The sequence below is a fragment of the Aeromicrobium sp. UBA7512 genome, assembly GCF_002476985.1.
Lineage (GTDB): Bacteria > Actinomycetota > Actinomycetes > Propionibacteriales > Nocardioidaceae > Aeromicrobium > Aeromicrobium phoceense.
In genome coordinates, this window is the sequence record NZ_DLNK01000007.1 from 56,072 (window position 1) to 113,514 (window position 57,443).

At 71.5% G+C, this 57,443-nt stretch carries 53 protein-coding genes and 2 riboswitches (2 of these 55 running past the window's edge); of the genes, 14 read left to right on the plus strand and 39 right to left on the minus strand.

Annotated features, from left to right (window positions below):
• From B2363_RS11240 to dacB, 13 genes are all read right to left on the minus strand, one after another.
• Positions 1-628, minus strand: the 5' portion of a protein-coding gene (locus tag B2363_RS11240) for a hypothetical protein (protein ID WP_286930238.1). Its footprint begins 92 nt before the window's first position; 628 of the gene's 720 nt are visible here — the first part of the coding sequence; its start codon is at positions 626-628; its stop codon lies off the left edge, out of view.
• A gap of 338 nt (positions 629-966) precedes the next feature.
• Positions 967-1,455 (minus strand): DUF3180 family protein, encoded by a 489-nt coding sequence (locus tag B2363_RS11245; RefSeq protein WP_286930240.1) that lies wholly within the window; start codon positions 1,453-1,455, stop codon positions 967-969.
• A 7-nt stretch (positions 1,456-1,462) separates the two neighbouring features.
• Positions 1,463-2,026: a 2-amino-4-hydroxy-6-hydroxymethyldihydropteridine diphosphokinase gene (folK, locus tag B2363_RS11250; RefSeq protein WP_181754200.1), complete on the minus strand. Its 564-nt coding sequence runs from the start codon at positions 2,024-2,026 to the stop codon at positions 1,463-1,465.
• On the minus strand, positions 2,023-2,397 hold the full coding sequence (gene folB, locus B2363_RS11255; protein ID WP_286930244.1) for a dihydroneopterin aldolase: 375 nt from the start codon (positions 2,395-2,397) through the stop codon (positions 2,023-2,025). Before folB ends, folK begins: the two co-directional genes overlap by 4 nt.
• Positions 2,394-2,801 carry a nuclear transport factor 2 family protein gene (locus B2363_RS11260; protein WP_286930247.1) on the minus strand — a complete coding sequence of 136 codons (408 nt, stop codon included), beginning with the start codon at positions 2,799-2,801 and terminating at the stop codon, positions 2,394-2,396. The genes folB and B2363_RS11260 overlap by 4 nt, the downstream gene beginning before the upstream one ends.
• Positions 2,794-3,645, minus strand: coding sequence for a dihydropteroate synthase (folP, locus tag B2363_RS11265; RefSeq protein ID WP_241732820.1), 852 nt, complete (start codon positions 3,643-3,645; stop codon positions 2,794-2,796). The genes B2363_RS11260 and folP overlap by 8 nt, the downstream gene beginning before the upstream one ends.
• A gap of 13 nt (positions 3,646-3,658) precedes the next feature.
• Entirely contained in the window at positions 3,659-4,222 is a 564-nt protein-coding gene (folE, locus tag B2363_RS11270; protein ID WP_286930251.1) for a GTP cyclohydrolase I FolE, read from the minus strand.
• 8 nt (positions 4,223-4,230) lie between these two features.
• On the minus strand, positions 4,231-6,249 hold the full coding sequence (gene ftsH, locus B2363_RS11275) for an ATP-dependent zinc metalloprotease FtsH (RefSeq protein WP_286930253.1): 2,019 nt from the start codon (positions 6,247-6,249) through the stop codon (positions 4,231-4,233).
• A gap of 54 nt (positions 6,250-6,303) precedes the next feature.
• Positions 6,304-6,858, minus strand: coding sequence for a hypoxanthine phosphoribosyltransferase (gene hpt / locus B2363_RS11280; RefSeq protein ID WP_286930255.1), 555 nt, complete (start codon positions 6,856-6,858; stop codon positions 6,304-6,306).
• A 93-nt stretch (positions 6,859-6,951) separates the two neighbouring features.
• Positions 6,952-7,893, minus strand: coding sequence for a tRNA lysidine(34) synthetase TilS (gene tilS, locus B2363_RS11285; protein ID WP_286930257.1), 942 nt, complete (start codon positions 7,891-7,893; stop codon positions 6,952-6,954).
• A gap of 188 nt (positions 7,894-8,081) precedes the next feature.
• Entirely contained in the window at positions 8,082-9,122 is a 1,041-nt protein-coding gene (locus tag B2363_RS11290; RefSeq protein ID WP_181754182.1) for a zinc-dependent metalloprotease, read from the minus strand.
• A 25-nt stretch (positions 9,123-9,147) separates the two neighbouring features.
• A complete protein-coding gene (locus B2363_RS11295; RefSeq protein WP_286930260.1) occupies positions 9,148-11,679 on the minus strand; it encodes a DEAD/DEAH box helicase in 2,532 nt (843 codons plus the stop codon).
• A gap of 143 nt (positions 11,680-11,822) precedes the next feature.
• Positions 11,823-13,160 carry a D-alanyl-D-alanine carboxypeptidase/D-alanyl-D-alanine endopeptidase gene (gene dacB, locus B2363_RS11300; protein WP_286930262.1) on the minus strand — a complete coding sequence of 446 codons (1,338 nt, stop codon included), beginning with the start codon at positions 13,158-13,160 and terminating at the stop codon, positions 11,823-11,825.
• A gap of 94 nt (positions 13,161-13,254) precedes the next feature.
• Between dacB and B2363_RS11305 the strand changes: the two genes are divergently transcribed.
• Positions 13,255-13,749, plus strand: coding sequence for an inorganic diphosphatase (locus B2363_RS11305; RefSeq protein ID WP_181754176.1), 495 nt, complete (start codon positions 13,255-13,257; stop codon positions 13,747-13,749).
• Here B2363_RS11305 and B2363_RS11310 read toward each other — a convergent pair.
• On the minus strand, positions 13,743-14,357 hold the full coding sequence (locus tag B2363_RS11310) for a TetR/AcrR family transcriptional regulator (protein WP_231948696.1): 615 nt from the start codon (positions 14,355-14,357) through the stop codon (positions 13,743-13,745). The genes B2363_RS11305 and B2363_RS11310 overlap by 7 nt on opposite strands.
• Before the next feature lie 94 nt (positions 14,358-14,451).
• Here B2363_RS11310 and B2363_RS11315 point away from each other — a divergent pair, with 94 nt between their 5' ends.
• Genes B2363_RS11315 through B2363_RS11330 form a run of 4 tightly spaced genes read left to right on the plus strand, consistent with a single transcriptional unit; the run spans position 14,452 to position 17,627 of the window.
• Entirely contained in the window at positions 14,452-15,276 is an 825-nt protein-coding gene (locus tag B2363_RS11315) for an SCO6745 family protein (protein ID WP_286930265.1), read from the plus strand.
• The gene (gene cobT / locus B2363_RS11320; RefSeq protein ID WP_286930267.1) at positions 15,233-16,252 is read left to right on the plus strand and encodes a nicotinate-nucleotide--dimethylbenzimidazole phosphoribosyltransferase; all 1,020 of its coding nucleotides are present in this window, start codon (positions 15,233-15,235) and stop codon (positions 16,250-16,252) included. Before B2363_RS11315 ends, cobT begins: the two co-directional genes overlap by 44 nt.
• Positions 16,249-17,028 (plus strand): adenosylcobinamide-GDP ribazoletransferase, encoded by a 780-nt coding sequence (locus tag B2363_RS11325; RefSeq protein ID WP_286930268.1) that lies wholly within the window; start codon positions 16,249-16,251, stop codon positions 17,026-17,028. Before cobT ends, B2363_RS11325 begins: the two co-directional genes overlap by 4 nt.
• Positions 17,025-17,627, plus strand: a complete 603-nt coding sequence (locus B2363_RS11330; RefSeq protein ID WP_286930269.1) for a DNA-3-methyladenine glycosylase I — start codon at positions 17,025-17,027, stop codon at positions 17,625-17,627. Before B2363_RS11325 ends, B2363_RS11330 begins: the two co-directional genes overlap by 4 nt.
• 14 nt (positions 17,628-17,641) lie before the next feature.
• On the opposite strand, the gene cobU is transcribed toward B2363_RS11330, so the two are convergent.
• The 8 genes from cobU to B2363_RS11370 form a co-directional block, all read right to left on the minus strand.
• Positions 17,642-18,172 (minus strand): bifunctional adenosylcobinamide kinase/adenosylcobinamide-phosphate guanylyltransferase, encoded by a 531-nt coding sequence (gene cobU, locus B2363_RS11335; protein WP_181754166.1) that lies wholly within the window; start codon positions 18,170-18,172, stop codon positions 17,642-17,644.
• Between the two features lie 34 nt (positions 18,173-18,206).
• The gene (locus B2363_RS11340) at positions 18,207-19,208 is read right to left on the minus strand and encodes a sugar phosphate isomerase/epimerase family protein (RefSeq protein WP_286930270.1); all 1,002 of its coding nucleotides are present in this window, start codon (positions 19,206-19,208) and stop codon (positions 18,207-18,209) included.
• 19 nt (positions 19,209-19,227) lie between these two features.
• The gene (locus tag B2363_RS11345; RefSeq protein WP_286930271.1) at positions 19,228-20,349 is read right to left on the minus strand and encodes a Gfo/Idh/MocA family protein; all 1,122 of its coding nucleotides are present in this window, start codon (positions 20,347-20,349) and stop codon (positions 19,228-19,230) included.
• Complete coding sequence (locus B2363_RS11350) at positions 20,346-21,212, minus strand: sugar phosphate isomerase/epimerase family protein (protein ID WP_286930273.1); 867 nt, start codon at positions 21,210-21,212, stop codon at positions 20,346-20,348. Before B2363_RS11350 ends, B2363_RS11345 begins: the two co-directional genes overlap by 4 nt.
• A 70-nt stretch (positions 21,213-21,282) precedes the next feature.
• The gene (locus B2363_RS11355) at positions 21,283-22,455 is read right to left on the minus strand and encodes a substrate-binding domain-containing protein (RefSeq protein ID WP_286930274.1); all 1,173 of its coding nucleotides are present in this window, start codon (positions 22,453-22,455) and stop codon (positions 21,283-21,285) included.
• An 11-nt stretch (positions 22,456-22,466) separates the two neighbouring features.
• Positions 22,467-23,543 (minus strand): ABC transporter permease, encoded by a 1,077-nt coding sequence (locus B2363_RS11360; RefSeq protein WP_286930275.1) that lies wholly within the window; start codon positions 23,541-23,543, stop codon positions 22,467-22,469.
• Positions 23,540-24,535, minus strand: coding sequence for an ABC transporter permease (locus B2363_RS11365; RefSeq protein WP_286930276.1), 996 nt, complete (start codon positions 24,533-24,535; stop codon positions 23,540-23,542). Before B2363_RS11365 ends, B2363_RS11360 begins: the two co-directional genes overlap by 4 nt.
• Complete coding sequence (locus B2363_RS11370) at positions 24,532-26,055, minus strand: sugar ABC transporter ATP-binding protein (RefSeq protein WP_286930278.1); 1,524 nt, start codon at positions 26,053-26,055, stop codon at positions 24,532-24,534. Before B2363_RS11370 ends, B2363_RS11365 begins: the two co-directional genes overlap by 4 nt.
• Before the next feature lie 93 nt (positions 26,056-26,148).
• Between B2363_RS11370 and B2363_RS11375 the strand changes: the two genes are divergently transcribed.
• On the plus strand, positions 26,149-27,315 hold the full coding sequence (locus B2363_RS11375) for an ROK family transcriptional regulator (RefSeq protein WP_286930279.1): 1,167 nt from the start codon (positions 26,149-26,151) through the stop codon (positions 27,313-27,315).
• A gap of 102 nt (positions 27,316-27,417) precedes the next feature.
• Here B2363_RS11375 and B2363_RS11380 read toward each other — a convergent pair whose 3' ends face one another.
• From B2363_RS11380 to B2363_RS11410, 7 genes are all read right to left on the minus strand, one after another.
• Entirely contained in the window at positions 27,418-28,059 is a 642-nt protein-coding gene (locus B2363_RS11380) for a hypothetical protein (protein ID WP_286930280.1), read from the minus strand.
• Positions 28,056-28,871 carry an ECF transporter S component gene (locus B2363_RS11385; RefSeq protein WP_286930281.1) on the minus strand — a complete coding sequence of 272 codons (816 nt, stop codon included), beginning with the start codon at positions 28,869-28,871 and terminating at the stop codon, positions 28,056-28,058. Before B2363_RS11385 ends, B2363_RS11380 begins: the two co-directional genes overlap by 4 nt.
• Positions 28,868-30,469, minus strand: coding sequence for an ABC transporter ATP-binding protein (locus B2363_RS11390; protein WP_286930282.1), 1,602 nt, complete (start codon positions 30,467-30,469; stop codon positions 28,868-28,870). The genes B2363_RS11385 and B2363_RS11390 overlap by 4 nt, the downstream gene beginning before the upstream one ends.
• Entirely contained in the window at positions 30,466-31,608 is a 1,143-nt protein-coding gene (locus B2363_RS11395; protein WP_286930283.1) for an energy-coupling factor transporter transmembrane component T, read from the minus strand. Before B2363_RS11395 ends, B2363_RS11390 begins: the two co-directional genes overlap by 4 nt.
• A 74-nt stretch (positions 31,609-31,682) precedes the next feature.
• Positions 31,683-31,818: riboswitch (cobalamin riboswitch) on the minus strand.
• A gap of 8 nt (positions 31,819-31,826) precedes the next feature.
• Positions 31,827-32,672, minus strand: a complete 846-nt coding sequence (locus B2363_RS11400; protein WP_286930285.1) for a hypothetical protein — start codon at positions 32,670-32,672, stop codon at positions 31,827-31,829.
• Complete coding sequence (locus B2363_RS11405) at positions 32,669-34,225, minus strand: hypothetical protein (protein ID WP_286930286.1); 1,557 nt, start codon at positions 34,223-34,225, stop codon at positions 32,669-32,671. The genes B2363_RS11400 and B2363_RS11405 overlap by 4 nt, the downstream gene beginning before the upstream one ends.
• A 76-nt stretch (positions 34,226-34,301) precedes the next feature.
• Positions 34,302-34,456: riboswitch (cobalamin riboswitch) on the minus strand.
• A 17-nt stretch (positions 34,457-34,473) separates the two neighbouring features.
• Entirely contained in the window at positions 34,474-35,247 is a 774-nt protein-coding gene (locus B2363_RS11410) for an endo alpha-1,4 polygalactosaminidase (protein WP_286930287.1), read from the minus strand.
• 59 nt (positions 35,248-35,306) lie between these two features.
• Between B2363_RS11410 and B2363_RS11415 the strand changes: the two genes are divergently transcribed.
• The gene (locus tag B2363_RS11415; protein ID WP_286930289.1) at positions 35,307-37,199 is read left to right on the plus strand and encodes an acyl-CoA dehydrogenase; all 1,893 of its coding nucleotides are present in this window, start codon (positions 35,307-35,309) and stop codon (positions 37,197-37,199) included.
• A 96-nt stretch (positions 37,200-37,295) separates the two neighbouring features.
• Positions 37,296-38,045: a hypothetical protein gene (locus B2363_RS11420; protein ID WP_286930292.1), complete on the plus strand. Its 750-nt coding sequence runs from the start codon at positions 37,296-37,298 to the stop codon at positions 38,043-38,045.
• Between the two features lie 63 nt (positions 38,046-38,108).
• On the opposite strand, the gene B2363_RS11425 is transcribed toward B2363_RS11420, so the two are convergent.
• Complete coding sequence (locus tag B2363_RS11425) at positions 38,109-38,597, minus strand: MarR family winged helix-turn-helix transcriptional regulator (RefSeq protein ID WP_286930293.1); 489 nt, start codon at positions 38,595-38,597, stop codon at positions 38,109-38,111.
• Positions 38,598-38,711: 114 nt separating this feature from the next.
• On the opposite strand from B2363_RS11425, the gene B2363_RS11430 reads away from it, so the two are divergent.
• The 4 genes from B2363_RS11430 to B2363_RS11445 are packed head-to-tail and all read left to right on the plus strand — an operon-like array spanning position 38,712 to position 42,590.
• Positions 38,712-39,728: an iron-siderophore ABC transporter substrate-binding protein gene (locus B2363_RS11430; protein WP_286930294.1), complete on the plus strand. Its 1,017-nt coding sequence runs from the start codon at positions 38,712-38,714 to the stop codon at positions 39,726-39,728.
• Positions 39,725-40,756: a FecCD family ABC transporter permease gene (locus tag B2363_RS11435; protein WP_286930296.1), complete on the plus strand. Its 1,032-nt coding sequence runs from the start codon at positions 39,725-39,727 to the stop codon at positions 40,754-40,756. The genes B2363_RS11430 and B2363_RS11435 overlap by 4 nt, the downstream gene beginning before the upstream one ends.
• Positions 40,753-41,796: a FecCD family ABC transporter permease gene (locus B2363_RS11440; RefSeq protein ID WP_286930298.1), complete on the plus strand. Its 1,044-nt coding sequence runs from the start codon at positions 40,753-40,755 to the stop codon at positions 41,794-41,796. The genes B2363_RS11435 and B2363_RS11440 overlap by 4 nt, the downstream gene beginning before the upstream one ends.
• Positions 41,793-42,590: an ABC transporter ATP-binding protein gene (locus B2363_RS11445; RefSeq protein ID WP_286930300.1), complete on the plus strand. Its 798-nt coding sequence runs from the start codon at positions 41,793-41,795 to the stop codon at positions 42,588-42,590. Before B2363_RS11440 ends, B2363_RS11445 begins: the two co-directional genes overlap by 4 nt.
• A gap of 104 nt (positions 42,591-42,694) precedes the next feature.
• Here the strand turns inward: B2363_RS11445 and B2363_RS11450 are convergent, their stop codons facing one another.
• Positions 42,695-45,928 (minus strand): M14 family metallopeptidase, encoded by a 3,234-nt coding sequence (locus tag B2363_RS11450; RefSeq protein ID WP_286930302.1) that lies wholly within the window; start codon positions 45,926-45,928, stop codon positions 42,695-42,697.
• A gap of 178 nt (positions 45,929-46,106) precedes the next feature.
• Positions 46,107-46,928, minus strand: a complete 822-nt coding sequence (menB, locus tag B2363_RS11455; protein WP_286930304.1) for a 1,4-dihydroxy-2-naphthoyl-CoA synthase — start codon at positions 46,926-46,928, stop codon at positions 46,107-46,109.
• Between the two features lie 25 nt (positions 46,929-46,953).
• Here menB and B2363_RS11460 point away from each other — a divergent pair, with 25 nt between their 5' ends.
• Positions 46,954-47,703, plus strand: a complete 750-nt coding sequence (locus B2363_RS11460; RefSeq protein WP_286930306.1) for a helical backbone metal receptor — start codon at positions 46,954-46,956, stop codon at positions 47,701-47,703.
• On the opposite strand, the gene B2363_RS11465 is transcribed toward B2363_RS11460, so the two are convergent.
• The 7 genes from B2363_RS11465 to B2363_RS11495 all read right to left on the minus strand — a co-directional run bounded on the left by B2363_RS11465 (position 47,704) and on the right by B2363_RS11495 (position 56,063).
• A complete protein-coding gene (locus B2363_RS11465) occupies positions 47,704-49,125 on the minus strand; it encodes an NAD(P)/FAD-dependent oxidoreductase (protein ID WP_286930308.1) in 1,422 nt (473 codons plus the stop codon). It abuts the gene before it with no gap.
• Positions 49,126-49,186: 61 nt separating this feature from the next.
• Positions 49,187-50,203: a hypothetical protein gene (locus B2363_RS11470; protein ID WP_286930310.1), complete on the minus strand. Its 1,017-nt coding sequence runs from the start codon at positions 50,201-50,203 to the stop codon at positions 49,187-49,189.
• 124 nt (positions 50,204-50,327) lie between these two features.
• On the minus strand, positions 50,328-52,916 hold the full coding sequence (clpB, locus tag B2363_RS11475; protein ID WP_286930313.1) for an ATP-dependent chaperone ClpB: 2,589 nt from the start codon (positions 52,914-52,916) through the stop codon (positions 50,328-50,330).
• Positions 52,917-53,057: 141 nt separating this feature from the next.
• The gene (locus B2363_RS11480) at positions 53,058-54,548 is read right to left on the minus strand and encodes a PTS ascorbate transporter subunit IIC (protein ID WP_181754108.1); all 1,491 of its coding nucleotides are present in this window, start codon (positions 54,546-54,548) and stop codon (positions 53,058-53,060) included.
• 29 nt (positions 54,549-54,577) lie between these two features.
• The gene (locus tag B2363_RS11485; protein ID WP_181754106.1) at positions 54,578-54,847 is read right to left on the minus strand and encodes a PTS sugar transporter subunit IIB; all 270 of its coding nucleotides are present in this window, start codon (positions 54,845-54,847) and stop codon (positions 54,578-54,580) included.
• Positions 54,844-55,314 (minus strand): PTS sugar transporter subunit IIA, encoded by a 471-nt coding sequence (locus B2363_RS11490; protein WP_286930318.1) that lies wholly within the window; start codon positions 55,312-55,314, stop codon positions 54,844-54,846. Before B2363_RS11490 ends, B2363_RS11485 begins: the two co-directional genes overlap by 4 nt.
• A gap of 119 nt (positions 55,315-55,433) precedes the next feature.
• Complete coding sequence (locus B2363_RS11495; protein WP_286930320.1) at positions 55,434-56,063, minus strand: class I SAM-dependent methyltransferase; 630 nt, start codon at positions 56,061-56,063, stop codon at positions 55,434-55,436.
• A gap of 78 nt (positions 56,064-56,141) precedes the next feature.
• On the opposite strand from B2363_RS11495, the gene B2363_RS11500 reads away from it, so the two are divergent.
• Positions 56,142-57,443 carry the 5' portion of a GDSL-type esterase/lipase family protein gene (locus tag B2363_RS11500; RefSeq protein ID WP_286930322.1) on the plus strand. It continues 330 nt past the right edge of the window, so only the first 1,302 of its 1,632 coding nucleotides appear in the window; it begins with the start codon at positions 56,142-56,144; its stop codon lies beyond the right edge, outside the window.

Sequence of the window (57,443 nt, forward strand, 5' to 3'; positions counted from 1 at the left end):
GTCTGCATTCGGCCCATTCGACCCACGTCTTTCGCTCGTCCGCGGTGAGATGACCGAAGTGCTCGAACGTCACCGGCTGATCGGATTGGTCGAAGCCTGGCAGGCTTCTCAAGGCCGCAGGCATTGGAAACAGCGAAGACGGCGGGAAGCCCGGCCCATCGAGCGGGAACTCGAACACCCCCGGTTTTACTTCGACCCCCAGCTTGAAGGCGAGCGATTTTCTCGCGACTTCATCGAGGCGTTGAAACAGGTTCTGCAGCCCGCTCGGCGATACATCGACCTCGGAACCGTCTTTCGTCCAATAGTGCGCCCGGATGGGTTGCGCGCCCGGCTTCAGCAACCAATTCGTGCGATACGAGTGAAACACCGCGTTCCGCTCCTCCAGCGCCTCCCTGCAACTGTTGGCCCAGCGGTCAAAGTCGGGGATCTCTAGGCGGCACCAAGGTGCCTGCTGTTCCTTAACGAGAAGGTCGCGCGCCTCTGCGAGCGCGTTGCGAACCTTCAGATTGGGAGCGTGGAGTACACCCAAGCAGTAGGCCGTGTAGTACGCCTCGTACTCAAGCCGACCCGCTGCCACGACGATGGATCCCAGCCCACGAACGTAGTCGTCTTCCCCATCCGGCTCCATGAGCGCCACTCTGGCCGGTCAAACCTGCACTACGCAAGCAACGGCGCACGGCTGGGTGTGACCGGAATGCGCGCGTCCACCACGCGAAGATCACGTCCCCACATTTCGCGCGCGCCGGGCGGCAGCGGCACACGCCTTCTTCACGCGGGCAAAGAATGCCCGCGCGGAGCCTCCGGCGTCGGGAAGGGCCGCTCCCAACCTCCCGGCTCCCCCAGAGGGTGCCTATGGCTTGTTGACCTCGTTCAACTCGATCACTCCCCCATCATGACGACTGGAGAGTGACGATGCCAGACCTCAGCGACGCCCACCAGAGTGGGCGGCGGGTCTGTGGACAGACTTCAGGCGGGGGCCGGGCCGGCCTCTGAGGTGGTCTCCTCGTCGTCGTCCGACGGGAGCCGGCAGGTCCACTCCAGGACGAGCGCGGCGATCAGCAGCAGCAGGGCCGCGGCGGCCGCGGCGCCGGCGCGCCAGAACCTCAGTTCACCCAGCTCGGTGGACGATCCGAGGTAGGCCAGCGCGTAGCCCGCGTAGCCGCCGGTGAAGACGCCCCCGACGAGCACGGCGGCCTTGGCCAGAGCCAGCAGGCGGATCGCGTGGTCGGCGGTGAAGCGCCGCTGGCGCCGGTGCAGGTTCTGCCAGGTGCCCCAAGCGAGGGCAGCGACGGCGATGGCACCGCACAGCAGCACGATCGCGGCGGCCCAGCCGGGAACCGGCGGGGAGGTGCCGTCGAGCCGCACAGTGAGGGGCGGCAAAAGGCGACCGGCGACGAGACCCGACGCGATGAGCACCGCGACGTAGAGGGGCGAGCTGCGCCGGGCCTTCCTCATCGGACGATCACAGAATGATCTCGACGTCCTCGCGCTTGGTGACGCCCGAGGTGTCGACGCCCGACACGAGGTCGGCCACGAAGCCGTGGCCGGGGATCTCGCCCTCGGGATCGATCTCGAGCCACGGCACGAGCACGAAGCCCCGCTCGTGGGCGCGCGGGTGCGGCAGGGTGAGCGAGTCGTCGTTGGCGACGCGGTCGCCGACCACGATGATGTCGACGTCGAGCGTGCGGGGGGCACCCGGCTCGCTGCGCTCGCGCTCGAAGGCGTCCTCGATCGCGAGGGCGCGGTCGAGCAGCGTGTGCACCGTCAGCGTGGTGTCGATGAGGACGACCGCGTTGAGGAAGGAGCCCGAACCCTCGGGGGTGCCGACCGGCTCGGTCTCGTAGACCGAGGAGATCGCGACGACCGTGACCTCGGGAGTGTCCTCCAGCGCGGAGACGGCGCCCTGCAGGCGGCCGGCACGATCGCCGAGATTCGAGCCGATCGACAGGACGGCCTGGCGGATGGGTCGCATTCCCCCGGTCATCGTGTCGGCGTCGAGCTCGTAGGGCGTGGGTGCTTCGGTCACAGCTTGCTCCGCTCCATCGTCACGGTGACATCGGTGAACGCCACCTCGATCGGCGCCTCGGGCTTGTGCACCGTCACGCTGACCCAGCGGACGGGCTCATGTCCCAGACACACGTTCACTATACGGAGGGCCAACGTCTCGATGAGATCCACGGGGTCCCCCGTGATGATCGCGTGGACCTCCTCCGCGAGTTCGCCGTAGTGCACGGTCTGCGTCAGGTCGCCCGAGACCGCGGCGGGCTCGAGGTCGACCGACAGCACGAGGTCGACGACGAACGTCTGACCATCCCTGCGCTCGTGGTCGAAAACGCCGTGGTGGCCCACCGCGGAGAGCCCTCGGAGCTCGATCCGGTCCCCCAGGTTCTCGCTCACACATCCTCCGGTTCGATCAGGGGCGAGGCGTGCCTCGCGAAGAATCGCCATTGTCCCGCATCGCGGACCAAGATGCTCGTGGCGACCGCGCGACCGCCGTTGAACGACTCCACCGACCCTGCGTCGGACAGGATGTTCTCGGTGCACACGACGATCGCCGTGGTCGGGTCGGTGGCGGGCAGCAGGGTGACCTCGACGTCGGTCAGGAAGAACTGGATGTAGCCGACGCCGGCCATCAGCACGGTCCACGACCGCAGGATCGGACCCGTCCCGTTCAGCGGCGGAGCGCCCGGGTGCACGCACGTGGTGGCGACGTCGTCGACCCACAGCGACGTCATGAGGTCGACGTCGCCGGTCTCGATCGCGTCGTAGAACGCGCGGTGGGCGGCCAGGACGTCAGCCACGGGCGGCCTCCGAGCGCAGCCGGGCCGCCACGCGCACGGCGTCCGCGCTGGGCCGGGGGTCGTGGACCCGCACGCCCCACGCCCCTGCCATCGCCGAGAGCGTGCTGATGGCGGCGGTCGCGTCCTCGCGGCCGTCGACGGGGCGCGGGCCCACGGAGTCGGCCAGCAGCGCGCCGAGGAAGCCCTTGCGGCTGGCGGCCACGAGCAGCGGCCGACCGAGGTCGGTGAAGCGCTCGAGGTGCGCGAGCAGGGTCCAGTTCTGGTCGCCGGTCTTGCTGAAGCCCAGACCGGGATCGAGGATGACCCGCTCGGGGTCGACGCCCGCCTCGCACACCGCCGCGTACTGGCTGCGGAGCTCGGAGACCACGTCCTCGACGACGTCGTCGTAGTCGGTGTGCTGCTGCATCCGGTCCGAGTGCGCGCGCCAGTGCATCACGACGAACGGGACGCCGGCGCGGGCGACGAGGGGCACCATCTGCGGGTCGGCACGGCCGCCCGACACGTCGTTGACGATCGCCGCGCCCGCCTCGATCGACTGCTCGGCCGTCTCGGACCACATCGTGTCGACGGAGACGACGACGCCCGCGTCGGCCAGCCGGCGCACCACCGGGACGACGCGGCGCAGCTCCTCCTCGCGGTCGACCGGGAGCGCACCCGGACGGGTGGACTCGCCGCCGACGTCGACGAGGTCGGCACCGCGCCGCACCAGGTCGAGTCCGTGCTCGGCCGCGGCGCCGGGGTCGAACCAGCGACCTCCGTCGGAGAACGAGTCGGGCGTGACATTGACGACCCCCATCACGACGCACCGGTCCTCGGGGAGTCCGGGGATCGGTGGGGTCGTCATGCGCGCTCCTGCCTCACCTGCTGATGAGGTTCATCGCCTCGGCGCGGGTGGCGGGGTCGAGCAGCTGGCCGCGCACGGCGCTGGTGATGGTGCGGGCGCCGGCCTTGGCGACGCCACGCATCGTCATGCACAGGTGCTCGGCCTCGATGACGACGATGACGCCCTCGGGCTCCAGGACCTCCACGATCGACTCGGCGATCTGCGTGGTGAGGCGCTCCTGCACCTGCAGCCGCCGGGCGTAGACGTCGACGAGGCGGGCGAGCTTGGACAGGCCGGTGACATGACCGTGCTCACCCGGGATGTAGCCCACGTGGGCGACGCCGAAGAACGGCACCATGTGGTGCTCGCACATGCTCCACAGCTCGATGTCGCGCACCAGGACCAGCTCGCGGTGCCCCACCTCGAAGACGGCGGAGAGCACCTCCTTGGCGTCCTGGTCGTAGCCGCGCAGCAGCTCGGTGTAGGAACGGGCGACGCGGGCGGGGGTGTCCTCGAGTCCGTCGCGCTCGGGGTCCTCACCGATGGCCGCGAGCAGCTCGCGGACGGCCGCCTCGGCACGGGGTTGGTCGACGGGCACGGCGCTCCTCAGATGGTGGGTGACTCGCCCGGCTGGGGCTCGTCGACAGGAGTTGCGTCGGGGCCGGCGTCCGGTCCGACGACGATACCGTCCTCGCGATCGTCACGGCTGGAGCCGTTGCGGTGCGGCACGACGATGGGCGGCTGCGACGACGGGAGGCGCGTGTCCGAACCGGTCCACGCGGGACGGATCTCGCGCCGGTTCAGGGCCTCGAAGATGCGGGCGACCTCGGCCTTGTCGAGGGTCTCCTTCTCCATCAGCTCGCGCACGAGGCTGTCGAGCACCTCGCGGTTGTCCACGAGGATGTCGAACGCCTCCTGGTGAGCCTGCGCGATGAGCGAGGAGATCTCGTCGTCGATCGTCGCGGCGATGTCCTCGGAGTAGTTCCGCGAGTGGCCGATGTCGCGGCCCAGGAACGGCTGGCCGTTGTCCTCGCCGAACCGCACCGCGCCGATGCGCTCGCTCATGCCGTACTGCGTGACCATCGCTCGGGCCAGGCTGGTGGCCTTCTCGATGTCGTTGCCGGCACCCGTGGTGGGGTCGTGGAAGACCAGCTCCTCGGCGGCGCGGCCACCGAGCATGTAGGCCAGCTTGTCGAGCAGCTCGGCGCGCGTCTGGCTGTACTTGTCCTCGTCGGGCAGCACCATCGTGTAGCCCAGGGCGCGACCGCGCGGCAGGATCGTGATCTTGTGAACGGGATCGCTCTGCGGCAGCGCCGCGGCCACCAGGGCGTGGCCGCCCTCGTGGTAGGCGGTGACGAGGCGCTCGTGCTCGTTCATGAGGCGCGAGCGCTTCTGCGGGCCGGAGATGACGCGGTCGATCGCCTCGTCCAGCGCCTCGTTGTCGATCGTCGTGGCGGCACCGCGCGCGGTGAGCAGGGCCGCCTCGTTCAGGACGTTGGCCAGGTCGGCGCCGCTGAAGCCGGGGGTGCGGCGCGCGACGGCCTCGAGGTCGACACCCGGCGCGATGGGCTTGCCCCGGGCGTGCACCTTGAGAATCTGGGTGCGGCCGGCCAGGTCGGGCGCCTCCACCGCGATCTGGCGGTCGAAGCGACCCGGACGCAGCAGCGCGGGGTCGAGCACGTCAGGACGGTTCGTCGCGGCGATCAGGATGACCCCGCCGCGCACGTCGAAGCCGTCCATCTCGACGAGCAGCTGGTTGAGGGTCTGCTCGCGCTCGTCGTGGCCGCCGCCCATGCCGGTGCCGCGGTGACGGCCGACGGCGTCGATCTCGTCGATGAAGACGATCGCGGGGGCGTTGTCCTTCGCCTGCTCGAACAGGTCGCGAACGCGGCTGGCGCCGACACCGACGAACATCTCGACGAAGTCCGAGCCGGAGATCGAGTAGAACGGCACGCCCGCCTCGCCGGCGACGGCGCGGGCAAGCAGGGTCTTGCCGGTGCCGGGCGGCCCGTAGAGCAGCACGCCCTTGGGGATCTTCGCGCCGACGGCCTGGAACTTCGCGGGCTCCTGCAGGAACTCCTTGATCTCGCCGAGCTCCTCGATCGCCTCGTCACAGCCGGCGACGTCGGCGAAGGTGGTCTGCGGGGTGTCCTTGGTCATCAGCTTCGCCTTGGACTTGGCGAACTGCATGACTCGGCCGCCGCCGCCCTGCATCGAGTTCATCAGCCACAGGAAGATCAGGATGAAGATGACGAACGGCAGGAAGCTCAGCAGCACCGAGAGGAACGTGTTCTTCGGCGGGATCTTGACGTTGTAGGCGTTCATCTGGTCGTCGTCGACCAGCTTCTGCGCCTGGGTGACGAGCTGGGAGCCCTGGTCCTGGCCGAGCCACGTGGCCTTGACCTTCTTCTCGTCGTCGCCCTTGAGGGTCGCGCGGACCTCCTGGTCGCCGTCGACGAAGGTGACGTCCTTGATCTTGGCGTCGTTGAAGTAGCCCACCATCGTGGCGGTCTTGACCTCGCGGTACCCGTCGGCCGACCCGGAGAACGACAGCACGCCGATGACCACGCCCGCGATCAGGATGATCCACAGCCACGGTCCCTTGAACACGCTCTTGATGCTCATGCCGCCTCGTCGTTCATGCAGGTGGTGTTCCGTTCGATGCTCACAGCCGTGTACTCAGGAGTACATGTGCTTGGCCAGTGTGCCGATGCTGCGCAAATTGCGGTACTTCTCGTCGTAGTCGAGTCCGTAGCCGATCACGAAGGCGTTGGGGATGTCGAAGCCGACGTACTTGACGTCGACGGGCATCTCGAGGGCCTCGGGCTTGCGCAGCAGCGTGGCGATCTCGACCGAGGCCGGGCCGCGCGACTTCAGGTTGGCGACCAGCCACGACAGGGTCAGGCCGGTGTCGATGATGTCCTCGACGATCAGCACGTGACGGCCGTCGAGGTCGGTGTCGAGGTCCTTGAGGATGCGGACGACGCCGGAGGACTTGGTGCCGGCGTAGGACGACACGGCCATCCAGTCGATCTCGACGTGGCGGTTCAGCTCGCGGGAGAGGTCGGCCATCACCATGACCGCGCCCTTGAGGACGCCGACGAGCAGTACGTCGCGGCCCTCGTAGTCGGCCTCGATCTGGCGGGCCATCTCGGCCAACCGGGCCTTGATCTGCTCCTCGGTGAAGAGCGTCTGGGTCAGGTCGAGGTCGGCTTCGACGTGCGAGGTGTCCACGACGCCCAGCGTGCCACAAGCGGCGGAATCGGTCTCAGCCGGTGGCGAGGTCGCACGATGAGGCATTCGGGTGCCGCAGCGGGGCGGAATGCCTCATCGTTCGTCGCGGAACCGGACCCCGGCGCCCTCGCGGACGGCGACGACATGACCGGGGAGCTCGATCCGTGTGCCGCCGCGGGCGTTCAGCAGCCCGTCGAGGGCGAGGGTGTGGGCGTGCGACAGCTCGCCCGGAGCCGCGCCGGCGGCCACGGCCAGACGGCGCCACACCCGCAGGCGCAGGGCGCGGTCGAGGTCGCCGAACGACTCGACGTCGTCGATCTCGCCCTTCGTCGGCGTCTCGTTGGAGGCCATGGTGTCGAGGAGGTCGGCGTCCGCGCGCACCAGGTCGGCGGTGCGCCCCAGCGCCTCGGCCACGCCCCCGCCGAGCACGTCCTCCAGCAGCGGCAGCAGCTCGCGCCGCACGCGGACACGGCGGTAGGAGGAGTCGTCGTTGTGCGGGTCCTCCCACCACTCGAGGTCGTGCAGCGCGCAGATCCGCTCGGTCTCTGAGCGTCGCAGCGTGAGGAAGGGCCGGTGCAGTCGGCCGCTCACCGAACGCATCCCGTCGATCGCGCGGGGACCCGAGCCGCGCGCCAGGCCCAGCAGGACCGTCTCGGCCTGGTCGTCGAGGGTGTGCGCGAGCAGCAGGCCGCCGCGGCCGGCCTCGTGGTGCAGCGCGCGGTAGCGGGCGACGCGCGCGGCGTCCTCGGGTCCGGTGCCGAGGTCTCCGACCTCCACGGCGCTGACCGAGGCGGGCAGGCCGAGCGACGCGCACTGCTCGGCGGCCCGGGCGGCCACCTCGGCCGAGCCGGGCTGGAGCCCGTGGTCGACGACCACCGCACGCGCCTCGACGCCGCGGCGGCGCACGAAGAAGGCGACGACCGCGGCCAGGGCCAGGGAGTCGGCACCGCCGGAGACCGCGACGACCGCTCCGGGGGCCAGGTGGGGCTCGACGAGGTTCCGCGCCCGCGCAACGAGCGGGTCGAGGCGCGTCACCCGTGGGCCACCCTGATCTCGATACGCGGGCTCGTTCCTCGCCCTGCTACTCGATCACCGAACGGAGCGCAGCGGTCGACGCGACGCGAGCCCGTCCCTCGGTCGCGGGGCCGGTGGTCGAGTAGTACGCGAGCGCAGCGAGCGACGTATCGAGACCACGTCGACAGGCGGCCGGGCACGTCCGCGCCTCAGCCGTGGACGCGGGCGACCCAGGACTTCGGGTCGACGATCTCGGCGCGCGTGGGCAGGTGCTCGGGGGCGGCCCAGACGGCGTCGAAGCCGTCCTTGCCGACCTGGTCGGTGACGGTGCGGACGAAGGTGGCGCCCTCGCTGTACTGGCGCATCTTGGCCTCGTAGCCGAGCAGCCGGCGGAAGACCTTCGACAGCGTCGAGCCGGAGGCCCGGCGCTTGGTGAACTTGCGACGGATCTCGGCGACGCTCGGCACGATCTCGGGGCCGATGTCGTCCATCACGACGTCCGCGTGGCCCTCGAGCAGCGACATCAGTCCGGTGAGCCGGTCGACCACCTCGCGCTGCTGCTCGTTCTGGAACAGGTCCGACAGGGACTTGTCCGAGTCGCCGCGGACGATGCGCACCAGCTCGGGCAGCGCTTCGGAGAGCAGGTCGGTCACCGCTCCCCCGCCGACGTCGGTGACATCCATCAGCTGGTCGACCTGGCTCAGCATGTGGCCGCGCATCCACGGCACCGCGGTGAACTGCGCGCGGTGCGTCTCCTCGTGCAGGCACACCCAGCGCCGGAAGTCGGTGGGGTCGACGTTGAGCTCGCGCTCGACGTGCACGATGTTCGGCGCGACCAGCAGGAGGCGCCCGGGTCCGTGGCCGCCCTCGGCGAACGGGTCGAACTGGCCCAGCACCTTCCCACCGAGGAACGCCACGATCGCGCCCAGCTCGACGCCGGTGACGCGCCCGCCGACGGCCTTGGGCAGGCCCGTGGGCAGCTTGCCCTCGGCGGCGAGCTTCTCGTTGAACGGGGTCATCAGGACCTCGAACGCGGCGAGATTGGCATCGGCCCAGCGCGGACGGTCGACCACCAGGACGGGCGTCGGGTAGGCGGGAACGAGGCCGGTGAACTCCCGGACCGGCCCCTCGGCGATCGCCGAGGCCTCGCGCAGCTCGGCGACGACCTCCTCGACCTCCGCCGCGCTGAGGTCGGGCCCGGGCTTCATGAGCCGCCGGGCCGTGGAGCTGGCGACCTTCCAGTCGATCATGGCGTCCAACCTACGTCCAAGCGCCTCAGCGCGGGCCGATGTCGAGGACGCGGACCACCGGCTCGCCCTCGGCGTCGGAGGCGTCGAGGTCGACCTCGGCGCTGATGCCCCAGTCGCGATCGCCCTCGGGGTCGTCGAACACCTGCCGGACCTGCCAGACGCGGCGCGTCTCGTCCTCCACCATGAACAGCTGCGGGCCGCGGGCCTGGGCGCCGCTGCCCAGTTCGCTGTACTCCTCGCGGTAGCCGGCGATCGCCTCGCGCCACGCGAGCGCGTCCCAGCCGGAGGCCGCGTCGAGCTCGCCGAGCGCATCCCACCGGCCGAACGCGGCCAGCTCGACCCGGCGGAACATCGCGTTGCGCACCAGCACGCGGAAGGCGCGGGCATTCGCGGTGAGCGGGCGCGGCGTCTCGGCGCCGGTCGCCTGCGGGCGCACGTCGGCCGGGTCCTCGCCGGGCGCGATCAGCTGCTCCCACTCGTCGAGGAGGCTGGAGTCGGTCTGGCGCACCAGCTCGCCCAGCCACTCGGTGAGGTCGGTCAGCTCGTCGTTGCGCACCGCCGTGGGCACCGTGCGGACGAGCGTCTTGTAGACGTCGGAGAGGTAGCGCAGGACGAGTCCCTCGGACCGGGCCAGGCGGTACTCGGCGATGACCTCGGAGAACGTCATCGCCCGCTCCCACATCTCGCGCACGACCGACTTCGGCCGCAGCTCGTGGTCGGCCACCCACGGGTGACCGTTGCGGTACATCTCGTAGGCGGCGTTCAGCAGGTCCTCGAGCGGCTTGGGGTGCTCGACGTCCTCGAGCAGCTCCATCCGCTCGTCGTACTCGATGCCGTCCATCTTCATCTCCGCGACGGCCTCGCCGCGGGCCCGGAATCGCTGGGCGCTGATGATCGGCCGCGGGTCGTCGAGCGTGGACTCCACGACCGACACGACGTCGAGGGCGTAGGTGGGCGACTCGCGGTCCAGCAGGTCGAAGGCCGCGACCGCGAACGGCGACAGCGGCTGGTTCAACGCGAAGTTCGCCTGCAGGTCGACGGTGAGGCGCAGGGTGCGGCCCTGGGCGTCGGGCGGGTCGATCCGCTCGACGACCTCACCGGCGAGCAGCGCCTCGACGATGTTCTCGACCTCGGCCAGCAGGCGCTCCTGCGACTCCTCGGTCTCGCCGCTCTCGCGGATCAGGTGCTCCAGCGCCGCGCGCGCGTCGCCGGGCCGGGTGATGACGTCGAGCACCATCGCGTGGCTGACCTTCATCCGCGACACCAGCGGCTCGGGCGTGCCGTTCACGAGCCGCTCGAAGGTGCCGTGGCCCCACGAGACGAAGCCCTCGGGCGGCTTCTTGCGCTGGATGCGCTTGAGCTTCTTCGGGTCGTCGCCGGCCTTGCGCACGAGCCGCGCGTTCTCGATCTCGTGCTCGGGCGCCTCGACGACGACGTGGCCCACGGTGTCGAAACCGGCGCGGCCCGCCCGACCGGCGATCTGCTGGAACTCGCGCACCTGGAGGTGGCGCTGGCGGGTGCCGTCGTACTTCGACAGGCCGCTGAAGAGGACGGCGCGGATCGGCACGTTGATGCCCACGCCGAGCGTGTCGGTGCCGCACACCACCTTCAGCAGGCCCTGCTGCGTGAGGGTCTCGACGAGGCGGCGGTACCGCGGCAGCATGCCGGCGTGGTGGACGCCGATGCCCATGCGGATCAGGCGCGAGAGGGTCTTGCCGAACGCCGAGGTGAAGCGGAAGTCGCCCAGGGCGTCGGCGATCGCGTCGCGCTCGGCGCGGGTGGCCACCTTGGCGCTGGTCAGGGCCTGCGCGCGCTCCAGCGCGGCCGCCTGCGAGAAGTGCACGACGTAGACCGGCGTCTGGTGCGTCTCGACGAGCTGCTCCAGCGTCTCGTGCACGGGCGTGGTGACGTACTCGCTGACCAGCGGCACCGGACGCTCGACCGACGTGACCGCCACGGTCTCGCGGCCCGTGCGCCGGGCGAGGTCGGACTCGAGGCGCGTCGTGTCGCCGAGCGTGGCCGACATGAGCAGGAACTGGGCGCGCGGCAGCTCGATCAGCGGCACCTGCCAGGCCCAGCCGCGGTCGGGGTCGGCGTAGAAGTGGAACTCGTCCATCACGACCAGGCCGATGTCGGCCGCGGCGCCCTCGCGCAGCGCCATGTTCGCCAGGATCTCGGCCGTCGCGGCGATGATCGGCGCATCGGCGTTCACGGCGGCGTCGCCGGTGACCATGCCCACGTTGTCGGCGCCGAAGACCTCGCACAGGTCGAAGAACTTCTCGCTGACGAGCGCCTTGATCGGCGCGGTGTAGACGCTGCACTCACCGCGCGCGAGCGCCGCACCCATCGCCGCAGTGGCGACGAGGCTCTTGCCCGAGCCGGTGGGCGTGGCCAGCACGACGTTGGACCCGGCGACCATCTCGAGGATCGCCTCGTCCTGCGCGGGGTACGGCGTCAGGCCGCGGTCCTCGATCCAACCGAGGATGGCCTCGTGCACCGCGTCGACGTCGTCGGTGGTGCCGGCGGGGAGCCGGTCGACGAGACGGGAGGAGGCCACCTGAGCAGCCTAGAGGTCACCTCGCAGGGTTGATCTCGATACGCCCCCGCAAGCGGGAGGTGCCCCCACGTCTCGCTTCGCTCCGCCCCGGTGGTCGAGTGGCACGCGAGCGCAGCGAGCGGCGTATCGAGACCAGCGGCGCGCTAGGCCCCGCAGGCGCAGGAGGCCATCGACGCGGCGACGCGGTCGAGCGCGGCCTGGGTGACGAAGGGGTTGACCTGCTCGGTGTCGTCGGACATCACCGCGAAGGCCACCGGCCGGCCGCCGTCGAGGGTGACGATGCCGGCCAAGGAGTGCACGCCGGTGAGCGTGCCGGTCTTCGCGCGCACGACTCCGCGCGCGTCACTACGGTCGTAGCGGTTCTCGAGGGTGCCGCTGAAGCCGCCCACCGGCAGGCCGCTCAGTGTCGAGGACAGCCGCGGCCTGGCCGACGCCTGGACCATCGTCTCGGCGAGCGTGGTGGCGGAGATCCGGTTCTTGCGCGAGAGCCCGCTGCCGTCGTTCAGCACCAGGCCCTCGGTGCTGACGCCCGACCTGGCGAGGACCTCGGTGGCGACCTTCGCACCACCGGCGAAGGAGCCCGGCTGCCCTCCCCCGATCGCGGCCTGGCGCAGCAGCACCTCGGCGACCTCGTTGTCCGAATCGGCCAGGAACCGCTCGACGATCCGCGACAGCCGGGCGCTGCGGGCCTGCGCGACCTTCGTGGCCCCGGCGGGCGCCTCCACCCGGGCGGGCTCGCCCGCCACGTCGACGCCCCTGGCCCGGAGCAGCTCCGCGAAGCGACGGGCGGCATCCGCGGCGGGCTCGGTGGAGCGTGCGGCGCCCACCCGCCCGCGGTCGATCCACAGCGGGCTGACGGGGGCGACCACGCTGCCGACGTAGCCCTCCTCCCAGGCCGGGCTGACCGACGGCCCGGAGAACAGGGAGACGTCGTAGTCGAGCGTGACCCTCGCCCGACCGACCTTCGTCGCCGTGGCGACGGCCAGCGTGGCGAGGTCGGCACGCTCGACGGGCGACCCCTTCGTGCGGGTGTCGGTGAGGTAGGGATCGCCACCGCCGACCAGCACGAGCCGGTCGCCGTCGCGCACCACCGAGGTGGTGAAGGTGGCGTCGGGACCGAGGGTGTCGAGGGCCGCCACAGCGGTCAGCAGCTTCGTCGTGGAGGCGGGGATGTGCGTGCCGTCGCCCGACTCGGCCAGCACGGTGCCGTCGCGGGCGTCGAGGGCGACGAGGCTGGTGCGTCCGCCGAGGGCGTCGGACGCCAGCGGCTCCTTCACCGCGGCCGCGAGCGCGGCGGCGTCGACGGGCGCGGAGCCGACGCCGGTGGCCCGGTCGGACGCGGGCGACGCGGACGCCAGGCCGGTGGGGGCGGTGACGTACTCCGGTCCGCACGCGCCGTCGCACAGGATGGGGTTGAGGTCGCCCCGCAGGTACAGCGCGCCGATCGCCGCGAGCGTGACCACCACGAGCAACGGCAGCATCCAGGCCGCATGCACTCTCTCCCCCCTGCGGGAGTCACGGGCCTTCACGTGCGTCAGACTATGTGACAGCCATCAACACCAAGCCGGAGGAATCGTGTTTTTCGACGTCACCGTGGAAATCCCCAAGGGCGAGCGCAACAAGTACGAGCTCGACCACAAGACCCACCGCATCCGGCTGGACCGCACCCTCTTCACGTCGATGCAGTACCCGGCGGACTACGGGTTCATCGACAACACCCTCGGCAACGACGGTGACCCGCTCGACGCGCTCGTCATCCTGCCCTTCCCGACGTTCCCCGGCTGCGTCATCGAGTGCCGCGCGATCGGCATGTTCAAGATGACCGACGAGGCCGGCGGCGACGACAAGATCCTCTGCGTGCCCGCGGGCGACCCGCGCCACGACCACACGCAGGACGTCGGCGACGTGTCCGACTTCGACCTGCGCGAGATCGAGCACTTCTTCACCAGCTACAAGGACCTCGAGCCCGGCAAGTCGGTCGAGGAAGGCTCCGAGTGGGTCGGCCGCGCCGAGGCCGAGGCCGAGATCCAGGCCAGCTTCGAGCGCTTCAAGGCCAACGGCGGCTACTGAGCCGCGGGGTCCCTCCGGGGCCTGACGAGACCGGCGAGCACGTCGCCGAACACGTCCATGTCGATCTTCGGGTCGAGCGCGCGCAGGCCGCCGAGTCCGGCGCCCACCGCGAGCAGGGCCGTGGCCACGTGCTCGACCGGGACCGTGGTCTCGAGCCCCGCGTCCTCGACCGTGGCCGAGATCAGCTGCGCGATCAGGCGGCGCACCTCGCGGTGACGCTTCACCAGCTCCGACGCCACCCAGGGGTTGTGCCGCGCGACGGCGGCGAACTCCACCTCGAGCGCCGTCCAACGGGGCTCGCCCAGGCCGGACCGCGACCACTCGACGAAGCTCTTCAGGCGCGTCTCGATCGACGTGTCCTCGGTGAACATCTCGTGCACGAGGCGGATCTTCTCGGCGTGGATCGTGTCGAGCGCCGCCATGCAGAGCTCTTCCTTGCCGGCGAAGTTCGAGTACACCGCGCCCTTGGAGAAGCCGGCCTCGACCGCCACCTTGTCCAGCGACGTGCCGGAGTACCCGACGTCCAGGAACATCTGGGTGGCCACCTCGACGAGGCGGTCACGCGTCTGCTGCTGACGCTCGGCACGGCTCACTCTGGTCTGCGTCACGGCGGGCTCCTTCCGGCTTCGCATACCGATGGTATCTGAATCCGGGAGACTGTCGTCCGGCAATCCCCCATTTGGACGCCGCTAGGGTCGGCCCATGACCTCACGAGCCCTCTGGTCCGCGATCGAGAACCTGCACGGCGGCGTCTACTTCGCCCCCGACTCGAAGGCCAGGTACGAGTCGGTCGGCCTCAAGGGCTACTGGATGGGGTACTTCGCCAGCCGGGCCGCCGCGCTCGGGACGCCCGGCCCCCGGCTCGTCGTCGCCACGTTCCACGGCTTCGCCCCGCGCCTCGTGGAGCGCGCGCTGCCCGACGCGTGGCGGATGGCCGACCGCGACCGCGTGCTCGAGCAGCGCCATGCCCTGGCTCGCGACCTCCTCGAGGGCGTCGCCGAGGGCGCGGCGGCCCTCGCGCCGCGGGTCCGATCCGTGCTGCAGGGCGTCGACTGGGCCGGCAAGCCGCTGGCCGCCGCCCACGCCGACCTGCCCGCCTCGGACGATCCCGTCGTCGACTTCTGGCAGTCCGTCACCGCCCTGCGCGAGTACCGGGGCGACTGTCACCTCGCCGTGCTCACGGCCGCGGGGCTCGGCGGCGCGGCGGCCAACGCCCTGGCCGTCGGCACCGGCTGGTCCTGGTTCTCCGACCAGCGCACGATGCGCGGCTGGACCGAGGAGGAGTGGGCCGAGGCGATCGCCGGACTCGTGACGCGCGGCTGGCTCGAGTCCGACGGCACCGCCACCGACACCGGCCGGGCCGCGCGCGCCCAGCTGGAGGACGCCACCGACCGCGTGGTGGCCGCGGGCCTCGACCGCGAGGCCGCTTCCCGCCTGGTGACCCTCGAGGCCGAGCTCGTCGATCTCGCGGGACAATGGGCAGATGATCACCCCGCCCTCGCAGGACGCTCTCTCCGCAGCTCGTGACCGCCTCGCCGCACTGGCGATTCCCGCCGGGGCCCTCGGGCGCCTCGGCGAGCTGGCGGTGTGGTGGTCGTCGGTCCGCGGCGAGGCCACCCCGGCCGCTCCCTCGAACGTGCGAGCCGTCGTCTTCGCGGGCGACCACGGTGTCGCGGCGCACGGCGTCTCGGCCTACCCGTCGGCCGTCACCGGCGCCATGGTGCGGGCCTTCGTCTCCGGCGTCGCAGGCGTGGCCGTCCTGGCCCGCCAGCACGACGTGCACCTGCGGGTCCAGGACCTCGGCGTCGACGGTGAGTTCCCCGACCTCGACCCCTCGATCAGCGCGTACAAGATCCGCCGGGGCACCGAGCCGCTGCACCTGACGGACGCGATGACCGCAGACGAGGCGCAGCGCGCCGTCGACGCGGGCGCGGCGATCGCCGCCGAGGAGATCGCGGCCGGCGCCGACCTGCTGATCGGCGGCGACATGGGCATCGGCGACACCACCACGGCGGCGGTCCTCACGGCCGCGGTCCTCGGTCTCCCGGCCGTCGACGTCGTCGGGCGCGGCACCGGCATCGACGACGCGGCGCTGCGGGTCAAGACCGACGTCATCGACACGGCCCTGCGTCGCGCGCAGGACCGCACCTCCGACCCGATCGACCTGCTGAGCGCGCTCGGCAGCCCCGACATCGCCGCCCAGGCCGGGTTCATCAGCGCCGCCGCGCAGGCGGGCGTCCCGGTCCTGCTCGACGGGGCGATCGCCACGGCCGCCGCACTCGTCGCCGAGCGCCTCACGCCCGGCGTCGCCCCATGGCTCGCCGCCGGCCACCGCTCCACCGAGGGCGCGCAGTGGCACGCCCTGAAGGACCTCGGGCTCGAGCCGCTGCTCGACCTCGGCATGCGCCTCGGCGAGGGCTCGGGCGCGGTCACCGCCGTGCCGCTCGTGCGGTCCGCGGCCCTGCTGCTGTCGGAGATGGCGCGGCTCGACGAGCTCCTGTGAGCCGATTCGGGGACGCGGTCCGGCTGTCCGTCGGGACGTTCAGCGCCGTTCCGGTGCCGGCTCCGCGACGGGTGGACCGCGCCACCGCCGGCGTCGCCGTCGCGATCGCGCCGCTGGCTGTCATCCCGGTCGGTGCGCTGGTGGCCCTCGTCGCGTGGGGTGGGCGGGAGCTCGGCCTGACCTCGGTCGTCGTCGGCGCCCTGGCGATCGGCCTCGGCGCGTGGGCGACCCGCGGGTTCCACCTCGACGGGCTGGCGGACACCGCCGACGCGCTCGCCTCCTCCTACGACCGCGACCGGGCGCTCACCGTCGCGCGGACGGGTGACGTGGGGCCCGCCGGCGCGGCCACCCTTGTGCTCGTCCTGCTGGTGCAGGCCGCGGCGGCGGGGACCCTGGCGACATGCTGGTCGTGGGGCCCCGTGGCCCTCGGGGGGCTGTGGTGCCTCGCGCGCGCCGCGGCCACCGTGGGCCTGCGGCGCGGCGTCCCCGCGGCCCGTCGCGACGGCATGGGCGCCACCTTCGCCGGCAGCGTCGGGCCCATCGCTCTGGCGGTGGCGTGGCTTGCGGCAGCCGCCGTCGGCGCGGCGCTGACGGCGGCGACCTCGGCCCCCGTGCTGCAGGGCGTGGTCGCGGTGGCCGTGGCACTGGTGGTGGTCGTCGCCCTGATCGCCCACGTCGTGCGCCGCCTCGGTGGCATCATCGGCGATGCGGTGGGCGCCTCGGTCGAGGTCGCCCTCGCTGTCCTCCTGATCGGCTTCTCGGCGGTGATTCCATGACCTTCCTCGGCCCCGACGGCGAGCCGCGCTGCGACTGGGCCGGCGGCGCCCCCGGCTTCGTGGAGTACCACGACGGCGAGTGGGGCTTCCCCGTCTCCGACGACGTGCGGCTGTTCGAGAAGTTCTGCCTCGAGGGCTTCCAGTCGGGCCTCTCGTGGCGCACGATCCTGGACAAGCGCGAGAACTTCCGCGCGGCGTTCGCGGGATTCGAGCTCGAGGCCGTCGCCGCGTTCGACGAGTCCGACGTGCTCCGCATGCTCGCCGACGCGGGCATCGTGCGGCACCGAGGCAAGATCGAGGCGGCGATCAACAACGCCGGCCGCGCGCTGGAGCTGATCGAGTCGGAGGGCTCGCTCGCGGCGTTCGTGTGGCGTCACGAGCCCGATCCCGCCGAGATCCCCGAGCCCCAGTCGCTGACCACCTCGCCCACCGCGATCGCCCTGTCGAAGGACCTCAAGCGGCGCGGCTGGAAGTTCGTCGGCCCGACCACGGTGTTCTCGTTCATGCAGGCGATGGGCCTGGTCAACGACCACGCGCACGACTGCGTGGTCCGCGCCCGCGCCGCCGACGCCCGCGCGGGGTTCACGCCGCCCGCCTGAGCACCGCGAACGGCTCAGAGCCGCAGGACGCGGCCCGAGACGACGAGCAGGACCTCGTCGCAGTCCATCGCGAAGCGCTGGTTGACCTTGCCGAGCAGGTCGCGGAACAGCCGCCCGGAGCGGTGCTCGGGCACGACTCCCCAGCCGACCTCGTTGGTCACCACGACGACGTCCTCGGCGTGGGCCGTCATGGCCTGGACGGCGCGCTCGACCCGGAGCCAGAACTCGGGCTCCCAGTCGTCGAGCGTCTGGTCCCAGCCGTCGAGCTCGCTGATGAGGGCGGTGACCCACGTGCCGAGGCAGTCCACGATCACCGTCCCGTCGGCCATCGCGATGGCGCGCTCCAGGTCGGCGGTCTCGACCGTCTTCCAGTGCTCGGGGCGCCGACCGCGATGGGCCTCGACGCGCGCCGCCCAGTCGGGGTCGAACTCGGGATCGGGGGCCGGCCCGGGAGCGATGTACGTGACGTCGGTGGCCGCGACGAGCATCGACTCGGCATGGAACGACTTGCCCGACCGCACGCCTCCGGTGATGAGGGTCCTCACGCTCGAAGCCTAGTCCCGCCGCGAGCCGCGGCGGTCAGCCTTGGTCGAACACGGAGTCGAAGGAGGCGGTGGGCAGGTCGAAGTCGAAGCGCTTGAGGAACTCCAGTGCCTCGGGCGCGCCCCGAAGCCGGTCCATCCCGGCGTCCTCCCACTCCACGGAGATCGGCCCGTCGTAGCCGATGCGCGCGAGCGCGCGGAACGCGTCCTCCCAGGGCACGTCACCGCGCCCGGTCGAGACGAAGTCCCAGCCGCGACGCTGGTCGCCCCACGGCAGGTGCGACGAGAGGATGCCGTTGCGGCCTCCGCCCATCCGCATGCGGGTGTCCTTGCAGTCCACGTGGTAGATCCGGTCGGCGAAGTCGCTGATGAACGCGACCGGGTCGAGGCCCTGCCACAGCATGTGGCTGGGATCCCAGTTGATGCCGAACGCCTCGCGGTGGCCGATCGCCTCGAGCGTGCGCACGGTCGACCAGTGGTCGTAGGCGATCTCGGAGGGGTGCACCTCGTGCGCGAACCGGACGCCGCACTCGTCGAAGACGTCGAGGATCGGGTGCCAGCGGTCGGCGAAGTCCTGGAAGCCGGCCTCGATGCGCTCGGCGGGGACGGGCGGGAACATCGCCACGTACTGCCAGATCGACGAGCCGGTGAAGCCCACCACGACGTCGATGCCCATCCGCTGCGCGAGGCGTGCGGTGTGCTGCATCTCCTCGGCGGCGCGGCGGCGCACGCCCTCGGGATCGCCATCGCCCCACACGCGCGGCCCGACGATGGACCGATGGCGGTCGTCGATCGGGTCGTCGCACACGGCTTGGCCCTTGAGGTGGTTCGAGATCGCCCAGCAGCCGAGGCCGTGCCGGCGCAGGATCTCCAGCCGTCCCTCGACGTAGTCGTCGTCGTCCCAGCGCCACGCGTCGAGGTGCTCGCCGGACACGGCGATCTCGAGGCCGTCGTAGCCCCAGCCGGCCGCCAGCTCGGCGACCTCCTCGAGCGTCAGGTCGGCCCACTGGCCCGTGAAGAGCGTGAAGCGCTTGCCCATGGTGTCCCTCCTTCGATGATCAGGATCTCGCGAGTGCGACCGTGTCGCGTCCGGCGACGGCACTGCGCTCGATCGCGTCGAGCACCCGCTGCACGGCGAGGCCGTCCTCGAACGACGGGGTGGGGTCGGTGCCGTCCGCGATCGCGGCAAGGAAGCCGGCGGCCTGGGTCGTGAACGTGTGGTCCCAGCCCAGCACGTGACCGGGCGGCCACCACGGCTCGAGGTGGGGGTGGTCGGGCTCGGTGACGAGCACGCGGGTGCGTCCCTCGCCGGTGTCGATCCACAGCTCGTTGAGGCGCTCGAGGTCGAAGGCGACCGAGCCGCGCGACCCGTACACCTCGATCTGCAGGGCGTTCTTGCGCCCGGCGGCCATCCGACTGACCTCGAGGCTGACCATCGCGCCGCGCGACGTGCCCAGGAGCGCCCACGCGGCGTCGTCGACCGTCACCGGCTCAGGACCGGAGGGTCCCGGACGCGACCCGACGAACGTCTCCAGCCGGCCCGCGACGCTCGAGACCTCGTCGTCCAGCAGGAAGCGCACCTGGTCGACCACGTGCGAGCCGAGGTCGCCCAGCACCCCCGAGCCGGCCTCCTCCTTGCGCAGGCGCCAGGTCATCGGAGCCTCGGGATCGACGAGCCAGTCCTGCAGGTAGGAGGCCCGCACCTGGCGGACCTCGCCGATCCGGCCCTCGGCGATCACCGATCGCGCCAGGGCGAGCGCGGGCACGCAGCGGTAGTTGAACCCCACCATCGAGCGGACCCCGCGCGCGCGCGCCTGCTCGGCGGCGACGACGAGCTCCGCGGACTCCTCGAGCGTGTTCGTCAGTGGCTTCTCCACCATGACGTGCTTCCCGGCGCGCAGGGCGGCCAGCGCGATCTCGTGGTGCAGGTGCCCGGGGGTGCAGATGTCCACGATGTCCACGTCGTCGCGGGCGACGACGTCGCGCCAGTCGGTGGCTGACTCGCGCCAGCCGAACTGGTGGGCTGCCGAGCGGACGGCCGAGGGGTCGCGGCCGACCAGGACCTGCTGGGCGACCGGGGGCAGGTGGGGGTGGAACGCCCCGACGTTGCGCCAGGCGTTGGAGTGGGCCTTGCCCATGAAGGAGTAGCCGATGACGGCCACCCCGAGCTCGCGCGTCATCGTGACTCCCCCGTTCGGTTCAGCTCGCGCAGGAACGCCAGTCCGTCACGCGCCAGGTCGTCCTGCGTCGGCGCGAGGGGTCGCCAGATCGACGCCGCCGTGGCGATCGAGGCGTTCTCGGCCGTGAAGCTCTCGATGACGAGGGGGCCGGTGTGCCCGACCTCGTCCAGGGCGCCGATCACGGCTTCCCAGTCGGTCTGGTCGCCCCCGGGCGCACCGCGATCACTGCCGCAGACCTGGATGTGCACGAGGTGCTCGCCCGCCGCACGGATCGCGCCGGCACTGGACCGCTCCTCGATGTTCAGGTGATAGGTGTCCAGCGCGAGACCGAGCGACGCTCCGAGGAGTCCGTCGAGGCCCTCGAGCGCTTGGTCGACCGTGTTGACCAGCGACGTCTCGTAGCGGTTCAGCGGCTCGATGCCGATCCGCACGCCGCGGGACGCCGCGTGCTCCACGACCGGCGCGAGATTCCCGCGCCACTGCCCGTAGGCCTCGCGGCGCTCGTCGGGCGACAGGCGCCACGTGCGGCCGGTCGCCGCGTAGAAGGGGCCGCAGACCGCCTCGGCCCCGATGCCGGCGGCGAGGTCGATGCACCCGCGGAGGTAGTCCTGCGTCGCCGCGACGGCCGCGTCGTCCGCCCCGACGAGGTCGCGTCCCGGCGCCATCGCGCCGACGACCGAAGGGGCCAGGCCCGTGCGCTCGAGCGCCGGACCGACGACGTCCGCCGTCAGGTCGCCGAGGTTCTCCAGCGGCAGCTCGACCGCGTCGAAGCCGAGGGCGGCGACGTGCTCCAGGCGGGCCTCGACCGTGGCGTCGGTGAGCGGCGACTGCCAGACCCACGTGTTGATGCCGATGCTGCGCACGACTTCTCCTGTCGAGAGGGACGGGTGGGTCCCGGGTGGCGGCGCCGAGTCGCCGCCACCCGGGTCGCGATCAGCGGTCCTGCCAGGCCTTCGGGAAGCCCGGGAGGTCCTCGCCGCCGAACTTGGCGTAGTGGCCGTCCGGCATCCCGTCGTTCGCCTTCAGGTAGTCCGCACGGTCGTCCTCGGTGATCGGCGACTGGGGCAGGACCCACTCGGCCGGCACCTCCTCGCCCGCGAAGATTTTCTGCAGGGCCAGCAGCGGGGTGCGCCACTGGAAGTTGGAGTAGACGGGCGCCAGCCCGGTCAGCCCGGTGTCCTCCCACTTGCGCAGGAAGCTCATCTCGTCCTCACCGGTCATGACCGGGTAGTCCTTGCCCGCGTCCTCGAAGGCCTCGATCGCCGCAACGGCACCGTCACCGGCGTCCATCCAGACGCCCTTGATGTCGTCCTGGTTGATCGCGTCGGTGATGATCTGCTTGATCTTGGTGGGATCGGCGTCGGTGAACTGGTCCTCCGCCTCGATGTCGTTCTCCTCGAAGATCTTCTCGGCCGCGGCCCAGCGGGTCTCCAGGACGTCGACGCCGGGCAGGATGCGCAGCGCGATGACCTTGTCGCCCTTCTCGAGGTTGTCCACGAGGAACTCGGCCGTGTCGATGCCCCACGCGTAGCCACCGATCGGGTGGATGAACGTGGTGGCGCAGTCGGTGTCGACGCCGCGGTCGAACACGACGACCGGCTTGCCGGTCTCACAGGCGCGCTCGACGGCCGGGGTCATCGCGGCCGTGGAGTTCGGCGAGATGATGAAGGCGTCGCAGTTGCCCTCCTTGATGAAGTAGTCGATGTCGGCGATCTGCGTGTCGTCGGAGTCCTGCGCGTCGCGGGTCTCCATCTCCGAGACGACACCCTCGTCCTGCATCACCTTCAGCTGCTGCTGCATCGTGATCCAGCCGGTCTGGCGCCACGGGTTGCTGATCGAGGCGTTCGCGAAGCAGACCTTCTTGGCACCCTCGGTCTTGAACTTCGCGGTGTCGGTCATGTCGCCGGCGATGTACTGCATCCACGGCGTGGCGGGATCGCCCTCGAAGGTGGCGCTGCGCTGCTCGTCCTGACGGTCGAAGTCAGCCTGGACGAACCACTCGGTGTCCTTGGATCCCGAGTCGTCGTCGCCGGAGTCGGGCACGTCGTCCGTGCTGCAGCCGGCCAGTACCAGGACGGCCGCGGCCGACACCAGTACCCCTCTCATGGATGCGCGCATCAGTTCTCTCCTGTCGTTGCGCCCGTGGCGGGCTGGGGTGATGGGGGTGGAGAAGTCGTGGGGCCGCGGCGGCGACCGGCGCCCTGCCAGGCCCGGCCCGCGAGGGCGACGGCCGTGATGATGATGAGGCCCTGCACGGTGTCGCGCCACGTCGACGCGATGCCGAGGCTGGTCAGCAGCACGAAGAGCAGCTCGAGCGCGAAGGCGCCCGCCGCGGCCGAGAGGACCCAGCCGCGTCCGCCGCCGAGCACGACGCCGCCGAGCACGACCGCCGTGATGGCGGCGAACTCGTACCCGCCGCCGACCGAGGGGTGCACGCCGGCGTAGCCGACCAGCAGGACGCCCGCGACCGTCGCGGACAGGGACGAGATCATGAAGGCCCGCGTCTTGGTCCACCACAGCGGCGTGCCGGAGAAGCGCGCGGACTCGGGGTTGTCGCCCGCGGCGATCAGGGTGCGACCGTAGGGACGGCGCATGAGCCACACGGCGAACGCTCCGACGGCGATGAGCACGATCAGCGGGTACGGGATCATCCCGACGACCGGCACGTTCTCGATGCCGCCACGGCCGATCTCGCGGAAGCGGTCGGACGGGTTGCCGGTCGCGGCGCCGCCGGTGACGTACCGCACGAGACCCGTCAGCGACAGCATCATGCCGAGCGTGACGATGAAGCTCGGCACCTTGAGCAGCGTGGTGGCCAGCCCGTTGAGCAGCCCGATCCCGGCGCCGACGGCCAGCATCAGCAGCAGCCCCGGCAGGATGCGCGACTCGTCCTGACCGATGACGTTGCCGGCCAGGACGACCTGGGCGGCGATCACCGCGCCCATGGAGAGGTCGAACTCGCCGCTGACGATGACGAAGTACTGGCCCATCGCGGCGATCGCGATCGGCGCCGTGCGACCCGCGAACCGGATCAGCGAGTTGCCCTCGGCGAAGCTCGGGTTGGACACGATGATCGCGAGGAGCAGCGCGATGACGAGGAGGAAGACGGCGCCGCCGGGGGTGGCCAGGACGCCCAGGAACCGTCGGCCGGGGGTGCCCTCGTGGAGGGGCAGCGCGCGCACGCTCATGCTCATGAGACGACCTCCTTCGTCGCGCCGAAGCGCTCGGGTCGCCGGTCGATCTCGCGGCGCGCGTAGACGGCGACCGCGACGACGATGACGATGCCGCGCACGACGTCCTTCAGGAACGGGTTCAGCTCCATGACGCCCATGACGTTGTCGAGGACGGCGAAGATGCCGACGCCCGCGATCGTGCCGACGATGCTGCCCTTGCCGCCCGACAGCAGGGTGCCGCCGAGCACGACCGCCGCGATGGACATCAGGTCGTAGCCGGCCTGCGAGCCGACCGTCGGCTGGCCGACGCCGAGGCGCGCGAGCAGCAGCAGTCCGGCGAGGGCTGCCGTCACGGAGCAGATGACGTGCGCCGCGACGATCGGCACCTGCGTCCGGACGCCCGACATGCGGGCCACCTCGGCGTTGCCTCCGACGGCGTAGATGTGGTGGCCGAGGCGCGTGCGACGCAGCATCAGCACGGCCAGCCCGGCGCACACGAGCATGATGAGCGTGGCCACCGGCACGGGGCCGATGCGCGTCGCGTCGAGCAGCCGGAAGGCGTACGGCGCCGTGCCCGAGCTGCCCTGGTAGTTCGACCCGAGGAAGCCCGAGACGATCAGGCCGGTGCCGAGCGTGGCGATGAAGCCGTGGACGTGGAGCATGCTGACGATCAGGCCGTTCAGCAGGCCGAAGAGCACTGCGACGCCCAGCGCCACCGCGACGCCGAGGGCGATGTTCGCGGAGCGGTCGGCCATGATCCCGCCGGCCAGCACGCTGGCGAGGCTGACCATGAAGGGCACGGAGAGGTCCAGCGACCCCACGAGGATCACGAGGGTCTGGCCGATCGCGATCAGGCCCAGGATCGTCATGGTGGTCAGGACGTTGTCGATGTTGCCGACGCTGAAGAAGTTGCGGCCCTCGAGCGCCGTGATGATCGAGCCGGCGACGATCGAGACCGCCAGCACGACGAACACGATCATCGTCGAGTCCAGGCCCGCGAGACGTGCCCTCATGAGGCGATCTCCTCGTCCAGTCCGGCGGCGAGCGACAGGATCGTCTCCTCGTCGGACCCGCCGGGCAGCTCGCCGGCGAGCCGGCCGTCGCGCATCACGAGGACGCGGTCGGACATCCCGATCACCTCGGGCAGCTCGCTGGACACCATGAGCACGGCGATCCCGCGGGCGGCCAGCTCGCGCATCACCTCGTAGATGGCGTGCTTCGCGCCGACGTCGATACCGCGCGTGGGCTCGTCGAGCAGCACGATCTTCGGGTCGGTGACCAGCCAGCGCGCCAGGACGACCTTCTGCTGGTTGCCGCCGGACAGGAACTGGGCCTCCTGGCTCAACGAGCGGGCCGAGACCGACAGCGAGCCGAACAGGCCGGGCACCTCGCGCCGAGCGGCGTCGGTGCGGCGCGGGAAGACGGCGCGAACCACGCCGAGCGCGTTGTCGAGCAGGGACTGCTGCAGGGCCAGGCCGGTGGCCTTGCGGTCCTCGGTCACGAGCGCCAGGCCGGAGCGGATGGCGCGGCGCGGGGAGCCGATCGGCGTGGCAGCACCGTCGACGGTGACCTCGCCGCGGGTGAAGGGCTCGATCCCGAAGATCCCCTCGAGCAGCTCGGTGCGGCCGGAGCCCTGCAGGCCCGCGATGCCGACGATCTCGCCCGCGCGCAGCGTCAGGTCGATGTCGTCGACGTAGCCGTTGCCGGCGCCGCGCAGCTGCAGTCGCGGCTCGCCCACCGTGGTGCCGGGGGTCGGATCGGGGATGAACGAGTCCATCGGCCGACCGACCATGAGGCGCACCAGGGTGGCCTCGTCCAGCTCGGAGGCGGGGCGCGTGTCGACCTGGCGACCATCCTTCAGCACGGTCACCGTGTCGCACAGGTCGAGGACCTCGCGCAGCCGGTGGGAGACGTAGACGATGGCGACGCCGCGCGAGGTCAGCCGGCGCACGATCCCGTAGAGCAGCTCGACCTCGTGGTCGGCCAGCGCGGCGGTCGGCTCGTCCATCTGGATGACGCGGGCGTCGAAGCTGACGGCCTTGGCGATCTCGACGATCTGCTGCTCGGCGACCGAGAGCGAGCGGACCCGGCGCGACGCGCGCAGGCCCTCGATGCCCAGCCCGCTCAGCAGCGCGGTGGTCTCCTGCTCCATGCGGCGCGTGTCGACGAGGCCACCGCGTCCACGGGGCTCGCGACCGAGGTGGATGTTCTCGGCGATGGTCCGCTCGGGCAGCAGGTTGAACTCCTGGAAGACCGTGGCGAGTCCGGCGCGCTGGGCCTCGACCGGGTGGCTGAAGGTCACCGCCTCGCCGTCGAGCTCGATGGAGCCGGAGTCGGCCGGGTGCACGCCGGCGAGGATCTTCATCAGCGTCGACTTCCCGGCGCCGTTCTCGCCCACGAGTCCGAGCACCTGTCCGGCGACCAGATCGAGGTCCACGCCGTGGAGGACCTGGTTGCCGACGAAGGCCTTCGTCACGGCGCGGACGCGCAGCACCGGCGCGTTCTCGCGCACGTTCGGGTCAGCCTCGTTCACGCAAGCACTGTGACACAGATCTCCACTTCTGTCGAGTATTCGGTAAAAGTTGTCGGCTGGACGTTTAAAAGGCTGAATGGTTGAATCAGCACCGTGAAGACCAGCGACGTGTTCGCACTGCTCCAGCGCGAGGGTCGGCCCATGACCCGCGCCGAGCTGGCGGCGTCGAGTGGTCTGGCGCGCTCCACCGTGGCCTCACGCGTGGACCTGCTGCTGAAGCTCGGGCTGATCGCGCCGTACGGGGGCCGCAGCTCCACGGGCGGCCGTCCGCCGTCGCTGCTCGCGGTCAACACCGGGGCGCGCGTCGTGGCCGCGATCGACCTCGGCGCCCGGCACGCCCGCGCCGCGATCGTCGACCTCTCCGGTGCCGTGCTGGCGCAGGATCGCGAGGACCTGGACATCGCCGACGGCCCCGTGCCCGTGCTGCGCTGGGTGACCGCGACCGTCGACCGCCTGATGCTGCAGACGGGCCGCCCCCGCGCCGACCTGGCCGGCATCGGCATCGGCCTGCCGGGCCCCGTGGAGCACTCGACCGGTCGCGCGATCAACCCGCCGATCATGCCCGGGTGGGACCGGTTCGACGTGCCGCAGTTCGTCCGGCGCTCGTTCGACGTGCCCGTGCTCATCGACAACGACGTGAACATCATGGCGCTGGGCGAGCAGGACACCCAGTTCCCCGACGAGGACGACCTGATCCTCATCAAGGCGGCCACGGGCATCGGCGCGGGCATCATCGCCGGCGGCGAGCTCCAGCGCGGCGGGCAGGGCACCGCCGGGGACATCGGGCACATCCGCGTCTCGCGCGGCAGCGACGTGCTGTGCCGCTGCGGCAACGTCGGCTGTCTCGAGGCGCTGGCCGCCGGGCCCGCGATCGCGCGGGTGCTGGACCGGCCCGGGGTGACCACGGCGACCCACGTCGTCGACCTCGTCCGCTCCGGCGACCTGGCCGCGATCCAGGCGGTGCGCCAGGCGGGCCGCGACATCGGCGACGTGCTGGCGATGATCGTGAACTTCATCAACCCGTCGGTGGTCGTGATCGGCGGCGCCCTCGCCGAGGCCGGCGAGCACCTGCTGGCCGGCATCCGCGAGGAGGTCTACCGGCGCTCGCTGCCGTTGGCCACCGAGCACCTGCGCATCGTGCCGTCGGTCAGCGGCGAGCAGTCCGGCGTCCTGGGCGCGGCGGCCATGGCGATCGCGCACGTGCTCTCGCCCGAGGCGATCGAGCAGGCCAGCGCCGAGCTGCTGGCCGCGGCCGACTGACGCCGAGTGGCGCAAACCGGGGTCGCGAGTGGCGCAAGAACGCCCGCCACTCGGCGAGTGGCGGGCCACTCGCGGTTCCGGTGGGCGAGTGATCGGCGAGGGTCAGTCGCGGCGGCGGCGCGCGACGACGAAGGCGGCCACGGCCACCAGCAGGGCGGCGACGATCGCGATGGGCAGCGCGACCGTGGCGAGCGAGGACGACTCGTCGTCCGCGTGGTCACCGCTCGCGTGGTCCTCGTCGCCCGCGACCTCGGCATCGGCACGCGTGGAGGCGTCGGCGGCGGCGTCGACCGGGACGTTCTCGCCGTCGGCCATCAGGTGGTACCTGAGCGCGATGAAGTCGCCCGGGACGAGCTCGTACTCCTGCAGGCCCACCGAGGCGTAGCCCCAGTCCTGGCCCTCCCGGGCCACCAGGAACGCCCAGTAGCCCGGGCCGTTCAGCGCCTTGCCGCACTTCTCCTGCTCCGGTGCCGGCAGTCCGTCGATGCGGCACACCATCGGCATCGCACCGCTCGTCTCCGCGGTCTCGACGCCGGCGGCGTTGAGGGCCTCGAGGCCGGTCGTGCCCACGGCGTCCTGGGCACACACGACCCGGTCCTCGCCGTCGAGCGAGCCGAACTCCAGCACGATCGGGACGTCGCCGGCCGCCTCGCAGGACTCCTCGGCGGTGGCCGTCGTCGGCAGCGCGACGACGCTCGCCGACAGCAGGGTCACCGCGGCGAGGCGGGCGAGCAGGCTCTTCATGTGGACTCCTTGGAGAGGTACCGGGCGCGCCGGGCGGCGCGCCTCAACGTGGCCAGGACGGCCGGCCCGAGCACGAGCACCAACACGCAGTTCGTGATCGCGCGGCCGAGGTCCCAGCCCCAGAACGAGGTGAGCAGGGTGAAGACGAGGAAGCGCTGGAGGTTCTCCAGCACGGGGTCGCCCGGCACCATGGCCAGCGAGTCCTCCGCGCCGGGGATCGCGATGCCGAGGGTGAACGGCCAGGACGACAGGTTCATCAGCAGCCCGTAGGCGAACGCCGCGATCACCGTGTAGACCGCGAGCACGGCGATCTCCGACCGCCCGGTGAACCGCCGCGGCAGCAAACCGGCGCCCATGCCGACCCACGCCGCGCACAGCATCTGGAACGGCAGCCACGGCCCCACGCCGGAGGTGAGCAGCGCCGACGCGAACAGACTCGTGCACCCGAGCACGAAGCCGAAGCCCGGCCCGAAGACGCGACCGCCAAGGATCAGCAGGAAGAAGATCGGCTCGACACCGGCCACGCCCGCGCCGAGGGGCCGCACGGCGGCGTTGATCGCGCTCAGCACCCCCAGCATCGCGAGCGCCTTGGAGTCCAGTCCGCCCTCGGAGAGCTCCGCGATCACCACGAGGACGACCACCGGCATCAGGACCATGAAGATGAAGGGCTGGTCCACACGGGTCTGGTCCGGCGCGGGCGCGAAGATCAGCGGCCACAGCAGCATGAGCAGCCCCGCGACGCTGGCGGCGCCGAGCACGAGCGCGGACCGCAGGGTGACCGGGACGGCCTCGGCGGATCGCAGGCCGCTCACCGGACCACCTCCGTGGGCAGCGCGGCCGACACCTCGTCGACGGTGAGCCAGTCGTGACCGAGCACCTTCGACACCTGGGGCGCGAAGGCGGGCGACTCCGCCAGCACCGTGCGGACCGGCCCCGTGGAGACGATCTCGCCCTCGGCCATCACCGCGACGGTGTCGGCCACGGTGGCGACGAACTCCACGTCGTGGCTGGACACGACGATCCCGCGACCCTCGGCGGCGAGGTCGCGCAGGATCGCCGCGAGGGCCGCCTTGCCCGGATAGTCGAGGCCGCGGGTCGGCTCGTCCAGCGCGACCACCGCGGGGTGGGCCGTGAGGACGATCGCCAGGACGAGGGCCAGCTTCTGCCCCTCCGAGAGGTCGCGCGGATGACGGTCGCCGGGGATGCCCGGCGCGAGACGGTCGAGCAGCGCGCGGCAGGTCCCCGGGTCGACGACGGACTGGTCGTCGGCGGCGGCGCACTCGCGGTCGACGGTCTCGAGGTACAGCAGGTCGGAGGAGGTCTGCGGGACCAGGCCGACCAGCATCCGCGCCTCGGCCGGGCGCACGTCGCCCGGGTCCACCCCGTCGACGTCGACGACGCCCGCGGCCCGCGCGCCCGTGCCCTGCACGGCCCAGAGCAGCGAGCTCTTGCCCGACCCGTTGCGGCCCATGAGCGCGACGACCTCACCGTGGCCGACCTCCAGGTCGACCTCCTTCACGGCCGCGAAGCGCCCGTACTGCACGGTGATCCCCCGCGCTCGCAGCGCCGGCGGACGCTCGAACGGCACGTGAACGGGCGGCGGACCGAGCCGCGAGGCGAGCGGCCTCACCCGGCGCCGCGCCTCACGGACGGACAGCGGCAGCGGGCTCCAGTCGGCGAGGCGTCCGAGGTGCACGAGCGGCGGCGCGACCGGCGCGTCCACGAGCAGGGCCGCCGTCTCGCCGATGCGGACCCGGCCGTCCTCGACCACGACGAGCCGGTCGGCGAACGGCACGACGCGCTCCATCCGGTGCTCCGCGACGACGACGGTGAGCGCCAGATCGTCGACAAGGCGCGCGATCGTGGCCAGGACGTCCTCGGCCGCGGTGGGGTCGAGCGCCGAGGTGGGCTCGTCGAGCACGAGCACGCGCGGGTGCATCGTCAGCACCGAGCCGATCGCGACGCGCTGCTGCTGGCCACCCGACAGCGAGCGCACCGAGCGGCGCCTCAGGTCGGCGATGCCGAGCAGGTCGAGCGTCTCCTCGACGCGGCGACGCATCGTCTGCGGGTCGAGGCCGAGGTGCTCCATGCCGTAGGCGAGCTCCTCCTCGACCACGTCGGCCACGAAGCCCGAGGCCGGGTCCTGCGCGACGTAGCCCACGAGGTGCGCCAGCTCGCGCGGCGGCCTGCCGAGGACGGACGAGCCGTCGATGCGGATGTCGCCGCCGAGCGTGCCGCCGGTGAAGTGGGGCACGAGGCCGTTGAGCATCCCCAGCAGCGTCGACTTGCCCGAGCCGGTGCGGCCGGACACCAGCACCAGCTCGCCCTCCTCGATCTCGAGGGTGACGTCGCGCAGCGTCGGGTCCTGGGCGCCGTCGTACCAGAAGGTCACGTCGCCGAACGAGATCATGCGTCCTCACCTCCCACCTGGTCGTGGGCGACGGGCGCCTGCGGGGCGACGAACACGGGCAGGATGCCGATGGCGACCACCGCGAGCGACAGCACGCTGAGCGGGGGCCAGCCCGGGACGTCGGGGTAGATCACGGGGACCTGCTGCGTCGACAGCGCCTTGAGGCCGATCGCCACGGCCAGGCCGGACGCCGCGGTGAGGTACTCGGCCGCCTGCCAGGCGATGGGGCGGTAGCGGGTGCGGTGCACCCGGCGGCCCGCCGACCGCAGGGCCAGCACCGCGAAGACCAGGCCCACGGCCAGCATCGGGTAGGACAGGAAGCGCGGAGCCGTGCCGTCGAGGTACCCGTAGGTGCCCACGCTGAGGCCGAACAGGCCCACCAGCATCAGCACCCCCGTGGCGAAGCGGTCGCGGGGCGCGACCGTGCCGGAGCGGCCGTACCCCCGCGCGTCCATCCCCGCGGCGAGCGTCATCGAGCGGTCGAGCGCGTCCTCCAGGACGGGGATGACGATGCGGTGCATCGCGCCGGTGCCGCGGCTCGCGTCGCCGCGCAGCTTGCGCGCGCGGTTGACCCGGCGCACGCTCTCGGCCAGCTGGGGGAAGACCGAGACGGCGACGACCAGGGCCGCGCCGACCTCGTAGAGCGCCGGCGGCGCGGCGGCGAGCAGCTTCTTGGGGTTCGCCAGGGAGTTCGCCGCGCCGATGCAGATGATCAGCGTGGCCAGGCGCATGCCGTCGTAGAGGCCCAGCAGCACCTCGTTGACCGTGACGTCACCGAGCAGCTGGACGCCCCGCGCCACCTCGGGCAGCGGGATCTCGGGCAGGCCGAACAGCACGGGGTCGCCCGGTGCCGAGCCGCCGCCGAGCAGGATGCGGAAGACGACGCGCATCACCACGATCAGCAGCCCGAAGTACAGGTAGTAGCGGAACGACAGGGCCCACGGGGCGTCGCCGCGGCACGCCGCCACCACGAGCGCCGCGATCGCGACGATGACCAGCAGCAGGAAGGGGTTGAGCGTGAACGACGCGCCCGCCGCGAGGCCGAGCGCCCACAGCCACCACGCGCCGGGGTGCAGCTCGCGCCGGGGACGCCCGGTGGCGGGGCTCCTGACGGGGGTGGAGTCGACGACGGCGGTCATCCGGTCCCCTTCCCCGCGGTACGGGGGCGAGGTCCACGAGGGCGATCGCCCACCCGTCGTTGCGCGACAACATGTGGTGGTGGCCGTCCGGCGCGGGTTCCCGGCTCGCTCCGCCGGGTGGGGCGGGGCTCACGGTTGCGGCACAGCACCGGAATCTCACCGGTTTCCCCTGGGCCGGACGTTGGTCCAACGCCCGCGAGTCTACTCCCCCGCGACCGTCAGCCCGACCGGCGTCGGTACCACGTGACGCCCCCGGCGGCGGCCAGCAGCACCACGACGCCGGCTCCCGCGACCAGGGCGGCGGGCGACGTCGCGTCGGACCCGGCCTCGGCTGCCGTGGGCTGGACCGCGGGCGCTCCGGCGACGGGCGCGGCCTCACTCGCGGTCGTCCCCACCGAGGCGCTCGGCGTCGGACGGGTGGACGGGGTGGCGGACGGGGTGGGACCCGACGTGGGCGGCGACGCCCCCGCCGAGGGAGTCGCCGAGGAGCCGGGGACGGCCGCCTTCGGCGCGGCGGTCGCGGTGGTGCGCGCGGTCGAGCCCTTCGGACGCGGCTTGTCCTTCGCGCCGGGCTTCGACGTCCCGGAGGTGGGAGGCGTCGTCTTCCGGGTCGGCTCCGGTGCGACCGCGGGCTGCACCGACGGCCACGTCCGCGAGGACGAGTTCTGGAACACGAAGGCGACGGAGCCACCCTGCGGCACCTTCAGCGCGGAGGCGCCGAGGCTCGAGTAGGCCCAGCCAGACTTCCCGTTCGAGACGAACAGCGCCCAGTAGGCGTCGCTCGGCGAGGCCTCGACGCAGGGGTCCGACGCGGGCGCACCGTCGACACGGCACACGAAGCCGGGAGAGCGCGAGGCATAGGTCAGCCGGTGGCCGGCGTCGGTGAAGTTGCTCGCGGCACGGCCACCACCGTCGGAGTCGCACCCGACGCTCGAGCCCACCACGACCGTGACGCCCTGGCTGCCGCTGCACGCCGCGGCCTGGGCCGGGGCGCTGAGGGAGACGGGTCCGGCGGCGACCCCGAGGAGGGTCGCCGCCAGAACACGACGGAGCAGTCGGCTCACTTGACGACCCGGAAGGCCCTCACGCCGTTGCGCTCGGCGTAGGCGCCACGGACGATGACCTTGACCTTGCCCGTCTTCCGGCCCACCTTCAGGCGGTACGTGTACGTCCCGCTCTTCGACGCGACGCCGCGCTTGACCAGCTTGCCGCGGTAGTAGACCCGCACCGGCTCGGCGGCGGCGAGGCCGCGCACGACGACCTTCTGCACCTTGGCGCGGCGCACCTTGGACTTCGACGAGACCCGCAGCTTCTTGGCGGCGAGGACCTGGACCGACGTGCTGGCGACCGTCCGGCCGGTGGCGTCGGAGACGGCGACCGTGCGACGGGCGGTGCCCTTCGGGACACGGAGCGTGAAGGTGGCGCGGCCCGCGGCCGGGACGACCGTTCGGGCCGTGGAGCCACCGGCGACACGCGCCGTGCTGCTCCAGCCGGCCGCGAGACCGCTCGCGGTGACGGCGACGGTGCCACCCGAGCGGGCGAACCGCGGCACGGATGCCGCTGCCTTCGGAGACGAGAGCACCGCGAGGGCCGGAGCCGCCTGCGTCGAGGCGCGGATCCACTGGTCGATCGCGAGCTCGTCGATGCCGTCCGCGGTGCCCGCGGTCAGGGCTGCCCGGTCGTAGGCGATCGCGCCGGTCTGCGAGGCGAGCTTCCCGCCCGTGGCCTCGGTGACCTGGTGGCGGGAGATCCACGAGGCGGCCTTCGTCGCCTCGGCGGCACGACCTGCGCGGCTCAGCGCCACGGCAGCCAGGCCGGTGCTGTTCGTGTTCGGGACGCCGTTGCCGACGAAGGAGCCGTCGGCCGCCTGGGCGGCGGCGAGTGCCTGAGCGGCGGCTGCCAGCTCGTCGGCGACCTCCGCGTGCCCGTTCGCGACGGCATCGCCCAGCGCCTGGATCGCCAGTGCGGTGGAGTCGACCTCGATGGCGGAGCCGCAGTCGGCCGCGTAGTCCTGGAGGAACGATCCGTTGGCGCACTGCTTCGACGTCAGGAAGTCGAGGGATCCCGCAGCCTCGGCGCTGCCGGACAGGACGAGGGCGCGCGTGGCCCAGGCCTGGCCCACGCCGCCGTAGGTGCCCTCCGTCTCGCCGGTCGCGTCGATCGTCTTGCCCTCGACGTCGGCGACGAGGTTGCGGCCACCGAACGCACGGGGATCGCGTCCACCGGTCACGACCGCCGTGGCGAGCTTGCCCGCGGCACCGGGAGAGATCCCGAAGCCGGCGACGTAGGTGTCGGCAGCGCCGGCGAGTCCGTCGAGGATCGCGCTGCGCGTGGCCGCCGAGGCGCCGAGGCGGTCGAACGCCAGGAAGGTGTCCACCGTGAGGCCGTACTCGGGCTTGGGCGAGTAGCCGATGATCTCGCTCCAGTCCTCGTTGTAGTCGGCCTGGTCGTAGGTGACGATGCCGCCCACGAGCTTGCTCTCGAGCCAGCGCGTCGCCGCCGAGGTGGACGGGGTGGAGGCCGCCGAGGCGGAGGGGGCGACGGCGACGGCGGTGGAGACCGCGACCGCGCCGCCTGCGAGCACCGCGAGGGCGCGTCGACGCAGGGATGTACTCATGGGGGTTTCCTTCCCGCTGCACAGGACGGGAAGGGGCCGATGCCATCAGCTCCGCCCGCTGCGTTCCTCGACAGCGTGTGGCCGGTTCCGACAGGCAGGTGCTCCGGCTCGCCGTCCCGAGGGGCGGTCTCACGGTTGCGGGTCAGCGCCGGATTCGCACCGGCTTCCCCTGGCACTGCGGAAGGTGATTGTTCAGGCGCACTCTAACAGGCCGGGAGCCCCCGCTTTCCCTCTCCTCGAGGCAGAGATCAGCACGTGCGGTAGACGTGGCCCTTGGCGCCGCGCGGGACGACGTCGCGATCGCGGAGCAGGACCGAGATCCTCGACCCGCGCGCGCGACAGGCGCGCGTGAACGCGCGGCGGCCGTTGTCGGTGTACTCGATCTCGATGACGCGGCGGCCGTACATCCGCGTGTACCGACCGCACTCGCGGTACACCTCGCACTCCTCGGCCACGGCGAAGTCGAAGCCGAGCCTGCGGCCGTTGATCTCGGGGGTGTTCTTCTGGGCGATGGCGAGACCCTCGGCATGTGCGGCGGTCACGAGGCGCTTCGCGTAGGCCCGCGCCTGCGAGCGCCGGATCAGCCGCTTCGACCGGGTCCACGAGTCGAGGTTGTCCGGCTCCACGGCGCGGTAGCCACGGTCGGCGCAGGACGCGAACCACGTCCGCATGACACGTGCCGCGGCCGCGCGCTTGCCCGGGGAGCGCAGGTCGAGCAGCACCTCGTCGGGCCAGCCGGCATCGCGCACGACGCGTCCCCTGCCGTCGCGCAGCAACAGGCCCGGGTGCTTCTTCTTCCACCAGCGCAGGCTGCCCGGTTGGGTCTGGAACGCGTTCACGTAGCAGACCGAGTACACGCCGGGCGCGGGCTTCTCGGTGCGATCGCGCACGACGACGTCCACCTTCGAGGCGGGCCGGTACGCCCCGCCGAGCTGGTAGTCGGCGACCCCGCCGGCCGGCGGGAGCGTGACGGGCGTGACCGCCGCGAGCACCGCGAGCAGCAGGGAGGACAGGAAGGCCATGCCTCAGGAGTACCAGTCTTCGCCGTGTCGTGGTGGGCCGCCGCCACTAGCCTGTGCCCATGAGTCTCGGTGAGGAACTTCGACGGTCCATCGACGGCAAGTGGCGCCACGTGCGTGAGCAGAGCCGGGCGGAGCTGGCACAGCTGGACCTGGCGTACGACCACTCGCTCACCCTCGACGAGGCCCGCGAGCGCGTGCTCGACCAGATGAAGCAGCTCGTGCCCACCGGCATCCCCGCCGCGGGCTTCCGCACCGAGAACGGCGGCACCGGCGATCCGGGGATGGCCGTCACGGGCATCGAGATGCTGGCCCAGTTCGACCTGTCGCTCATGGTGAAGGCCGGCGTGCAGTGGGGCCTGTTCGGCGGCGCGATCGAGAACCTCGGCACCGAGCGCCACCACGAGAAGTACATCCCGGCGCTGATCAACCTGGACCTGCTCGGCTGCTTCGCGATGACCGAGACCGGTCACGGGAGCGACGTGCAGAGCCTCGAGACGACGGCCACCTACGACCCCGCGACGCAGGAGTTCGTGGTCCACTCCCCCACGCCGTCGGCGCGCAAGGACTACATCGGCGGCGCCGCCAAGCACGCGCGCGTCGCCGCGGTGTTCGCCCGCCTCATCACCCTCGGCGAGGACCACGGGGTGCACTGCTTCGTCGTGCCGATCCGCGACGAGGCCGGCGAGGACCTGCCGGGCGTCACCACCAGCGACTGCGGGTTCAAGGGCGGGCTGGGCGGCGTCGACAACGGCCGCCTGATGTTCGACCAGGTGCGGATCCCGCGCGAGAACCTCCTGAACCGGTACGGCAACGTCGACGAGGGCGGCGTCTACTCCTCCCCCATCGACAGCCTCAACGCGCGCTTCTTTACCATGATCGGCACGCTCATCCGCGGCCGAGTCAGCGTGGGTGGCTCCGCCCGTGCCGCCGCCGAGGTGGCGCTCAGCATCGCCGGTCGGTACGCGCTCCAGCGGCGTCAGTTCGAGGGTGTGCCGGGCGAGGAGACCGTGCTGATGGACTACCGGATGCACCAGCGTCGTCTGCTGCCCCTGCTGGCCGAGGCCTACGCGTTCCGCTTCGCCCACAACCAGCTCGTCGCGCGCATGCACCGCCTGCAGACCGAGGCCGACCCCGACGCCCACGCGCAGCGCGAGCTCGAGGGACGTGCCGCCGGCCTGAAGGCCGCGCTCACCTCGTTCGCGACCCGCGCGATCCAGGAGTGCCGCGAGGCCTGCGGCGGTGCCGGGTACCTGGCCGAGAACCGGCTCACGACCCTCAAGGCCGACAGTGACGTGTTCACCACGTTCGAGGGTGACAACGTCGTACTGCTGCAGCTGGTCGCCAAGGAGCTGCTGACCTCGTACGCCCAGGAGGTCACCGGCCTCGACCCGGTCGGCATGGTGAAGTTCGCCGCCAGCACCGTGGCCGAGACGGTCAAGGAGCGCACCGCCGCCGCCCAGCTGATCCAGCGGCTCATCGACGCCCGCTCGCGCGACGACGACCACAACCTGCTCGACCGCGGCACGCAGCTGGACCTCTTCGAGGACCGCGAGCAGCACGTCATCGAGACGGCCGCCCGGCGCCTGCGCCGCGCCGGCAACGACAAGGGCGCCGCCTTCGCCGCGTTCAACGCCGCCCAGGACCACGTGGTCAAGATCGGCCAGGTGCACATCGACCGGGTCGTGCTGGAGGCGTTCACCGCCGGCATCGCCCGGACCGAGGACGACGCCGCGGCCGACGTCCTGCGCGACGTCTGCTCCCTCTACGCCCTCACCATCATCGAGCGCGACAAGGCCTGGTTCATGGAGCACAACCGCATCAGCGACACGCGCGCCAAGGCGGTCACCACCGAGGTGAACGCCCTGCTGGAGAAGCTGCGACCCCACACGCTCGCGCTCGTCGAGGGGCTGGGCGTGCCGGAGGAGAGCCTCGGCGCCGAGATGCTCGGCTGAGATCACATCCGCGACTTGATGGTTCTTCGGAACTATCCGGTCCAGCCGTGGCAGACTGACGCTGCTCAACTCATACATTTCGTCTCGGGGAGAAAAATGAACCGACGCATCACCCAGGTCGCGGTCGCCGCCGCGGCCGCCATGGCGCTCTCGCTGGCCACGCCCGTGTCCGCCCAGGCTGCCGAGTCCGGCGCCATCGCTCCGGCGCCGAAGGCCGCGTCCGCGCCGTCCGTCGCCACGCCCAGCGCCATCACGCGCAACCCGGCAGCCGCGCCGTCCGTGACCCGCCTGTCCGTGGGCCGCGGCACGCTCTACTACACCGGCAACACCTACGTGCCGGCCGCGATCAACTACAACGTGCCCGACGGCTGGAGCAGCATCCCCACCGCGCGCCTCTCGATGAACGGCCGCAGCGCCAACGTCGACCTGTTCGACGGCAGCTCCATCCGCGTCCCCAGCTCGTGGGGCGCCGGCGCGTACCGCGTCGACCGCATCACGTTCCGTCGCTACGACGGCACCGCCACGCACATCGCGCCCAACTCCCTCACGTTCCGTGTCCGCCAGGGCGTGCAGTGGAACTACAGCCCCATCACCAAGCGCGGCTCCAAGGTCACGTTCAAGCTCAAGGGCTTCAAGACGTTCACCGGCACCCGCTGGGTCTCGGTCAAGAAGGTCAAGCTTCAGGTCAAGAAGGGCAAGAAGTGGAAGACCGTGAAGACCATCCGGGTCAACGCGAACGGCCACGGCAAGTACTCGCTCAAGTCCAAGAAGAAGCGCCCCTACCGCGTGTACATCCCGACGACCACGCGCGTCCAGGGTGCGGTCAGCCGCGCGACCCGCATCTGATCTGATCCACGCCGAGCGCCGGTCCACCTTCGGGTGGGCCGGCGCTTCGCGTTCGGGGGGGACTCAGCTCCAGTCGTCGCGACGCAGCGGGGTGAGCAGCTCGTGGATCGTGCGCTGGTCCTGCGCGCTGACGCCGCCCACGCCGAAGTCGAGCTCCGTTAGCGCCTCGGTGGCGGCGTCGAGCACCTTGGTGCCGGCCGGCGTGAGCGAGGCGAGCGCGCGGCGCCGGTCGCGCGGGTCGATGTTGCGGTCGACGAGTCCGTCGGCGACGAGCCGGTCGATGACGTTGGTGACCGAGGTGGGGTGCACCATGAGCCGCTCGCCGATCTTCGACAGCGGCAGCGAGCCCGAGGAGCTGAACGACAGCAGTCGCAGCACCTCGTAGCGCGCGAAGGTGATCCCGAACGGCTTCAGGGCACCGTCGAGGCGGGCGAGCACGATCTGGTGGACCCGCATGATCGAGGTCGCCAGGCGCATCGAAGTCGCGTCGCCGATGCGCTCCTCCCAGAGCTCGCCGGCGCGCTCGAGCGGGTCGAACTCCAGTCCTGGCATGGCTCCACCGTAGCCATCCGCACCGCCCTGCGCGTCCACGGACCGATCCCGGTGGTGTCGCCGTGGCGGGAAGGCTTAGGCTTGGCTTACCTACCCGTGATGAAAGGTACTCCCTTGCGCCTCGCACCCCTGCTGGCCGCCGCGACCCTCGCGCTCAGCCTTGCCGCCTGCGGCTCCTCCTCCGACGACACGAACGAGTCCTCGGGAGCCTCGGGCGAGAACTTCCCGGTGACGATCGAGCACGCGCTCGGCAAGACGCCGATCAAGAGCCAGCCGAAGCGGGTCGCCACCGTCGCGTGGTCGAACCAGGACACCGCCCTGGCGCTGGGCGTCGTGCCGGTCGGCATGCCCAAGGTCACCTACGGCGACGACGACACCGACGGCCTGCACCCGTGGGTCAAGGACAAGCTCGACGAGCTCGGCGGCGAGGCCCCCGTGCTGTTCGACGAGACCGACGGCATCGACGCGACCGCGGTCGCCAAGACCACGCCCGACCTGATCCTCGCGCCCAACTCCGGCCTGACGAAGGAGGAGTACGAGACCCTCAGCAAGATCGCGCCGGTCGTCGCCTACCCGGGCCAGGCCTGGGGCACCTCGTGGCGCGACGCCATCAAGCTCACGGGCCAGGCGCTCGGCAAGTCCGACGAGGCCACCCAGCTGATCTCCGACCTGGAGCAGCAGATCACCGACGCCACCGAGAAGCAGCCGGAGATCAAGGGCAAGACCGCCGTCATGAGCTGGATCGACCCGAGCGACCTGAGCAAGGTCGGCTACTACACGGCGTCCGACACCCGCGCGACCTTCCTCAACGACCTCGGCTTCGAGACGCCCGACTTCGTCACGAAGGCCTCCGAGGGGAGCGACCAGTTCTTCCTGGAGATCAGCTCCGAGAAGGCCGACGAGCTCAACGGCGCCGACGTGTTCGTGGGCTACGGCGACGACGCGGCCCTGAAGAAGGTCCAGGCCGACCCGCTGCTGGGCCAGGTCACCGCGTTCAAGAACGGCTCCGCCGCCCTGCTGGAGGACAACACGCCGATGGCCGCGGCCGTGTCGCCCTCGGCCCTGTCCATCCCGTGGATGATCGACGACTACGTCGCCCTGCTCGCGGACGCAGCCGCGAAGGTGAAGTGACCACGACGACCGATCCGACCGTGGGGGCTGCCGCGCTGACGCGACAGCCCCCGTGGTGGTTCCTCGTCAGCATCGTGGCGCTCGTCGCCGCGGTGTTCCTCTCGGTCGCGTTCGGCGCGCGGGTCGTGAGCCTGTCCGACGTCGTGGAGGCGCTCACCGGCAACGGTGACGACGTCACCTCCGCCGCGATCCGCTCACGCGTGCCGCGCACGATCCTCGCCGTGCTCGTGGGCGCCGCCCTCGGCATCGCCGGTGCCGTGCTGCAGGCCGTCACCCGCAACCCGCTCGCCGACCCGTTCATCCTCGGCATCAACTCGGGCGCCTCGCTGCTCGTCGTGATCGGCATCGCGTTCTTCGCCGCCGCCTCGATGCCCGAGTACATCTTCTTCGCGCTCACCGGCGCCGCGCTGGCGGCTGTCTTCGTCTACCTCGTCGGATCGCTGGGCCCCGGCGGGCCCACTCCGCTCAAGCTGGCGCTGGCCGGCGCGATCACCACCGCCGCCTTCACCTCGCTCTCGAGCGCGATCCTGCTGCCGCGGATCGACGTCATGCGAGTCTTCCGGTTCTGGCAGGTGGGCAGCGTGGGACGCGCCGAGAACTCCGACACCCTGATGGTGCTGCCGATCCTCGTCGTCGGCGCGGCGATCTGCTTCGCCAGCGCCCGCTCCCTGAACATCCTCGCCCTGGGCGACGAGGCCGCCGCCGGACTGGGCGTCTCGGTCGTCCGGACGCGCCTGCTGGCCGCCGCCGGGGCGATCATCCTCTGCGGCGCCGCCACCGCGCTGGCCGGGCCCATCGGCTTCGTCGGTCTCGTCGTGCCGCACCTGTGCCGGCTCGTGGTCGGGGCCGACCACCGCTGGCTGCTGCCGGTGTGCGCCACCGTCGGCGCCACCCTGCTGACCCTGGCCGACGTCGTCGGTCGCGTGCTGGGCCGCCCGGGCGAGATCGACGTCGGCGTGATCACCGCCCTCATCGGCGGACCCGTCTTCCTCTGGGTCGTCCTGCGTCGCACCGGGGGTGCCACATGACCATGACCCTCCCCACCGGCACCGAGATCGTCCACGCCGCCCGCACCCGCGGCGCGCGCCGCGCCACCTGGACCGTCGTCGGCCTGGCGATCACCCTCGTCGTGCTGTTCGTCGTCTCCCTGAGCGCCGGCGACCCCGTCTACTCGCTCGGCGACGTCTGGCGCGTCATCATCGGCGAGCAGGTGCCGGGCGCCTCGTTCATCGTCGGCGAGCTGCGCCTGCCCCGATCCGTCCTCGCGGTGCTCGCGGGCGCGGCGTTTGGCCTGGCGGGCATCACGTTCCAGACGATGCTGCGCAACCCGCTGGCGAGCCCGGACATCATCGGCATCACCAACGGCGCCAACGCCGCCGCCCTGTTCGGCATCGTCGTGCTGGGCGCCAGTGGTCTCGCGGTCTCGCTCGGCGCGGTCGTGGCCGGCGTCGCCACCGCCGCCCTCATCTACGGCCTCGCAGCCTCCGGCAAGGCCGTCGGCACGCGGCTCATCCTCGTCGGCATCGGCATCGCCGCGATGCTGCACAGCGTCACGTCGTACCTGCTGGTCTACGCCAACGAGCTCGACCTCCAGCGCGCGATGCGGTGGCTGAACGGCAGCCTGAACCTCGCGACGTGGGAGACCGTGGCGATCGTGGCGGTCCCCTTCGTCTTCCTCGCGCCGGTCCTGCTGCTGCTCGGGCCCCGCCTGGCGCTCCTGCGGCTCGGCGAGGACCTGGCCGCCGGACTCGGCGTCCCGGTGGAGACCACCCGGCGGATGCTCGTGCTCGTCGCGGTGGCGCTGGCCTCGTTCGCCACCGCGGCCACCGGGCCCATCCTGTTCGTCGCGTTCATGGCCGGGCCGATCGCCACGCGACTGGTCGGCCACCGCGGCTCGCTCATGCTGCCGTCGGCGCTGGTCGGCTCCACGCTCGTGCTGGCGGCCGACCTCATCGGCCAGTACGCCTTCGACACGCGCTACCCCGTCGGCGTCATCACCGGCGCGCTCGGCGCACCGTTCCTGATCTACCTGCTCATCCGCACCCAGCGCACGGGAGGCTCCCTGTGACCACCACCCTGACCACCGAGTCACTGACCCTCGCGTACGGCGACCGGCCGATCGTCACGGACCTCACCCTGTCGCTGCCCGCGGGGAGGATCACGACGATCGTCGGCGCGAACGCGTGCGGCAAGTCCACCCTGCTGCGCGGTCTGGCGCGCCTGCTGCCCGCCCAGTCCGGCCGCGTCCTGCTCGACGGCAGCGACATCCACTCGATGCCCACCAAGCAGGTCGCGCGGCGTCTCGGCCTGCTGCCCCAGTCGCCCATCGCGCCCGAGGGCATCACGGTGGCCGAGCTCGTGGCGCAGGGCCGCCACCCGCATCGCCGCTCCTTCGCGCGGTGGACTCCCGACGAGGACGCGATCGTGGCCTCCGCACTCGAGGACACGGGCGTGCTCGAGCTGGCCGACCGCGTCGTCGACGAGCTCTCGGGCGGTCAGCGCCAGCGGGTCTGGATCGCCCTCGCGCTCGCCCAGCAGACCGAGGTTCTGTTGCTCGACGAGCCGACCACGTTCCTCGACGTGTGCCACCAGGTGGAGGTGCTGGACCTGCTGACCGACCTCAACCGCACGCGCGGCACGACGATCGCGATGGTGCTGCACGACCTGAACCTCGCCGCGCGCTACGCCGACCACCTCGTCGCCGTGGACCGCGGGCTCATCCACGCCCAGGGCTCGGCCGAGGAGGTGCTGACGCAGGAGACGGTCAAGATCGTGTTCGGCCTCGACGCCCGCGTGGTCGAGGACCCCACCAGCGGCCGCCCCATGATCCTGCCGCTGGGGCGCCACCACGTGCGGGCCTGACGGACGGAGTTTCCCCGGTTAAGCGGGGAAACTGTCACTTAACGAGGTTCGCGAACCTCGTTAAGTGACAGGAAACCCACTTAACCGGGGAAACTGTCAGCCCGTCAGCGGACGCGGACCGTGGTCGCGTTCGCGCTGGGCGAGAGCAGCGACGAGCCGCCGTAGCGGGCCCAGACGGTGCGCTTGCCCTTGGCCGACTTCAGCGTGACCGTGGCCTTGCCGTTGCGCAGCTTGACCACCTTGGTCGAGGAGCCGACCTTAACCCGCACGGAGCCGGTGGGCGTGCCCGCCGACGACTTCACCGTGACGGTGACCTGGACGCGGCCCTTGCCGAGCGCCTTGGCCCGGACCCCGGTGCGCGAGGCCGCCTTGGCGACCTTGACCGTGGCCGGAGCCGAGGCCGACGGGGCGAAGCCCGCACCCGACGGGACGAAGTGCGCCGTCAGACGTCGCGAGCCGGGCTTGAGGCCCGACACGCTCAGGGTCGCCGTGCCGCTCGCCGGCAGCGCCCGCGAGGCGAGCACCTTCGAGCCCTCACGCACCTGCACCGTTCCGGTGGGCTTCTGCGCACCGGCCGCCGTCACCTTGACGGTGGCGCTGATCGACCGGCCGTAGGTCGCCGTCGCCGGGACCTTCAGCGTCGTCGTCGTGGCCACCACCGGAGCGGGCGCCGGGACGCCCTCGCCCTCGGGGGCCGCCCAGAACAGCGCACGCGCCGCCTGGCTCTGGCCACCCTTGGTGTGCGAGCGGTAGACCGGCGACGTGCCGAACACGAACGCCTTGGCACCCGAGGGCAGCGAGGCCGAGACCGCGGCCGGCTGGCCCGCCGCGTTCAGCGGACCGTTCGAGCCGTTCGTGTCACGCCAGTGACCCGACAGCAGCGGGTTGCCCGTGGCGTACCGCTGCTCGACCGTGACCGACTCCGGCAGCCCCGTGAACCACGTGGCCGGGTAGACGAAGGCGAACTTCTGCGCGTACGGCGCCAGCACTCCCGCGTCGGCGGTGTCGATCGTGACGATGCCGTTGCCGGAGTTGTTGCCCACCACCGCGGTGCCGTCGGCGATGAGGCCGAACGTCTTCGCCGCGTTGAAGGCACCCGCCGCGCGACCGACGATGCTGCCACCGGCGTCGACGAAGGACTGCACCGCAGCGCGGCCGGCGGCCTGGCTGTCGTTGAAGTTCAGCGCCGAGCCGAGCCACAGCACGTCGACGCCGTCGAGGATCGCCGGGTTGGCGGTGATCGTGGCAGCGGTGACGGCCTGCAGGTCGTCGAAGCCCAGCTGCGTCAGCGAGAGGAGGTCGTCCTGGTTGCCGGTGTAGCCGATCTTCAGGTCCTGCAGCCCTCGCGTGGACTCGTCGGACAGCTGCGCGATCTCGGCCGCCGTCGCCTTGTCGACGTCGACGTCGAACTCCTCGGCGGCGTCCTCGAGCGCGTCGCGGGCCTCGTCGGCCTCGACGATCGCCGAGCCGTCAGCCAGGACCGACACCGCGACCTCGTCCTCCAGCAGCGCGTTCAGCGTCCGGAAGTCGTTGACGCCGGCCAACTCGAACGTGAGGTACGAGCCGCCCGAGGCGACCTTGCCGTCGGCGTTGCCGGTGGTGACCTTCGTGGACGCCGGCAGCGAGCCATCGCCCGTGGTGCCGAACGAGTCCACGTCGACGCCCCAGAGGTGGCCCCAGCTCCACGCCGACACGTCGTACATGCTCAGGATCCCGGGCTTGTTCGAGATGTCCGAGCCGGGCGCCAGCAGGGCGTGCGCCAGGTTGCGGTTGGGCTGCGACATGTCGACCACGTACGAGCCCGCGGGATACGACGTGCCGTCGATCGTGGTCGCCGAGTCGAGGCGACGGACCGCGATGTTGTGCATCAGCAGACGCGACACCAGGAAGCGCGCGTCGGAGATCGAGCGCTGCTCCTTGCCGACCGGGATGACGAACGCGCGGGGATACTGCACGGCCGTCTGGTCGTCGGAGTCGTTCCACAGCGGCTTCCACTCGGCCGGCCCGGGGACCGCGTCGATGTTCGCCTGCGTGAGCGCGACGCGCTCGTCGCCGACGTTCGCGCGCCGGAAGAACTCGACCTGGTCGGCGAGCATCGCGTCGTCGTTGGCCACGACGTAGTCGACCAGGCTCTCCATCGTCTTCTTCGCCACGGCCACGTTGATGGTGGCGCTCGCGGGCGTCTGGGAGCTGCCGTTGGGGCGGCCCTTCGGGAGCTCCACCGTGTTGCTGACGGCACCCGCGAAGGCGGCGTACTGCGCCGTGAAGATCGGCGGGAAGTCGTCCCAGCCGGTCGGGGTGTCGCGGTAGGGGATCTTGATGTGGTCGGTGTCGTCGCTCGTGTTCTCGGGCACGACCTGGCCGGTCACCACGTTGTAGTACGTGTTGCCGGGGATCTCGGCGTCGACGACGTCGCGCTCGACCTTCAGCGCCGCGGCGTAGGCGTGCGGGATGAACAGGTCGTACTCGTAGTCGTCACCATGCGGCGGGCCGCACGGCTCGATCTGCAGCACACTCGTGTAGCCGTGGAAGTCGGCCGCGTAGAGCGCCTGCACCGCGTGCGCCGTGCGGACGAACGACGTCGACTCCGGTGTCGTGTTCGTGATCATGTCGCGGTTGGCGTCGAGGTTGAGCGCGGTGGGCCGCTGGCCGATCGTGCGGCCGTCGGGGTTGAGCACGACGCTGAAGTACAACCGGTGACCGCGCAGCAGCGACTTGACGTCGTTCCACGGGGCGGTGGCCAGCTCCTCGATGTAGTCGAGCGACGCGTCGGTGCCCTCCCACTCGTTGCCGTGGATGTTCGAGCTGATCCAGATCGGGGTCTTGTAGCCCGACTTCAGCGCCGTGTCGGTCGCGGCCTCGCCGGGGTTCGCGCGGATCTTCTTGCGCCATGCCGTCTGCTGGGCGGTCTGCTCCTCGTCCTCCGGGGCGGTGACCGTGACCAGGTACAGCTGGCGGCCCTGCGTGGACTCACCGACGATCTGCGTCGAGACCCGGTCGGACGCGCGCATCAGCGACTGCAGCCGCGGGGCGATGTCGTCATACCCGATGAGATTGCCCGTGTCGGCCGCGTCAGGGTTGGCGTCGGGGTAGACCTTGAGCTTCGGCTGCACCGGGTAGGAGTCCGGCATCGCCAAGGCGCCCGCGGGCTCGTCCTCGGCGGCGGCCGCGCGCGCGGCCTTCGCGGTGAGGGACCCGGGGGTCGTGGGCTCGGGAGCGGAGCGGACGGTGGCGGACGGTGGAGCGGTGGGCTTCTCGGCGGTGGCTGGGCTCGAGCCCAGCACGGATGCCAGGAGCGCGATGCTCGCGGCAGAGGCCAGCAGGCGGGTGGTGCGCACGGACGGACTACCCTTCGGACGGGTCCGGCAGAGCGTCTGGTGGGGCACCACCGGCAGGGGGATTGCCCGCCATCTTGCTTGCTCCGGACCCGTTCGGGGAAGGGTAAGTTGCGCTGGGGGTCAGCCTTCAGGACGGTTTAACGCACGGGACGCGTGGTGCGCCTGCGGTTTCCCAACCTCAGGGTCGCCGCGGGAAACGGCTGAAGTCCGGGGTGCGCTTCTCCTTGTAGGCGTCGCGACCCTCCTGCGCCTCGGCCTGCCCGTAGAACAGCAGGTTGGCGTCGTGGGCGAGCTGCTGGATGCCCGCGTAGCCGTCCTCGTGCGCGTGGAAGCTGAGCTTCGACAGGCGCAGCGCCCACGGCGACAGCTGCAGCATCTCGCGGCACCACTTCAGGGTCTCGGTCTCGAGGTCGGCCAGCGGCACGACGGTGTTCACCAAGCCCATGCTCATGGCCTCGTTCGCGTCGTACTGGCGGCACAGGAACCAGATCTCCTTGGCCTTCTTCGGGCCGACGAGGTCGGACAGGATGCTCGCGCCGTAGCCCCCGTCGAACGAGCCGACCTTGGGCCCGACCTGTCCGAAGCGGGCGTTGTCGGCCGCGATCGTCAGGTCACAGACCAGGTGCAGCACGTGGCCGCCGCCGATGGCCCAGCCGGCCACCATCGCCACGATCGGCTTGGGCGTGCGGCGCATCTGCACGTGCAGGTCGGTGACATCGAAGCGGCCGGTGGCGCCCTCGTCGGACTTGTAGCCGGAGTCGCCGCGCACCCGCTGGTCACCGCCGGAGCAGAAGGCCTTCTCGCCCTCACCGGTCAGCACGATCACGCCGACCGACTCGTCGTCACGCGCGATCGTGAGGGCGCGCGAGATCTCGCGGATCGTCTGCGGGCGGAACGCGTTGTGGACCTCGGGGCGACAGATCGTGATCTTGGCGATCCCATCGGCCGTCGTCTCGTACCGGATGTCCGTCCACTCGCCCGCGGCGTTCCACTCAGTCATGGTTTCCACCCTAGGGTGGGCCGCGATGCACGATGACCTCGGCTTCGACCTCCCGCCGCTCGGCCCTGCCCGGCGCGTGGTCAGCCTCGTTCCCTCCCTCACCGAGGCGATCGCCGCCACGCGTCCCGAGGCTCTCGTCGGCGCCACCGACTGGTGCACGCACCCGGCCGGGCTCGAGGTCGCCCGCGTGCGCGGGACGAAGAACCCCGACCGCACGGCGATCAAGGCGCTCTCCCCCGACCTCGTGATCGCGAACAAGGAGGAGAACCGCGAGCTCGACGTCACCCGCCTACGCGCGGCGGGCATGCGGGTCTGGGTCACCGACATCACCACGCTCGACGAGGCGTTCGCGAGCCTGCGCCGCCTGTTCGACACGGCGCTCGGCTGGGGCGCCCCCGCATGGCTGGACGAGGCCGAGCGGGTCTGGAGCGAGCCGGCCGCCCCCGACGGCCGCCGCGTCGCCGTGGCGATCTGGCGCGATCCGTGGATGGTCGTCGGCCGCGACACGTTCACCGGCGACCTGCTGCGGCGGCTCGGGCTCGTGCACGCGTTCGCCGAGGCGTCGGACCGGTATCCCCACGTCAATCTGGACGAGCTGGACTCGGCCGACCTGGACCTCGTGCTGCTGCCGGACGAGCCCTACGTGTTCACGGGCGCCGACGGGCCCGAGGCGTTCCGGGCGGTGCCCACCGCGCTGTGCAGCGGCCGGGCGCTCACCTGGTACGGGCCGTCGCTGCTGACCGCGCGCGACGAGCTGGCCGCCGCGCTGGCCTGATCAGTCGCGGGGCTCGTCGATCTCGTCGATCGTCTGCTGCGCGACGGCCTTGCGCACCTGGGCCTTCTTCGAGATCGACTTGCGGGCCGACCGCGCCGACTTCTTCGGCGTCACCGTCTCGATGTCGCTGCCGGAGACGATCTTCGGCTCGTGGGCGATCACGTAGGGCGTCTCGCCGACGATCGCGTTGTGGCTGCGCCACAGCAGGTACTTCAGCGTCAGGTTCGTCATGGTGGCGAAGCGGTTGCGGTTGCCGAGCAGCAGCGCGACGTGGACGGTGACCCAGATGAACCAGGCCGGGAAGCCCTTGAGCCGCGGCAGGCCACGGACCTCGGCGATCGCGGCGGCACGGCCGATCGTGGCCATCGTGCCCTTGTCGAAGTACTTGAACGGCTTGGGCAGGTCCTTGCCCGAGACGCGCGCCTTGATCACCTTGGCGACGTGCTTGCCGCCCTGGATCGCCGGCTGGCCCAGCTGGGGCAGCGGCGAGTCGGGGTTGACCGAGATGTCGCCGATCGCGAAGACGCCCGGCTTCCCGCGGACCTGCTGGTGCTCGTCGACCTCGATGCGGCCGCCACGGCCCTGCGGCAGGCCCCAGTCCTTCACCACGCCGTGGGCGGCGACGCCGGAGGCCCACACGACGATGCCCGCGCTGAGGAACTCCTGGTTGCCGTCGTTCTCGATGAGCACGCCGTCGCGGCGGACCTCCTTCACGGCGGTCTTCAGGCGCAGGTCGATGCCGCGCTTGATGAGCTCCTTCTTGGCGTACTCGCGCAGCTTCGGGTGGAAGGGCGCGAGCACGTGCTCGCCCATCTCCACCAGCGAGATGTGGATGCGCTTGGAGTCCAGCTCGGGGTAGGTCGTCGGCATGTCGAGGTTGCGCATCTCGGCGAGCGCGCCCGCGGTCTCGACGCCGGTGGCGCCACCGCCGACCACGACGACGCGCAGGTCCTGGTCCTGGCCGTTGACCGCGGCGTTCTCGAGGTTGGCGAAGATCAGGTCGCGCAGGGCGAGCGCCTGGGAGCGGCGGTAGAGCGGCATCGCGAACTCCTCGGCACCGGGGATGCCGAAGTAGTTGGCCGTGACGCCGTTCGCGAGCACGAGGTAGTCGTAGGTGACCGTGATGTTGCCGTCCAGAAGCACCGACTTGGCCTCGTGGTCCATCGACACGACGGTGCCCTTGAGGAAGCGGATGTTGTCCTGCTTGGCGCGCACGGCGCGCAGGAACCACGTGATGTCGCCGGGGTTCAGGCTGGCCGTGGCCACCTGGTACAGCAGCGGCTGGAACGTGTTGTAGGTGTGCCGGTCGATCAGGGTGATGTCGACGTCGGCTCGCGCGAGCTTGCGCACCAGGGCCAGTCCGCCGAATCCGCCTCCCACGACGACGACGTGTGGACGATAGGACGCTCGGACCATGGACATGAGATCCAGCCTAACGAGCCTTTTTCATCGGTTCACGCCGGAGTGGCCGGTGTGAGCACGATCATGCCCGGCGGAACCACGCTTTCGCCTCAGGACGCGACAGCTGGACGATCACCACGATGGCTCCGAGGATCCACACCAGGCCGACGGGCAGCCCGAGAGCCGCGAAGCCGGCCGTGACGACGCTCACGACGACGAGCGCCCACCAGCCCAGCGGCGCGCCGGAGGCGGCCCACGCGGTGGCGGCCAGACCGACGAGCGAGAGGACGAGCCACCCGCCGAACAGCCAGGTGCCGAGGGTGACCATCTCGCCGGCGGTGATCCCGGCACTGTCGAGCTGGCGTTGCAGGAGGTCGTTCTGCTCGTACTGGGCGGTGACCTCGTCGCGAAGTCCGACGAGGGCCAGCAGGACGACGCCCGAGCCCAGCGCGCCGACCAGGTAGGCGATGCCCGAGATCAGCAGTGCCAGGCCGACGGGCCGCGGCCGGCCACCGGCGGGAACGGCGCCCGAGAGCGGCACGGTGGCGTGCTGGGCGGGGTCGTACGGCGGCGGCTGGACCGGCTGACCGGGCTGCACCGGCTGGTTCGCCGGGCCGGGCGGGGTGAACTGGGTGGGCGCGGACGGCACCGACGGAGCGGTGCCGAGCGACAGGGGTGTGCGTCCGTTCATCACCGCGAACCACTCACGCGCCGGGGCGGTCCACAGCAGGTACACGATCAGCAGGCCGAGGATCGCCGGCAGCAGGCCGGCCACGCCAGTGGCCAGGAAGCCCGCCGCGCCGACGCCGGCGAGCACGCTGAGGCCGATGCGCGAGGACTGGTGGCCGCGCGCGGCGTAGAACGAGAAGACGGTCGCGGCGATCGCGCCGACCAGCAGCGCCATGATCACCCAGCGCAGGTTGGGCAGGACGGCGTCGGGATCGGCGCCGGTCGGCTCGAGGACCTGACGCAGCCCGTCCTGGACCTCGATCGAACCCCAACCCGCCAGCACCTCGTACAGCGCGACGGCCGCCAGGATGCCGCCGAGCCCGCCGTACACGCACGCGAGCGTCACCGAGCGGGGCCTGGGGGTCGACATGCCTTCGATCCTCCCAGATCGCGCCTGACGCCCTCACCCCCGGACCGAGCCCGTTCCCGCCCTGACGCGACGGCGCCTCCCCGGGGGATTCCCGGGGAGGCGCACGGCACGATGCGACCGGCCGTCAGGCGCGGCGCACCACCAGCTCGTCGGCGTCCGGCTCGCGGTCGACCAGGACCGTGTCGCCGTCGCGGACCTCGCCGGCGAGCAGCTCGCGGGCGAGCCGGTCGCCGATCGCCTGCTGCACCAGCCGGCGCAGCGGGCGGGCACCGTAGGCGGGGTCCCAGCCGGTGAGGGCGAGCCACTCCTTCGCCGCCGAGGTCACGTCGAGCGTGATCCGGCGCGGCGCCAGCCGCTGGCCCAGGGAGGCCAGCTGGAGGTCGACGATGTGCGTCAGGTCCTCCACCCCGAGGGCGTCGAACATGACGACCTCGTCGAGCCGGTTGAGGAACTCGGGCTTGAAGGACATCCGCACGACGTCCATGACCTTGTCGCGCTTGGCCGCGTCGTCGAGCGCCGGGTCGACCAGGAACGACGAGCCGAGGTTCGACGTGAGGATCAGGATGACGTTGCGGAAGTCCACCGTGCGGCCCTGGCCGTCGGTGAGCCGACCGTCGTCGAGCACCTGCAGCAGGACGTCGAAGACCTCAGGATGGGCCTTCTCGACCTCGTCGAGCAGCACCACCGAGTAGGGCCGGCGCCGCACCGCCTCGGTGAGCTGGCCGCCCTCGTCGTAGCCGACGTAGCCCGGAGGGGCACCGACGAGCCGGGCGACGGAGTGCTTCTCGCCGTACTCGCTCATGTCGATGCGCACGATCGCGCGCTCGTCGTCGAACAGGAAGTCCGCGAGCGACTTGGCCAGCTCGGTCTTGCCGACGCCGGTCGGGCCGAGGAACAGGAACGAGCCGGTGGGACGGTCGGGGTCGGAGACGTCCGCCCGCGCCCGGCGCACCGCGTCGGACACGGCGCGCACGGCGTCGCGCTGGCCGATGAGCCGCTTGCCGAGCTCGTCCTCCATGTGCAGGAGCTTCGCGGTCTCGCCCTCGAGCAGGCGCCCCGTGGGGATGCCGGTCCACGACGCCACGACCTCGGCGATGTCGTCGGAGCCGACCTCCTCGTGCACCATGCGGTCGTCCGCGACCGACGCCTCGGCGGCCTGGGCGTCGGCGAGCTGCTGCTCCATCTGCGGGATCTCGCCGTAGAGCAGGCGGCTGGCCGTGGCCATGTCGCCCTCGCGCTGGGCGCGGTCGGCGGCGATGCGCGCCTCGTCGATGCGCTCCTTGATCTCGCCGACGGCGTTGAGGCCCTGCTTCTCGGCCTCCCACCGCTGCTCGAGCGAGCGCAGCGTCTCCTGCTTGTCGGCCAGCTCTTGGCGGAGCTTGGCCAGGCGCTCCTGGCTCGCCTCGTCCTTCTCGTTCTCCAGGTGCAGCTCCTCCATCTTCAGGCGGTCCACGCCGCGGCGGAGCTCGTCGATCTCGACGGGGCTGGAGTCGATCTCCATCCGCAGCCGGCTGGACGCCTCGTCGATGAGGTCGATCGCCTTGTCGGGCAGCTGGCGGCCGGGGATGTAGCGGTGCGAGAGGCTCGCGGCGGCCACGAGGGCGGCGTCGGCGATCTCGACCTTGTGGTGGGCCTCGTACTTCTCCTTGAGGCCGCGCAGGATCGCGATCGTGTCCTCCACGCTCGGCTCGCCGACGTAGACCTGCTGGAAGCGGCGCTCCAGCGCGGGGTCCTTCTCGATCGACTCGCGGTACTCGTCGAGCGTGGTGGCGCCGATCATCCGCAGCTCGCCGCGGGCCAGCATCGGCTTGAGCATGTTGCCCGCGTCCATCGCGGAGTCGCCGGTGGCGCCGGCGCCCACGACGGTGTGCAGCTCGTCGATGAACGTGACGACCTGGCCGTTGCTCTCCTTGATCTCGGCGAGGACGGCCTTGAGCCGCTCCTCGAACTCGCCGCGGTACTTCGCGCCGGCGACCATCGCTCCGAGGTCGAGGCTGACGAGCCGGCGGCCGCGCAGCGACTCGGGCACGTCGCCGTCGATGATGCGCTGGGCGAGCCCCTCGACGACGGCGGTCTTGCCGACGCCGGGCTCGCCGATGAGCACGGGGTTGTTCTTCGTGCGGCGGCTGAGCACCTGGACGACGCGGCGGATCTCGGCGTCGCGGCCGATCACCGGGTCGAGCTTGCCCTCACGGGCGAGCGCGGTGAGGTCGATGCCGTACTTCTCCAGTGACTGGTACTGGTCCTCGGCGTCCTGGCTGGTGACGCGCGCGCCACCGCGCACGGCCTCGAAGGCCGCGGTCAGCGTCTCGGGCGTGGCACCCCGGGAGGCGAGCAGCTGCTGGGCCGGGCCCGCGACGGTGGCGATGCCCACGGCGAGGTGCTCGCTGGAGACGAACTCATCGCCCAGCTCGCCCGCGAGGTCGATCGCGCGCTGCAGCACCTCGTGGGTGGCGCGCGCCAGCTGCGGGTTGCCGACGGTGGAGCCGCTGGCGCTGGGGAGCCGGTCGATGACGGCCTCGAGCTCGGTCAGCACGGTCTGGGGATCAGCGCCGGCCGCCGTGAGCAGCGGCGCGGCGGTACCGCCCTGCTGGGTGAGCAGGGCTCGGAGCAGGTGCGCCGGCTCCACGGTGGGGTTGCCGGCGGCAGCGGCCTGCTGCATCGCGGCAGCGAGGGCCTGCTGGCTTCGCGTGGTGAGGTTGTTCAGGTCCATGTCAGTTTCAACATACCCAAAGTTGAGTCCATTCCACTCAACCCTGGGATTGGTCCTGTGATCTGGGCCAAAGCCGCGATCTGGGCCGAACGCACGCAGGCCCGCCCCTTCCGGGACGGGCCTGCGAGGTCGGACGGATCGCTACTCCTTGGCGGGAGTCTCCTTCGTCGCGGCAGCGGCCGCGGCGTCCTCCTCCGCGAGGATCTCGTCGCGTCGGGCGCCGGGCGTCCAGCCGGAGTCGACGACCTTGACCTGGTAGATCGAGGCCGCGACCACGAGCACCACGCCGATGAGGACGCACAGCACGATCCCCACGCCGGAGCCCGCCTGGAAGCTCGTGCCGAGCAGCGTGCCGAACCAGCCGAAGTCGGCGTCGCCGAAGGTGGAGTTGATGTCGCCGAGCGCGCCGAAGACCTGCAGCAGCAGCGCCGGCAGGATCGTGATGAGCACGCCGTTGACGAAGCCGCCCACGACGGCGCCCTTGCGTCCACCCGTGGCGTTGCCGTAGACGCCGGCACCGCCACCGGTGAAGAAGTGCGGCACCATGCCGGGCAGGATCAGCGCGAGGCCGAAGGCCGGCTCCAGCCACACGGCGATCAGCGCGAGCGTCACCAGACCGCCCACGAACGAGGCCAGGAAGCCGATCAGCACGGCGTTGGCGCCGAACGGGAAGACGATCGGGATGTCGAGCGCCGGCTTGGCACCGGGGACGACCTTCTCGGCGATGCCCTGGAAGGCGGGGACGAGCTCACCCAGCACGGTGCGGACGCCGTAGAGGATGATCGCGACGCCGACGCCGAACTGCAGCGCCTGGGCGAAGCCGGCCATGACCGCGGCACCCGCGTCGGCGGCGCCGAGCAGCTCCTTGGTGCTCTCGGGACTGGCGATCAGGCCCCAGATGACGAAGACCTCGTAGATGAGGACCATCGACAGCGCGGTGGCGACCATCGAGTCGCGCAGGAACTTCAGGCCCTGCGGGAAGTCGATCTCCTCGGTGGAGCGGCTCCTCTTGCCGACGGCCTGACCCGAGGCACCGGCGGCGATGTAGCCCAGCGTGCCGAAGTGGCCGATGGCCAGCGTGTCGTCACCGGTGATCTTGCGGGTCCACGGCTGCGCGAGCGCCGGCATGACCACCATGATCACGCCGAGCAGGAACGCGCCGACGAGGACGACCAGCCAGTCGTTCTTGCCGTCGAGGCCCACCGAGAGCACCACGGTCAGCATGAGCGCCATGAAGACCATGTGGTGACCGGTGAGGAAGATGTAGCGCAGCGGCGTGAAGCGGGCCAGTGCCAGCATCACGAGGAAGCCGAGCGTCAGGACGTAGGCGCTCTGCGCGCCGTACTGCTCGGCGGCCATCGCGGTGATGACCTCGTTCGTCGGGATGACGCCCTGGGCGCCGGTGACGTCGAGGATGATCTCGCCGAGGGGGGCCAGCGAGGCGATGACCACGTTCGCGCCGGCGCCGAGGATCAGGAAGCCGAGGGCCGCCTTGAGGCCGCCACCGATCACCTGTCCGCTGGAGCGCTTGAGCGCGATGAGGCCGACCGCCGTGATGATGCCGATCAGGTACGCCGGCACGTTGAGGATCTGCTGTCCGATGAAGTCGAGTACGTCGACCAACCAGTCCATGTCGTTCTCTTTCTAGGTTCCGTCGTCCGTCAGACGAGGGGGGTCAGCTTCGCCGTGATCTCGGCGACGTCCATGAAGTTGTCGATGACGATGACCTCCGCCGGCACGTCGCCGATCTCCGGCGCGAGCTCGGCCGAGGTCAGGACGATCTGGGCGGTGCGGGCGGCACCCTTGGCGGTGCCGATGTCGGCAGCCTCGACGTCGGCGTCCTTGCCGAGCGCACGGAGGGCCTTCTCGGCGTTCATCTTCAGCAGCACCGAGGTTCCGATGCCCATTCCGCACACGGCGACGATCTTCATGAGGTGGGCCCTTCGTTGGCAGTGGTGGGGGTCAGGAGTTCGAGGACACGCTCGGCGGAGTCCGCCTCGCGCAGCCGGTCCAGCAGTTCGGTGTCGCCGAGGACGGCGGCGAGGGCGGACATCAGACCGAGATGTCCGTCGTGGTCCAGCGCGGCCAGGGCGACGACGAGCCACACCGGGTCGTTCTTCTCATGGCCGAACTCGACGGGCTCGGCCAGCTGCAGCCAGCCCAGTCCGGCGCGCTGCACGGCGGGCGACGGGCGCGAGTGGGCCAGGGCGATGCCGGGAGCCAGCACGATGTAGGGGCCGAGCTTCTCGACCGTCTGGACCATCTCGTCGGTGTAGTCGTCGGTGGCCACGCCCACCGCGGTGAGCAGGGCACCGGCCTGCCGGACGGCGTCGCGCCAGTCCGAGGCCTGGGCACGGACCGCTATCGCATCCTTGGTGAGCTCGTCGTTGAGTGCCACGAACGCCCCCTTTCGTCCCCGGTGGGACGGCTGCTTGGAGCGTAACCCGCCCCGGGTGTCTTTTGCCTAACCCTAGGCATATGTCGGCGCGTCGCCGCCCGCGACCCCGGGGCGAAGGGTCAGGCGGGTCGCTGCAGGACGCGGAGGCTCTCGGTGTGACCGACCTCGACGAAGCCGTCGGCCAGCGCGCGCTCGTAGATGTGGAAGGGCGCCTGTCCGCCGTCGTTCGGGTCGGGGAACACGTCGTGGATCGCCAGGGCGCCGCCCGGACGCACCCACGGCGACCAGCCCGCGTAGTCGGCCTGCGCGGCCTCCTCGGTGTGGCCGCCGTCGATGAACACGAGGTCGGCGGGGGTGCGCCACCACGACGAGATCGTCGAGGAGCGGCCAATCATCGGCACGACGACGTCCTCGAGCTTCGCGGCCCACAGGGTGCGGCGCAGGACGGGGAGGGTGTCGAACGCACCCGTCTCGGGGTCGACCAGCGAGGCGTCGTGGTACTCCCAGCCGGCCTGGTGCTCCTCGGAGCCGCGGTGGTGGTCGATCGTCACGAGCGTCGCTCCGGACTCGCGGGCGACGTGGCCCAGATGCACCGTGGACTTGCCGCAGTAGGTGCCGATCTCGACGATGACTCCCCCGCGCGTGGCGACCTGCGCAGCCGCGGCGCGCAGGGCCGTCGCCTCGACGTCGGGGAGGAAGCCACGGACCTCGTCGGCGATGCGGGTCAGGTCCTCGGGGAGCGCGTTCACCCGCCGCACTCTACGACCTCCGAAGTGGGTGTGACGGAAGTGGCAAGAGGGACTCATTTTCTGACGTAGCATCGTCCGGTGACTCGACGCCCCTGGATCCTGACGGCCGCCGTCGCCGTCGCGGTGTCGTTGCTCGCAGCGCCTCACGCCACGGCCGACGAGGCAGCTCCGGTGGAGACCGTGCCCACCCCGGTCACCACGCCCGAGCCGACCGCTCCCGCGACGACTACCCCGACTTCCGGCACCGACCCCGGCGCCATCCAGGAGGGCGGCGAGGTCACGGTCCCGAACCCCGCCGCGCCGTCCCTCCGGAACCCGCGCGTCCTCGTGTTCGGCGACTCCTTCTCCGCCACGCGCCGCTACAGCGCCGGTGGCACGCGCACGCGCCCCAAGGCCTGGTGGGCGCACGTCGCCGACGCGGCGGGCCTGCCGGCATCGGAGGTCATGGTGAGCGCCGAGGGCGGCAGCGGCCTCCTCGCCCGCGGCCACGGCGAGCGGCTCGAGGCGTGCACCGGCACCACGTTCGGCGAGCGGCTGACCGACCTCGCCACCACGGACCCGGACCTCGTGATCGTCGAGGTCGGCCGCAACGACGTCCACCGCTGCCGCGCCGGCGTCCGCGTCCCGGCCACCGCGGCCGAGCGACGCGCCGCCGCCGACGCGTACTTCGCGACGCTCGCCCGGCTGGCCGACCGCCAGGGCATCCCCCGCTCCTTCGTCTACGTCATGACCCCGTGGGGCTCGTCGGGCGGCGCGGGCAAGATCGCCACGGCGACGCAGTACGAGGCGCTGGCCAAGGTGCGCGGCTTCACGTGGATCGCCCTCCCGTCGCTCGTCCGCAGCCAGACAATCGACGCGATCCACCCCACCGCCGCCGGCGCGAGCACGCTGGCCGCGTGGGCGATGCGGGGCTCCGACCTGACCGCTGCGATCCGCTCGCGGGGCACGCGGCACGGGGCCGTCCCGAGCCACGCGCTGGCCCAGTGCACCGGCGTCAGCGCCTGCCGTCGCGCCGGGGTCTCGACCCGGCGTCACGACACCGTCACGCGCCGGATCTGGGGCGCGGCGAAGGGCACTCCGACCCACTACGTCGCCCACCGCTTGAGCACGGGTGGCCGCCGGTCCGCGCCGGTGCTGACCACCACCTCGCCGCGGTCGTGGCGCACCGCAGCCCTGAAGGAGCGGGCCGCCACGCAGGTCGCGGAGGCCCGGCCGGGCGACATCGCCTGGTGGCTCGCCGCACCCAGCGGGGCCGGCTCGCCGTCGCAGGGCCACCTGGCCGTCGTCGAGAGCGTCGCGAGCAACAACTCCTACGTGGTCGTCACCGAGCTCACGAGCCGGGGCACCTTCCGCTCGGTCCGGTACGCGGGCACGTCGTAC

Coding starts and splice junctions, on each gene's coding strand:
- B2363_RS11245 (WP_286930240.1), bottom strand. CDS start 1,455: ATGAGGAAGGCCCGGCGCAGCTCGCCCCTCTACGTCGCGGTGCTCATC.
- folP (WP_241732820.1), bottom strand. CDS start 3,645: ATGACGACCCCACCGATCCCCGGACTCCCCGAGGACCGGTGCGTCGTG.
- ftsH (WP_286930253.1), bottom strand. CDS start 6,249: ATGAGCATCAAGAGCGTGTTCAAGGGACCGTGGCTGTGGATCATCCTG.
- B2363_RS11290 (WP_181754182.1), bottom strand. CDS start 9,122: ATGATCGACTGGAAGGTCGCCAGCTCCACGGCCCGGCGGCTCATGAAG.
- dacB (WP_286930262.1), bottom strand. CDS start 13,160: ATGCTGCCGTTGCTCGTGGTGGTCACGCTCGCGGCGATCGGCGCGCTG.
- B2363_RS11315 (WP_286930265.1), top strand. CDS start 14,452: ATGACCTCACGAGCCCTCTGGTCCGCGATCGAGAACCTGCACGGCGGC.
- cobT (WP_286930267.1), top strand. CDS start 15,233: ATGATCACCCCGCCCTCGCAGGACGCTCTCTCCGCAGCTCGTGACCGC.
- B2363_RS11330 (WP_286930269.1), top strand. CDS start 17,025: ATGACCTTCCTCGGCCCCGACGGCGAGCCGCGCTGCGACTGGGCCGGC.
- B2363_RS11340 (WP_286930270.1), bottom strand. CDS start 19,208: ATGGGCAAGCGCTTCACGCTCTTCACGGGCCAGTGGGCCGACCTGACG.
- B2363_RS11345 (WP_286930271.1), bottom strand. CDS start 20,349: ATGACGCGCGAGCTCGGGGTGGCCGTCATCGGCTACTCCTTCATGGGC.
- B2363_RS11355 (WP_286930274.1), bottom strand. CDS start 22,455: ATGAGAGGGGTACTGGTGTCGGCCGCGGCCGTCCTGGTACTGGCCGGC.
- B2363_RS11360 (WP_286930275.1), bottom strand. CDS start 23,543: ATGAGCATGAGCGTGCGCGCGCTGCCCCTCCACGAGGGCACCCCCGGC.
- B2363_RS11365 (WP_286930276.1), bottom strand. CDS start 24,535: ATGAGGGCACGTCTCGCGGGCCTGGACTCGACGATGATCGTGTTCGTC.
- B2363_RS11380 (WP_286930280.1), bottom strand. CDS start 28,059: ATGAAGAGCCTGCTCGCCCGCCTCGCCGCGGTGACCCTGCTGTCGGCG.
- B2363_RS11390 (WP_286930282.1), bottom strand. CDS start 30,469: ATGATCTCGTTCGGCGACGTGACCTTCTGGTACGACGGCGCCCAGGAC.
- B2363_RS11395 (WP_286930283.1), bottom strand. CDS start 31,608: ATGACCGCCGTCGTCGACTCCACCCCCGTCAGGAGCCCCGCCACCGGG.
- B2363_RS11405 (WP_286930286.1), bottom strand. CDS start 34,225: ATGAGTACATCCCTGCGTCGACGCGCCCTCGCGGTGCTCGCAGGCGGC.
- B2363_RS11410 (WP_286930287.1), bottom strand. CDS start 35,247: ATGGCCTTCCTGTCCTCCCTGCTGCTCGCGGTGCTCGCGGCGGTCACG.
- B2363_RS11415 (WP_286930289.1), top strand. CDS start 35,307: ATGAGTCTCGGTGAGGAACTTCGACGGTCCATCGACGGCAAGTGGCGC.
- B2363_RS11420 (WP_286930292.1), top strand. CDS start 37,296: ATGAACCGACGCATCACCCAGGTCGCGGTCGCCGCCGCGGCCGCCATG.
- B2363_RS11425 (WP_286930293.1), bottom strand. CDS start 38,597: ATGCCAGGACTGGAGTTCGACCCGCTCGAGCGCGCCGGCGAGCTCTGG.
- B2363_RS11440 (WP_286930298.1), top strand. CDS start 40,753: ATGACCATGACCCTCCCCACCGGCACCGAGATCGTCCACGCCGCCCGC.
- menB (WP_286930304.1), bottom strand. CDS start 46,928: ATGACTGAGTGGAACGCCGCGGGCGAGTGGACGGACATCCGGTACGAG.
- B2363_RS11460 (WP_286930306.1), top strand. CDS start 46,954: ATGCACGATGACCTCGGCTTCGACCTCCCGCCGCTCGGCCCTGCCCGG.
- B2363_RS11465 (WP_286930308.1), bottom strand. CDS start 49,125: ATGTCCATGGTCCGAGCGTCCTATCGTCCACACGTCGTCGTCGTGGGA.
- B2363_RS11470 (WP_286930310.1), bottom strand. CDS start 50,203: ATGTCGACCCCCAGGCCCCGCTCGGTGACGCTCGCGTGCGTGTACGGC.
- clpB (WP_286930313.1), bottom strand. CDS start 52,916: ATGGACCTGAACAACCTCACCACGCGAAGCCAGCAGGCCCTCGCTGCC.
- B2363_RS11480 (WP_181754108.1), bottom strand. CDS start 54,548: ATGGACTGGTTGGTCGACGTACTCGACTTCATCGGACAGCAGATCCTC.
- B2363_RS11485 (WP_181754106.1), bottom strand. CDS start 54,847: ATGAAGATCGTCGCCGTGTGCGGAATGGGCATCGGAACCTCGGTGCTG.